This is a genomic window from Pseudoalteromonas sp. OF7H-1, from assembly GCF_022347825.1.
Classification (GTDB): Bacteria; Pseudomonadota; Gammaproteobacteria; order Enterobacterales; family Alteromonadaceae; genus Pseudoalteromonas; species Pseudoalteromonas maricaloris.
The window spans coordinates 1-57,105 of the sequence record NZ_JAKRFX010000026.1 but is presented as its reverse complement, the minus strand read 5'-3'; the positions used below and the strand labels follow the sequence as shown (position 1 = coordinate 57,105).

The 57,105-nt window shown below is 42.8% G+C and carries 59 protein-coding genes; 46 read left to right on the top strand and 13 right to left on the bottom strand.

All coding sequences use genetic code 11. From position 1 onward, the window contains the following. Nucleotides 1–180 precede the first annotated feature (180 nt). From coxB to MHN30_RS22475, 17 genes are all read left to right on the top strand, one after another. Nucleotides 181–1,323: a cytochrome c oxidase subunit II gene (gene coxB, locus MHN30_RS22555; protein WP_130163387.1), complete on the top strand. Its 1,143-nt coding sequence runs from the start codon at nt 181–183 to the stop codon at nt 1,321–1,323. Next, a complete protein-coding gene (ctaD, locus tag MHN30_RS22550; protein WP_130163388.1) occupies nt 1,323–2,897 on the top strand; it encodes a cytochrome c oxidase subunit I in 1,575 nt (524 codons plus the stop codon). The genes coxB and ctaD overlap by 1 nt, the downstream gene beginning before the upstream one ends. Then, nucleotides 2,897–3,475: a cytochrome c oxidase assembly protein gene (locus tag MHN30_RS22545; protein WP_045988253.1), complete on the top strand. Its 579-nt coding sequence runs from the start codon at nt 2,897–2,899 to the stop codon at nt 3,473–3,475. The genes ctaD and MHN30_RS22545 overlap by 1 nt, the downstream gene beginning before the upstream one ends. After that, nucleotides 3,465–4,340 (top strand): cytochrome c oxidase subunit 3, encoded by an 876-nt coding sequence (locus MHN30_RS22540; RefSeq protein ID WP_010378438.1) that lies wholly within the window; start codon nt 3,465–3,467, stop codon nt 4,338–4,340. Before MHN30_RS22545 ends, MHN30_RS22540 begins: the two co-directional genes overlap by 11 nt. Nucleotides 4,341–4,554: 214 nt before the next feature. After that, a complete protein-coding gene (locus MHN30_RS22535; RefSeq protein WP_130163389.1) occupies nt 4,555–5,283 on the top strand; it encodes an SURF1 family protein in 729 nt (242 codons plus the stop codon). Then, nucleotides 5,276–5,767 (top strand): transmembrane cytochrome oxidase associated protein, encoded by a 492-nt coding sequence (locus MHN30_RS22530; protein ID WP_130163390.1) that lies wholly within the window; start codon nt 5,276–5,278, stop codon nt 5,765–5,767. The genes MHN30_RS22535 and MHN30_RS22530 overlap by 8 nt, the downstream gene beginning before the upstream one ends. A gap of 9 nt (nt 5,768–5,776) precedes the next feature. Further along, complete coding sequence (locus MHN30_RS22525; protein ID WP_130163391.1) at nt 5,777–6,790, top strand: COX15/CtaA family protein; 1,014 nt, start codon at nt 5,777–5,779, stop codon at nt 6,788–6,790. After that, nucleotides 6,774–7,673: a heme o synthase gene (gene cyoE / locus MHN30_RS22520; RefSeq protein ID WP_130163392.1), complete on the top strand. Its 900-nt coding sequence runs from the start codon at nt 6,774–6,776 to the stop codon at nt 7,671–7,673. The genes MHN30_RS22525 and cyoE overlap by 17 nt, the downstream gene beginning before the upstream one ends. Beyond that, nucleotides 7,670–8,263 (top strand): SCO family protein, encoded by a 594-nt coding sequence (locus MHN30_RS22515; protein ID WP_130163393.1) that lies wholly within the window; start codon nt 7,670–7,672, stop codon nt 8,261–8,263. The genes cyoE and MHN30_RS22515 overlap by 4 nt, the downstream gene beginning before the upstream one ends. 155 nt (nt 8,264–8,418) lie before the next feature. After that, nucleotides 8,419–8,691, top strand: a complete 273-nt coding sequence (locus MHN30_RS22510; protein WP_010604348.1) for an STAS domain-containing protein — start codon at nt 8,419–8,421, stop codon at nt 8,689–8,691. A gap of 9 nt (nt 8,692–8,700) precedes the next feature. Beyond that, nucleotides 8,701–9,063, top strand: coding sequence for a response regulator (locus tag MHN30_RS22505; RefSeq protein WP_010378447.1), 363 nt, complete (start codon nt 8,701–8,703; stop codon nt 9,061–9,063). 18 nt (nt 9,064–9,081) lie between these two features. Beyond that, nucleotides 9,082–11,172: a chemotaxis protein CheA gene (locus MHN30_RS22500; RefSeq protein WP_039490860.1), complete on the top strand. Its 2,091-nt coding sequence runs from the start codon at nt 9,082–9,084 to the stop codon at nt 11,170–11,172. Beyond that, the gene (locus MHN30_RS22495) at nt 11,169–11,690 is read left to right on the top strand and encodes a chemotaxis protein CheW (RefSeq protein ID WP_039490862.1); all 522 of its coding nucleotides are present in this window, start codon (nt 11,169–11,171) and stop codon (nt 11,688–11,690) included. Before MHN30_RS22500 ends, MHN30_RS22495 begins: the two co-directional genes overlap by 4 nt. A gap of 1 nt (nt 11,691) precedes the next feature. Next, nucleotides 11,692–14,379, top strand: a complete 2,688-nt coding sequence (locus MHN30_RS22490; RefSeq protein WP_039490864.1) for a methyl-accepting chemotaxis protein — start codon at nt 11,692–11,694, stop codon at nt 14,377–14,379. Nucleotides 14,380–14,431: 52 nt separating this feature from the next. Further along, the gene (locus tag MHN30_RS22485) at nt 14,432–15,262 is read left to right on the top strand and encodes a protein-glutamate O-methyltransferase CheR (RefSeq protein ID WP_239361184.1); all 831 of its coding nucleotides are present in this window, start codon (nt 14,432–14,434) and stop codon (nt 15,260–15,262) included. Continuing rightward, nucleotides 15,249–15,863: a chemoreceptor glutamine deamidase CheD gene (gene cheD / locus MHN30_RS22480; protein WP_239361183.1), complete on the top strand. Its 615-nt coding sequence runs from the start codon at nt 15,249–15,251 to the stop codon at nt 15,861–15,863. Before MHN30_RS22485 ends, cheD begins: the two co-directional genes overlap by 14 nt. Before the next feature lie 9 nt (nt 15,864–15,872). Further along, nucleotides 15,873–16,901 (top strand): chemotaxis response regulator protein-glutamate methylesterase, encoded by a 1,029-nt coding sequence (locus tag MHN30_RS22475; protein ID WP_239361182.1) that lies wholly within the window; start codon nt 15,873–15,875, stop codon nt 16,899–16,901. A 33-nt stretch (nt 16,902–16,934) separates the two neighbouring features. Here the strand turns inward: MHN30_RS22475 and MHN30_RS22470 are convergent, their stop codons facing one another. Continuing rightward, nucleotides 16,935–17,978 carry a polysaccharide deacetylase family protein gene (locus MHN30_RS22470; protein ID WP_239361181.1) on the bottom strand — a complete coding sequence of 348 codons (1,044 nt, stop codon included), beginning with the start codon at nt 17,976–17,978 and terminating at the stop codon, nt 16,935–16,937. A gap of 27 nt (nt 17,979–18,005) precedes the next feature. On the opposite strand from MHN30_RS22470, the gene MHN30_RS22465 reads away from it, so the two are divergent. Further along, nucleotides 18,006–19,274 carry an MATE family efflux transporter gene (locus MHN30_RS22465; protein WP_239361180.1) on the top strand — a complete coding sequence of 423 codons (1,269 nt, stop codon included), beginning with the start codon at nt 18,006–18,008 and terminating at the stop codon, nt 19,272–19,274. Nucleotides 19,275–19,284: 10 nt separating this feature from the next. On the opposite strand, the gene MHN30_RS22460 is transcribed toward MHN30_RS22465, so the two are convergent. Both MHN30_RS22460 and nfuA read right to left on the bottom strand, forming a co-directional pair. Beyond that, nucleotides 19,285–19,563 (bottom strand): hypothetical protein, encoded by a 279-nt coding sequence (locus tag MHN30_RS22460; RefSeq protein ID WP_130163396.1) that lies wholly within the window; start codon nt 19,561–19,563, stop codon nt 19,285–19,287. Continuing rightward, nucleotides 19,563–20,138, bottom strand: a complete 576-nt coding sequence (gene nfuA, locus MHN30_RS22455) for a Fe-S biogenesis protein NfuA (RefSeq protein ID WP_010378467.1) — start codon at nt 20,136–20,138, stop codon at nt 19,563–19,565. Before nfuA ends, MHN30_RS22460 begins: the two co-directional genes overlap by 1 nt. Nucleotides 20,139–20,283: 145 nt before the next feature. On the opposite strand from nfuA, the gene MHN30_RS22450 reads away from it, so the two are divergent. Further along, nucleotides 20,284–22,806, top strand: coding sequence for a M14 metallopeptidase family protein (locus MHN30_RS22450; protein WP_239361179.1), 2,523 nt, complete (start codon nt 20,284–20,286; stop codon nt 22,804–22,806). An 85-nt stretch (nt 22,807–22,891) separates the two neighbouring features. Here MHN30_RS22450 and MHN30_RS22445 read toward each other — a convergent pair whose 3' ends face one another. Further along, the gene (locus tag MHN30_RS22445; RefSeq protein ID WP_239361178.1) at nt 22,892–23,563 is read right to left on the bottom strand and encodes a ComF family protein; all 672 of its coding nucleotides are present in this window, start codon (nt 23,561–23,563) and stop codon (nt 22,892–22,894) included. A gap of 57 nt (nt 23,564–23,620) precedes the next feature. On the opposite strand from MHN30_RS22445, the gene bioH reads away from it, so the two are divergent. The 3 genes from bioH to MHN30_RS22430 all read left to right on the top strand — a co-directional run bounded on the left by bioH (nt 23,621) and on the right by MHN30_RS22430 (nt 25,649). After that, entirely contained in the window at nt 23,621–24,352 is a 732-nt protein-coding gene (bioH, locus tag MHN30_RS22440) for a pimeloyl-ACP methyl ester esterase BioH (protein ID WP_239361176.1), read from the top strand. Between the two features lie 104 nt (nt 24,353–24,456). Then, on the top strand, nt 24,457–24,765 hold the full coding sequence (locus MHN30_RS22435; protein ID WP_239361174.1) for a hypothetical protein: 309 nt from the start codon (nt 24,457–24,459) through the stop codon (nt 24,763–24,765). Then, on the top strand, nt 24,765–25,649 hold the full coding sequence (locus tag MHN30_RS22430) for a putative metalloprotease CJM1_0395 family protein (RefSeq protein WP_222241690.1): 885 nt from the start codon (nt 24,765–24,767) through the stop codon (nt 25,647–25,649). The genes MHN30_RS22435 and MHN30_RS22430 overlap by 1 nt, the downstream gene beginning before the upstream one ends. 116 nt (nt 25,650–25,765) lie before the next feature. Here MHN30_RS22430 and MHN30_RS22425 read toward each other — a convergent pair whose 3' ends face one another. Beyond that, nucleotides 25,766–28,078 carry a Tex family protein gene (locus tag MHN30_RS22425; RefSeq protein WP_239361173.1) on the bottom strand — a complete coding sequence of 771 codons (2,313 nt, stop codon included), beginning with the start codon at nt 28,076–28,078 and terminating at the stop codon, nt 25,766–25,768. Nucleotides 28,079–28,161: 83 nt separating this feature from the next. Further along, nucleotides 28,162–28,647: a transcription elongation factor GreB gene (greB, locus tag MHN30_RS22420; RefSeq protein ID WP_010378480.1), complete on the bottom strand. Its 486-nt coding sequence runs from the start codon at nt 28,645–28,647 to the stop codon at nt 28,162–28,164. A 214-nt stretch (nt 28,648–28,861) separates the two neighbouring features. Between greB and ompR the strand changes: the two genes are divergently transcribed. From ompR to MHN30_RS22400, 4 genes are all read left to right on the top strand, one after another. Next, nucleotides 28,862–29,581 (top strand): two-component system response regulator OmpR, encoded by a 720-nt coding sequence (ompR, locus tag MHN30_RS22415; protein ID WP_010378483.1) that lies wholly within the window; start codon nt 28,862–28,864, stop codon nt 29,579–29,581. Nucleotides 29,582–29,586: 5 nt separating this feature from the next. Further along, the gene (gene envZ / locus MHN30_RS22410) at nt 29,587–30,900 is read left to right on the top strand and encodes a two-component system sensor histidine kinase EnvZ (RefSeq protein ID WP_130163402.1); all 1,314 of its coding nucleotides are present in this window, start codon (nt 29,587–29,589) and stop codon (nt 30,898–30,900) included. 24 nt (nt 30,901–30,924) lie between these two features. Beyond that, nucleotides 30,925–31,659 carry a hypothetical protein gene (locus MHN30_RS22405; protein WP_239361172.1) on the top strand — a complete coding sequence of 245 codons (735 nt, stop codon included), beginning with the start codon at nt 30,925–30,927 and terminating at the stop codon, nt 31,657–31,659. Between the two features lie 252 nt (nt 31,660–31,911). Continuing rightward, nucleotides 31,912–32,277 (top strand): hypothetical protein, encoded by a 366-nt coding sequence (locus tag MHN30_RS22400; protein ID WP_130163403.1) that lies wholly within the window; start codon nt 31,912–31,914, stop codon nt 32,275–32,277. Between the two features lie 104 nt (nt 32,278–32,381). On the opposite strand, the gene MHN30_RS22395 is transcribed toward MHN30_RS22400, so the two are convergent. The 3 genes from MHN30_RS22395 to hslR form a co-directional block, all read right to left on the bottom strand. Beyond that, nucleotides 32,382–33,920, bottom strand: coding sequence for a phosphoenolpyruvate carboxykinase (locus tag MHN30_RS22395; protein WP_010378491.1), 1,539 nt, complete (start codon nt 33,918–33,920; stop codon nt 32,382–32,384). Between the two features lie 263 nt (nt 33,921–34,183). Next, nucleotides 34,184–35,029 carry an Hsp33 family molecular chaperone HslO gene (hslO, locus tag MHN30_RS22390; protein ID WP_130163404.1) on the bottom strand — a complete coding sequence of 282 codons (846 nt, stop codon included), beginning with the start codon at nt 35,027–35,029 and terminating at the stop codon, nt 34,184–34,186. 11 nt (nt 35,030–35,040) lie between these two features. Then, a complete protein-coding gene (gene hslR, locus MHN30_RS22385) occupies nt 35,041–35,451 on the bottom strand; it encodes a ribosome-associated heat shock protein Hsp15 (RefSeq protein ID WP_010378496.1) in 411 nt (136 codons plus the stop codon). Between the two features lie 277 nt (nt 35,452–35,728). Between hslR and gspC the strand changes: the two genes are divergently transcribed. The 13 genes from gspC (at nt 35,729) to MHN30_RS22320 (ending at nt 47,935) form a co-directional block, all read left to right on the top strand. Next, a complete protein-coding gene (gene gspC, locus MHN30_RS22380; RefSeq protein WP_130163405.1) occupies nt 35,729–36,619 on the top strand; it encodes a type II secretion system protein GspC in 891 nt (296 codons plus the stop codon). A 27-nt stretch (nt 36,620–36,646) separates the two neighbouring features. Then, the gene (gene gspD, locus MHN30_RS22375) at nt 36,647–38,713 is read left to right on the top strand and encodes a type II secretion system secretin GspD (RefSeq protein WP_039490902.1); all 2,067 of its coding nucleotides are present in this window, start codon (nt 36,647–36,649) and stop codon (nt 38,711–38,713) included. Between the two features lie 40 nt (nt 38,714–38,753). Then, nucleotides 38,754–40,292, top strand: a complete 1,539-nt coding sequence (gene gspE, locus MHN30_RS22370; RefSeq protein WP_275446694.1) for a type II secretion system ATPase GspE — start codon at nt 38,754–38,756, stop codon at nt 40,290–40,292. Continuing rightward, entirely contained in the window at nt 40,292–41,518 is a 1,227-nt protein-coding gene (gspF, locus tag MHN30_RS22365) for a type II secretion system inner membrane protein GspF (protein WP_130125775.1), read from the top strand. The genes gspE and gspF overlap by 1 nt, the downstream gene beginning before the upstream one ends. 64 nt (nt 41,519–41,582) lie before the next feature. Continuing rightward, nucleotides 41,583–42,008, top strand: coding sequence for a type II secretion system major pseudopilin GspG (gene gspG / locus MHN30_RS22360; RefSeq protein WP_026001105.1), 426 nt, complete (start codon nt 41,583–41,585; stop codon nt 42,006–42,008). Between the two features lie 3 nt (nt 42,009–42,011). After that, nucleotides 42,012–42,605 (top strand): prepilin-type N-terminal cleavage/methylation domain-containing protein, encoded by a 594-nt coding sequence (locus MHN30_RS22355; protein ID WP_039490907.1) that lies wholly within the window; start codon nt 42,012–42,014, stop codon nt 42,603–42,605. Next, nucleotides 42,602–42,979, top strand: coding sequence for a type II secretion system minor pseudopilin GspI (gene gspI / locus MHN30_RS22350; RefSeq protein WP_130163408.1), 378 nt, complete (start codon nt 42,602–42,604; stop codon nt 42,977–42,979). Before MHN30_RS22355 ends, gspI begins: the two co-directional genes overlap by 4 nt. After that, a complete protein-coding gene (gene gspJ, locus MHN30_RS22345; protein ID WP_039490911.1) occupies nt 42,979–43,617 on the top strand; it encodes a type II secretion system minor pseudopilin GspJ in 639 nt (212 codons plus the stop codon). Before gspI ends, gspJ begins: the two co-directional genes overlap by 1 nt. Continuing rightward, a complete protein-coding gene (gspK, locus tag MHN30_RS22340; protein WP_130163409.1) occupies nt 43,614–44,615 on the top strand; it encodes a type II secretion system minor pseudopilin GspK in 1,002 nt (333 codons plus the stop codon). The genes gspJ and gspK overlap by 4 nt, the downstream gene beginning before the upstream one ends. Then, nucleotides 44,612–45,817, top strand: a complete 1,206-nt coding sequence (gene gspL, locus MHN30_RS22335; protein WP_130163410.1) for a type II secretion system protein GspL — start codon at nt 44,612–44,614, stop codon at nt 45,815–45,817. The genes gspK and gspL overlap by 4 nt, the downstream gene beginning before the upstream one ends. Continuing rightward, complete coding sequence (locus MHN30_RS22330; protein ID WP_130163411.1) at nt 45,814–46,287, top strand: type II secretion system protein M; 474 nt, start codon at nt 45,814–45,816, stop codon at nt 46,285–46,287. Before gspL ends, MHN30_RS22330 begins: the two co-directional genes overlap by 4 nt. A gap of 2 nt (nt 46,288–46,289) precedes the next feature. Beyond that, nucleotides 46,290–47,048 (top strand): type II secretion system protein N, encoded by a 759-nt coding sequence (locus MHN30_RS22325; RefSeq protein WP_045988281.1) that lies wholly within the window; start codon nt 46,290–46,292, stop codon nt 47,046–47,048. Between the two features lie 317 nt (nt 47,049–47,365). Further along, the gene (locus tag MHN30_RS22320; RefSeq protein ID WP_039490920.1) at nt 47,366–47,935 is read left to right on the top strand and encodes a UPF0149 family protein; all 570 of its coding nucleotides are present in this window, start codon (nt 47,366–47,368) and stop codon (nt 47,933–47,935) included. An 11-nt stretch (nt 47,936–47,946) separates the two neighbouring features. Here MHN30_RS22320 and MHN30_RS22315 read toward each other — a convergent pair whose 3' ends face one another. Both MHN30_RS22315 and MHN30_RS22310 read right to left on the bottom strand, forming a co-directional pair. Beyond that, a complete protein-coding gene (locus MHN30_RS22315; RefSeq protein WP_010604378.1) occupies nt 47,947–48,150 on the bottom strand; it encodes a hypothetical protein in 204 nt (67 codons plus the stop codon). Next, nucleotides 48,150–48,509 carry a hypothetical protein gene (locus MHN30_RS22310; protein ID WP_223193819.1) on the bottom strand — a complete coding sequence of 120 codons (360 nt, stop codon included), beginning with the start codon at nt 48,507–48,509 and terminating at the stop codon, nt 48,150–48,152. Before MHN30_RS22310 ends, MHN30_RS22315 begins: the two co-directional genes overlap by 1 nt. A gap of 249 nt (nt 48,510–48,758) precedes the next feature. On the opposite strand from MHN30_RS22310, the gene ccoG reads away from it, so the two are divergent. From ccoG to MHN30_RS22285, 5 genes are read left to right on the top strand one after another with little or no spacing between them, the layout of a single operon-like run. Beyond that, nucleotides 48,759–50,216 carry a cytochrome c oxidase accessory protein CcoG gene (gene ccoG, locus MHN30_RS22305; RefSeq protein ID WP_130163412.1) on the top strand — a complete coding sequence of 486 codons (1,458 nt, stop codon included), beginning with the start codon at nt 48,759–48,761 and terminating at the stop codon, nt 50,214–50,216. Nucleotides 50,217–50,260: 44 nt separating this feature from the next. Next, nucleotides 50,261–51,235, top strand: a complete 975-nt coding sequence (locus MHN30_RS22300; protein ID WP_069023302.1) for a serine/threonine protein kinase — start codon at nt 50,261–50,263, stop codon at nt 51,233–51,235. Nucleotides 51,236–51,251: 16 nt separating this feature from the next. Next, nucleotides 51,252–51,875, top strand: coding sequence for a thiol:disulfide interchange protein DsbA/DsbL (locus tag MHN30_RS22295; protein WP_045988286.1), 624 nt, complete (start codon nt 51,252–51,254; stop codon nt 51,873–51,875). 18 nt (nt 51,876–51,893) lie between these two features. Then, a complete protein-coding gene (locus MHN30_RS22290) occupies nt 51,894–52,523 on the top strand; it encodes a thiol:disulfide interchange protein DsbA/DsbL (protein ID WP_010604382.1) in 630 nt (209 codons plus the stop codon). 48 nt (nt 52,524–52,571) lie between these two features. Further along, a complete protein-coding gene (locus MHN30_RS22285) occupies nt 52,572–53,030 on the top strand; it encodes a DUF523 domain-containing protein (RefSeq protein ID WP_069023300.1) in 459 nt (152 codons plus the stop codon). 10 nt (nt 53,031–53,040) lie between these two features. Here MHN30_RS22285 and trmA read toward each other — a convergent pair whose 3' ends face one another. Then, nucleotides 53,041–54,135 (bottom strand): tRNA (uridine(54)-C5)-methyltransferase TrmA, encoded by a 1,095-nt coding sequence (trmA, locus tag MHN30_RS22280; protein ID WP_239361171.1) that lies wholly within the window; start codon nt 54,133–54,135, stop codon nt 53,041–53,043. A gap of 164 nt (nt 54,136–54,299) precedes the next feature. Between trmA and MHN30_RS22275 the strand changes: the two genes are divergently transcribed. After that, nucleotides 54,300–55,427 carry a DUF5610 domain-containing protein gene (locus tag MHN30_RS22275; RefSeq protein WP_010378547.1) on the top strand — a complete coding sequence of 376 codons (1,128 nt, stop codon included), beginning with the start codon at nt 54,300–54,302 and terminating at the stop codon, nt 55,425–55,427. A 63-nt stretch (nt 55,428–55,490) separates the two neighbouring features. Continuing rightward, nucleotides 55,491–56,267, top strand: coding sequence for a glutamate racemase (murI, locus tag MHN30_RS22270; protein WP_130163417.1), 777 nt, complete (start codon nt 55,491–55,493; stop codon nt 56,265–56,267). Here murI and MHN30_RS22265 read toward each other — a convergent pair whose 3' ends face one another. Then, complete coding sequence (locus MHN30_RS22265) at nt 56,268–56,735, bottom strand: RNA-binding protein (RefSeq protein ID WP_045988290.1); 468 nt, start codon at nt 56,733–56,735, stop codon at nt 56,268–56,270. Nucleotides 56,736–57,105 lie beyond the last annotated feature (370 nt).

Below are 57,105 nucleotides of genomic sequence, written 5' to 3'. Positions count from 1 at the left end.
TTACCCCCTATAGTCCCCAGTTTTGATTCTAAAGTCGGTCTTCTCAAAAATCTTGCAATTTGTTTGTTTTTTGACTAATTGGTTAATAGTCGTGCAGTAAGTCTATGTACAAATAGACAATATGACAGTCATCCAATAATAACAAAAGACAACCGCGAGTTGTCTTGAAGGAGACGTCAAATGAAAATTTGTCGATTAGTTGTAGCATTCATCGCAGTGCTAATCGCCATGCCCTCACTTGCTAACAGCGCTTACAATATGAGGCAAGGTGTTACAGACATTAGTCATCAAGTGTATGAGCTTCACATGACCATATTTCTAATATGTTGCGTCATTGGGGTTATTGTATTTGGGGTTATGTTTTGGGCGCTTATAAAACACAGAAAGTCAAAAGGCGTTGTTGCAGCGCAATTTCATGAAAGCACCAAAGTGGAAATACTTTGGACAGCAATTCCTTTCCTGATACTCATTGGTATGGCAATACCAGCCACAAAAACGCTTATTGCTATGGAAGACACGAGTAAAGCTGATCTGACCATTAAGGTCACAGGCTCTCAGTGGAAATGGCACTATGAGTATATGGGGCATGATGTTGAGTTCTATTCTTTGCTCTCTACTCCGAAAGATGAAATTAGTGATCTCAAAGAAAAAAATGAAAATTACCTGCTTGAAGTTGATAAGCATTTAGTTATTCCCACCGATAGGAAAGTTCGCTTTTTGATGACCTCAGATGATGTCATCCATTCTTGGTGGGTGCCCGATTTTGCGGTGAAGAAGGATGCCAATCCGGGCTTTATAAATGAGGCATGGACAAAGGTAAACGATGAAGGAATTTACAGAGGCCAATGTGCTGAATTATGTGGCAAAGATCATGGCTTTATGCCTGTCGTTGTCGAGGCCGTAAGTCCCGATAAATTTGATAGTTGGCTCAACGATGCTAAAGCTGAAAAAGCAAAAGCAGAGGCTGAGTCACAAGCAGTTGCCCAACAAACCCTTTCGAAAGAAGAGTTAATGGAGGTTGGTGAACAAACTTACATGGCTTATTGCGCAGCTTGCCATCAACCAACCGGGCTTGGGCTACCAGGTGTCTTCCCTGCAATGAAAGGGAGTAAAGTCGTCACTGGAGATATTAAAGCTCATATAGATATTCTACTTTTAGGTCGCCCAGGAACTGCGATGCAATCTTTCGCAAAGCAATTAACAATCAAGCAGATAGCGGGGGTTATCACCTATAAAAGAAATAGTTGGGGTAATGACACCGGCGATGTTATTCAGCCAAGCGAAATACAGCGTGAGATAGATGCATTAGAGGAGGGTAAGTAATGAGTGCCATCGTAGAAGAACATTCACACCATACAGCTCCAAAAGGCTTAAAGCGCTGGCTGTTTACTACCAATCATAAAGACATTGGAACACTGTATTTATTGTTCTCACTAACCATGTTTTTGATTGGTGGTGCTATGGCGATGGTGATCCGCGCCGAGCTTTTCCAACCCGGGTTACAGCTTGTAGATCCACACTTTTTTAATCAAATGACGACAGTGCATGGACTAATAATGGTATTTGGCGCAGTAATGCCCGCATTTACAGGCCTTGCCAACTGGATGATCCCAATGATGATTGGTGCTCCTGATATGGCGCTACCGAGAATGAATAACTGGAGTTTTTGGATACTCCCTTTTGCGTTTGCAATTTTACTGATGTCGTTATTTTTGGAAGGTGGCGGGCCTGCTTTCGGTTGGACTTTTTATGCGCCACTATCTACAACATATAGCAATGACAATACTGCATTTTTTGTTTTTGCGGTCCATATAATGGGCATTAGCTCTATTATGGGTGCTATCAACGTTATCGTGACCATCGTCAATCTTAGAGCTCCAGGTATGACATGGATGAAGTTGCCTTTATTTGTCTGGACTTGGCTGATAACTGCATTTCTTCTGATTGCTGTTATGCCCGTACTCGCTGGCGCTGTGACTATGGTATTGACTGATAAGTTCTTTGGAACGAGCTTTTTTGATGCAGCAGGTGGTGGTGATCCTGTTATGTTCCAGCATATATTCTGGTTCTTTGGTCACCCTGAAGTGTATATCATGATATTACCTGCCTTCGGCATAATCTCTACGATAGTACCGACATTTTCAAGAAAGAAACTGTTTGGCTATGCATCAATGGTTTATGCAACCGCTTCAATTGCTCTGTTGTCGTTCGTCGTTTGGGCTCATCATATGTTTACTACGGGCATGCCTTTAGCTGGTGAGTTGTTTTTTATGTATGCAACTATGCTCATATCAGTGCCTACTGGCGTTAAGGTTTTTAATTGGGTAGCTACAATGTGGCGAGGTGCTATTAGTTTTGAGGTACCCATGCTTTTTGCCATTGCGTTTATCGTACTTTTCACAATTGGCGGATTTTCCGGTTTGATGTTAGCAATTACGCCTGCAGATTTCCAATATCACGATACCTACTTCGTTGTCGCGCATTTCCATTACGTGTTAGTTACGGGAGCTATATTCTCAATAATGGCCGCCGCATATTATTGGTTACCAAAGTGGACAGGGCACATGTTTGATATCAAATTGGCTAAATTTCACTTTTGGCTCTCCTTGGTTAGTGTGAACGTATTGTTTTTCCCAATGCACTTTGTTGGTCTTGCTGGCATGCCAAGGCGGATCCCTGATTATGCTCTACAGTTCGCTGATTTTAACGCGATCATTAGTATCGGAGGGTTTGCATTCGGTCTTTCTCAACTGTTGTTTGTTGCAGTGGTTTATAAATGTATAAAAGGTGGAGAGCAGGCTTCTGGGAAAGTATGGGATGGGGCTGAGGGATTAGAGTGGCAAGTACCATCTCCGGCTCCTTATCATACCTTTTCAACGCCACCGGAGATTAAGTAATGCAACATGGTCGCCTGCTTAAGAAGCTTATTTTGTTGACGCTAGGTATGTTTGCTTTTGCCTTTGCACTGGTTCCTCTATATGACGTTTTTTGTGATGTCACAGGCCTAAATGGTAAGCCATCCATGGAAATCGCAAAGCAGAGCGAGTCAATTGCACAAAGTCGACAAGTAGATGTGAGCTTCACAACGCATAGTCAAAGCCAGGCGCCATTTAAGGTCGATGCAGTCGAGCATTCGGTTAGAGTTCAACCCGGTAAGCTAACCGATGTCAAATTCATTGCAAAAAACTTGAGTGATAGTGAGCGTGTGTTGCAAGCGATCCCTTCAGTGTCTCCAGGGAAAGCGGCAAAGTATTTACACAAAATGGCCTGCTTTTGTTTTGATCAGCAACCAATGAAAGGCAAAGAAGAAGTTGAGTTTGTCTTGAGGTTTTATGTAGATACGGAGCTCCCAAGTGATGTTGAGGAACTCACACTTTCATATACGTTGTTTGATATTACAGAGCGAGTTAGCAAACAAGACAGTGATGGACTGAGTATGCTAGCTTCTCGAGAGGAGTTCAAATATGAACCATGAACAAGAAAAATATTACGTGCCTGAGCAAAGTCCATGGCCAATCGTCGGGGCTTTTGCACTTTTCTTTATCGCTGTTGGCGCTGGCCTAACGATTATTCAACTTAAATCAACCAGTAATAGTGGAGTAATGCTACTGCTCGTGGGTATTGCTGTGCTGATCTATATGATTTTTGGTTGGTTCAGGAATGTGATCCAAGAATCTCAAACTGGATTATATTCTGCCCAAATGGATCGTTCGTTCAAGCAAGGAATGGGATGGTTTATCTTTTCCGAAGTTATGTTTTTTGCTGCTTTTTTTGGTGCACTTTTTTATGCACGAATGATAGCTGTGCCGTGGTTAGGCGGTGCAAGTAATAACGCCAGCACCAACGAGGTTTTATGGCCTCAATTTGAAGCTGTATGGCCATTGCTCACAACTCCAGATGGAACTGTCACTCAAGCTATGGGTTGGCAGGGACTTCCGCTGATCAATACGATTATTCTATTAGCATCATCAGTAACCCTAAGCTTTGCTCACGTAGCTTTAGAAAAAGAGCAAAGGGCGAAAGTGAAGGCATTCTTAGGATTAACAGTACTACTTGGCGTCGCATTCTTAACCTTGCAAGTGGAAGAGTATATTCACGCTTATCAAGATCTGGGGCTAACTCTCCAGTCGGGGGTTTACGGTAATACATTCTTTTTACTGACAGGATTTCATGGCTTCCATGTCACACTTGGTGCGATTATTCTTTTCGTTATATGGATCAGGGTGTTGAAGGGTCACTTTACCGCTAAGAACCACTTTGCTTTTCAAGCTGGGGCTTGGTATTGGCATTTTGTTGATGTTGTTTGGTTGTGCCTGTTTGTATTTGTTTATGTGTTGTAACAACGGGTGAAGAGTGTAGTTTTATAAAGCCAAATTGAGCAGCAAGACAGATTAGAAGTACGACAGCTATTGATGCATAAACTCTTTGTTGCAATAGCCTCGCCATCGACTCTTGTTGCTCTGACTTGAGCATGACTAGCATAGCTCTAAATAGATTTAGAAAAACGAGTAGTAGCAGTACAACAATAATAATTTTAATCATAAGGGGTGTCCGATGGATTTAGGTGCACTTTTTAAAGGTAGATCAAAACCCCCCATATTGGCAGCATTAATCGTTGTTCTTTTATGTGGCTCGCTCTCTTATTGGCAGTGGCAAAGAGCACAGCAAAAACATGTGTTGCAGCATAAAGTTGAGATTGAAAAATCGCTAGGCGTAGCTAATGAGCAGCAAGTAACATCCCAGCCGCTCACGCAATATGTTAATGCTGAAGTGTCGATTACAGGGAATTTTGTAGGCGATGCGGTTTGGTATTTAGATAATCAAGTCGTGAAAAGTAGAGTCGGTTTTGATGTAATTGGCATTATAAAAATTTCCGAAACTGATGAGTATTTAGCTGTTAATTTAGGTTTTGTGCCACAGCAGGCTAGTCGCGTGCCTACCGTTTTCTCTCTTCCAAGTGGCACCGTTTCTCTACCTGTCTATATCAAATCTAGTGCTAGTAAGCGGTTCACCTTAGCTAAGTCTGCGGCTGAGGAGGCAACAAAACAATCTGTGATTCAGTATATTGATGTTGATTACTTATCTGCGGAGTCAGGTAAACCTCTTTTACCTCTAATTGCCTACATGACTAAAAACAGATTTGCAGGGACTGAGCCCCATTATCAACCGGTCGTAATGTCACCGCAAAAACATGAAGCTTATGCTTTACAGTGGTTGCTTATTGCCTTGGCCGCGGTAGTAATTGGCTGGAAACTTTCAAAAAAGGAGAATAAAGATGTCTAAAAGCGCGGCATGGTTTATAGGGCTGTTTATATTCCCCTTACTATTGGCATTTGTTGCCTTGAAGATCGGCTGGATACCACATAGCACGACTAATCACGGTGAATTTTTAAGTCAGGAGGTTCGCCAATCAGAGCTGGTTTTAGATACTGAGTGGAGTATCGTTTATCAGCGACCAAAGCAGTGTAATAAGCAATGTTCTTTACTACTAGATAGCTTACCTAATTTGTATTTAGCGCTAGGGAAAAACCAGCAGAAAGTATCGCTTGTGGTATTACAAGAGCGAAATGAAAAAGGTATAGAGTACGCTACTTCTTTGCCGATATACCTCAACCAGTTAGATGACAACTATCTCTACCTAGTTGATAAAACAGGGTTATTTGTACTTAAGTATGCACCAGTAGCAAGCTTAGAAGAAATGCGAAGTGTACAAAAAGGGCTACTGAGTGATCTGAAGAAATTATTGAACTACTCTCGTTCAAGTTAGGAGGTAAATATGTCCAAGGTAAGAATAAAAATCGCAATATTTGCCTGTTTCGTCGCAATAACGGTAGTGACACTTGGCGCCTTCACACGTTTAAGTGATGCGGGACTTGGCTGTCCAGACTGGCCTGGGTGTTACGGCTTTTTAACAGTACCAAATGAGACTCATGAACTATCTGCGGCTAAAGACAGTTTTCCACATTTAGAAATAGAAGCAGAAAAAGCATGGATTGAAATGATCCATCGCTATTTTGCCAGTTTCCTCGGGTTACTTATTTTGGCACTTGCATGCATAAGGCTGTTCAAGAAGCAAAAAACAAAAAGCCCTAATCGTCACTACTACTTACTGCTATTGCTTGTGTTATTTCAAGGGGCACTTGGGATGTGGACCGTGACAATGAATTTACAGCCAGTCATTGTGATGGGTCATTTACTAGGTGGGTTTAGTATTCTTGCATTGCTGGTGTTATTGGTTTTAAGGCTGAAATACACCACTATTACTGCTAGTGTAACTAGCCTTACCTGTCGTTTATGTTATGTGGCTCTTGGTGTGTTGATTATACAAATTGCGCTTGGTGGGTGGCTTGCTGCCAATTATGCTGCTCCACATTGTACAGGGTTGCCGCTATGTGACAATCTGCAACTTTTCTCTTGGCAGAGTTTATTTACACTTCCTGAAGCTTCAGCGACTTATGAGTTTGGTGTTTTGCCATTCGAATCTAGAGTATCTATTCACTTTATCCATCGGATATGGGCAGTTATTACCGTTTTAACGCTACTTGCTGCATGTTGGCCACTCCTTAGAGCTGGTCAAAACCGCTTACTCCGACGCTCAGCACTTGTTGTGTTAACTTTGGTTGCGATACAGGTTTTGGTGGGGGGGGCAATCGTACACTTCCAATTTCCTCTGTTGTTAACCTTATTCCATAACTTCATGGCAGCAATGGTGTTATTAGCAATGGTGAAATTGTGTTTATTTATTAGCCTGGCGCAAAAAGTAGGAGTAAAATATGCTTCAATTAACTAGTTTTTCAGAGCTTCAAAAAGCAACTACTTTATTCAAAGCCTACTTTGGCATGTGTAAGTTCAAAGTAGTATGTATGTTGGTTATTACTGCTTGGGTCGGGATGATGTTAGCACCACAAAGTGATAAAACATTATTGGCACAATTAATGAGTTTGTTTGGCATTGGTTTACTTTCAAGTAGTGCAGCAGCTGTAAATCATATCGTGGATAGAGAAATAGATAAAAAGATGGCGCGAACACGAAACCGACCGTTAGCGACAGACTCTGTTTCTGTATCATCAGCTTTAATCTTTGCGACAGGCCTCGCTATTTCTGGGTATGTTCTATTAACTATTTTCGCCAATCAGTTATGTGCGCTACTTACCTTAGCCGCGCTATTCGGTTATGCCGTGGTTTATACGTTATTGTTAAAGCGCGCAACACCTCAAAACATAGTAATTGGGGGGTTAGCAGGAGCGATGCCACCCCTGTTAGGTTGGGTCAGTGAGACTGGTCAGCTTGGTGCAGAACCTTGGTTGTTAGTAATGATCATTTTTGCTTGGACACCTCCCCACTTTTGGGCATTAGCTATTGCTCGTAAACGAGACTACGAAAAAGCCGAAGTCCCCATGTTACCAGTAACGCATGGAAACGAATTTACAAAACTCTGTGTGCTATTTTATACCATCATTTTAACTTTAGTCTGTTTGCTACCTTACCTAGTGGGAATGTCTGGTTGGATCTACTTGTTGGTCTCTGGCATGGCAAATGTCGCTTTTATTTACAAAGCCACAAAGCTTATGAGAACAAATAGTTTAGAGTATGCTATGAGGGTATTTTATTTCTCTATCTGGCATCTTTTGATAGTGTTCATTGCACTCTTTGTGGATAAAGCATTTATATGAAAAAATTTATCTTAACTATCTCTATGTTAATTCTGTTTGGTTGTGGGCCCTCACCAGATGTCTCTGAAAAAGTGGTTTGGTACCCTAAGCCTAAGGACGTGAATGCGTTTGAATTAAGGGATCAATACGGTGAGGTTGTCTCAAACCAAGACTTTACCGGTAAATGGAATTTGCTGTTTTTGGGTTACACCAGCTGTCCCGACGTGTGTCCAATGACGCTGTTGAAATTAACTCATGTATATCAATCCGTAAAAAGCAAAGGTGACTTACAAGTATGGTTTGTATCGGTCGATCCTAACCGAGATACTGAAGAGAAGCGTTTGGCCTACATCAAGCACTTTGATCCTGATTTTAAAGCGGTATCTGCCGAACATTCGGCTTTATTTCCTTTTGTGAGAGATCTCGGTTTAATCTACGCAATAAATCAGGAACAGACAGAAGAGTATTATGTTGATCATAGTGCGTCTGTAGCATTAATTAACCCAAAAGGTCAGCTTGAGGCTATTTTCAAACCTACACATACAGCTGGAGCTGTCCCTACAATCGATGACAAACTACTTCTCGCTGACCTAGAGAAGATCATCAATTAGTCTTATATCGACACTGGTCGACCCCAGTGTCGTTGTACTATCTTACCTCTAACGCTTTAATTATTTGCGGATTTTTAATCAATCTTTGTGGCATTTTTACCATCACGGTCTAAGCTAATTTTATTACTCATTTTTACAAGGATAGTCTTCAGCTCATGTTGAAACTTCCACCTGAAATGGCGATTAACCATGTGGAAAGCCTGTACCATCAGATTTTCCAGGACTCTATGGAAACATCAGACATCACGATTGATATTAGTGAAGTGCAAAGAGCCGACACAGCATCTATACAACTGCTCTGTGCCGTACAGAAACACTTGCTCTCGTTAGAACATAAAATTGTATGGCATGGTGAAAGTGACGCTTTAGCGCAGGCGGTAAATGAGTTGGGATTAACCCATTATTTATTCCATAGTATTGAAAATTAAGAGGTGAATATGAAAAAGATTTTAGCTGTGGATGATTCGGCGTCAATGCGCCAAATGGTTGGCTTTACTTTGAAAAAAGCAGGTTTTGATGTCACGGAAGCCAAAGATGGCAGTGAAGCGTTATCTATTGCCAAGCAACAAGGGTTCGATGCCGTGATCTCTGATGTAAACATGCCTGTAATGGATGGGATCACACTTATTAAAGAGCTGCGTAGCCTACCCAACTATAAGTTCACCCCTTTACTAATGCTGACCACCGAGTCTGGATTGGATAAAAAAACAGAAGGTAAAGCGGCGGGAGCAACAGGTTGGATAGTGAAGCCATTCAACCCTGAACAACTACTAGCGGTATTGAAAAAAGTCATAAGATAGATACAGAGAGGCGTCGATATGAGTATTGATTTAAGCCAATTTTTTGATGTCTTTTTTGAAGAGAGCTTTGAAGGTCTAGACATAATGGAAGCTGAGCTGCTGAATTTACAGCCAGGCCATGAAGACTCAGAAACGATCAATACTATATTTCGCGCAGCACACAGCATCAAAGGTGGCAGTGGAACATTTGGTTTTACTTCTGTCGCTAACTTCACACATGTGTTGGAAACCTTACTCGATCAGATCAGGGATGGGCGTCGACAGTTGACCGCTGAACATGTCAATTTGCTGCTCCAATCTGTTGATTGTTTAAGGGCCTTACTAACCGCATTACAAGCCGAAGAAGAGCCAGATCTTTCCAATGCGAATGAGTTGAAAGTTAAATTTGAAGAGATTTTAGGTGGTAAAGAGAGTGTTAGCTCAGATACTGCCGATAGCATACCTCAAGGGCAAGAATCTCAAACCTATCAAATAGACTTTAAACCGCTCCCCCACTTGTTTAAAACCGGTAACGAACCGCTCTATATGTTAAGTGAGCTATCGGAATTGGGGGATTTAGAAACTCATGCGTTTTGTGATGCAATACCTGAAATTGATGACTTTAATCCAGAGGATTGCTACCTCAGTTGGCGGTTATACTTAACAACCAGTCATCCAGAGTCGGCGATTAAAGAAGTATTTGAGTGGGTTGAGGATGATGCTGAAATTTCTATTACCTTATGTGGTGGTTTATTTGAAGATGATGTGAGTGTCTCCACAACGCCAGAACCAGAGAGTGAGAAGAAAGAAACGTCGAGCAACGACACTCAAAATATTGATGTACCAAAAACACCCTCAGCGACAGCGACAAAGGCTAAGCCTGAGGCTAGCAAGAAATCAGCAGAGTCGACTTCGATCCGTGTTGGGATTGATAAAGTAGATTCGCTTATCAATATGGTAGGGGAGTTGGTTATTACCCAAGCTATGTTGACTCAATTAGGCGAGCAAGAACCGACCGAAAACACGCTTGCTGCGATGCAAGAAGGCCTTGCTCAATTAGCCCATAATACGCGAGATTTGCAAGAAAATGTAATGCGAATCAGGATGTTACCTATTAGTTTTGTCTTCAGCCGATTTCCTCGCTTAGTAAGAGATACGTCACAGAAGTTGAATAAACAGGTTGAACTAAAGCTGCTAGGAGAGCAAACAGAATTAGATAAAACCGTGATGGAAAAGATTTCCGATCCTATGGTTCATTTAGTAAGAAACTCTTTGGATCACGGCTTAGAAACACCGGAAGACAGAATTAAAGCCGGAAAAGATCCCGTGGGTACGGTGACACTGAATGCTTTCCACCAAGGTGGAAATATTGTGATTGAAATCATGGATGATGGCAGAGGCTTGAATACCGAAAAAATAAAAAGTAAAGCGATTGCCAATGGCCTTATTCAAGCAACTGATGAGCTGACTATTGAAGAGGTTAATGAACTTATTTTTAGGCCTGGGTTTTCAACAGCCGATGAAGTGAGTGATATCTCTGGTCGCGGCGTGGGTATGGATGTTGTTCGACGAAATATTCAAGCATTAAACGGCAGCGTTGAAGTGACTTCTGCAAAAGGGGTTGGCTCAACGTTTACAATTAGGTTGCCATTAACGCTGGCCATTCTTGATGGTCAACTGGTTAAAGTTGCAAAGCATACCTACATCATTCCACTTATTTCTATTGTTGAGTCTTTACAAATAGATATTAAAAAAGTGAGCAAAGTAGGTAATGGCTTAGAGGTGCTTCGGTTACGAGATGAATACATACCAATACTAAGGCTATATCAACTATTTAACCATGGTGGTGCAATAGAAGAGTTGGATAAAACACTGTTAGTAGTTGTAGAGAGTGATAATCACAAAGTGGGATTGTTGGTGGATGATTTACTGGCGCAACAACAGGTCGTTATTAAAAGTCTCGAAGCGAATTATCAGAAAGTAAATGGGATCTCAGGGGCGACAATTTTAGGTGATGGCAGAGTCTCTTTAATTGTCGATATTAGTGGTCTTATCAAACTGAGTGGCTTAAAGCGTCCAGGAACTCAAGAGTTATTAGTAGAACAAGAGTTAGATGAGGTGGTGTCATGATCACTGAAAAAGCCTCGATTAATGAACAAGTCATGCTTGCAGACAGAGATGACGATACACAATTTCTCACCTTTATGATGGCGGGCGAAGAGTATGGCATGGATATTCTGGCCGTACAGGAAATAAGAGGGTGGGAAGAAGTCACTGCAATTCCAAATGCTCCTATGTATGTAAACGGTGCGATTAATTTACGTGGCACGATAGTGCCAATCATAGATTTAAGGGTTCGATTCGGCTTACCACAAATCGAATATGGAGCGCTAACCGTGGTTATCGTTGTCTCCGTTGTAATAAAAGAGGCAACAAAAATTATGGGGTTAGTTGTTGATGCGGTGTCTGACGTATACAGCATCAACGAAGAAACAGCGAAGGATGTTCCAGATTTTCAAGACTCGGAAAATAGTCAATTTGTACAAGGACTTGTAAATGTTGGTGAAAAAATGGTCGTACTTTTAAATTTGAAGAAGATATTAGATCTTGAAGTAAAGCAGAATGAGCAATTGGTTGTCGGGGGATAACATGAGCGATCAAGCATTAGCAAGTCAACTCAACAATAGAGTTCTGATTGCGGGTGCCATAATATTTGTGGGCTTGGCAATTAGTGTTCAAATGTTGAATATTAATATGTCTACACAAGCCTATGTGGCGATGGTTATAGCAGCTGTCAGTGTGGTGCTGGCAATTTTACTACTTAAGCAAAGCGCAAACATTCTGCTTTCTAAGTTACAGGATGTTGAGGAAATTGTTCCCGCGATAGAGAGTAAAGATGTTAGCTTACTCAATGCGAGTAATGCATCACGCCAATCATCTTTATACAAAGCGGTTGCTAATTTATTAAATGGTGACGCAGTAGATGGTCAAGACCATAGCCATAGTTTGTTGCTAGCTTTAAAGGTCTGTCAGGCCAATGTTATGCTTGCAGATGCCTCTCTCAACATTGTGTATTTGAACGATTCAGTAACCAGTATGCTGCGTAAAAATCAGGCTAAGTTACAGCAAGAGTTACCTGGTTTTAATGTTGATAGCTTGATTGGTGCCAACATTGATACGTTCCATAAAAACCCTAGCCATCAGAGAGGCATACTCGCTAATTTGACCCGTCCATATGTCACACAAATCAAAGTGGCAGGTTTGACCTTTGATCTTATTGCCACGCCTGTTTTCGATGATGAAGGACAAAGGATCGCGACTTTAGTTGAGTGGAAAGACCTTACAAGAGAATTAGCGTTAGAGAAAAAGCAGGCGGATTTGGCGAGCCACAATGCTCGTATATCGAGCGCGCTGGACGTTTGTCAGGCAAACGTAATGCTAGCGGACGAAGGGTTGAATATTATTTATGTTAATGATTCGGTTGTGCGAATGCTGAGAGACAATCAAACGCAGCTTAGAAAATCATTACCGAACTTTGATGTGGATACACTTGTAGGGCAATGTATTGATGTATTTCATGCAAACCCCAGCCATCAAAGAAACCTGCTTGAGAAACTGAGCGATGTATACAGCACAGATATCAAAGTCGCTGGCTTCACCTTTGGTTTAATTGCGACCCCTGTGTTTGATGATGAGAAAAAGCGGATTGGTACTGTCGTTGAGTGGGACGACAAAACAGAGCGTTTAGTTCGTGAAGAGGAAGAAAAAACTGCCGCAGCTGAAAACTTGCGCGTCCGAAGAGCATTAGACAACGTTTCAACGAATACGATGATAGCAAATGAGCAGTTTGAGATCGTTTACTTGAATCGTGCAGTGAAAGATATGATGAGAAATGCTGAGAGTGATTTAAGGCGTGACCTGCCTAATTTTGATAGTAACCATCTTTTGGGGGCGAATATTGATGTATTCCACCGTAACCCAAGTCACCAACGCAGTATGCTCTCTCGGCTTGAAACCGAGTATAAAACGGAAATTGTTGTCGGCGGAAGAACCTTTGGCCTAGTCGCGAATCCGATATTTGATGGTAATAACGAACGCGTGGGCACCGTTGTCGAATGGGAAGATAGAACCAAAGAAGTCACGATCGAGAAAGAGGTGAATGGCCTAGTTCAGTCGGCTAATGCCGGTAATCTTAGTGTTCGTTTATCAGAAGATGGGAAAGATGGCTTCTACTTACGACTAACCAAAGGGTTAAATAGTTTAGTGTCTACAGTTGATGAAACGGTTACAGATATGGGGGACATGTTAGACGCCTTAGCAACTGGTAATTTAACCAGACGTATTGAAGGCGATTATCGTGGGGCTTATGAAAAGCTGAAAAAAGACGCAAATACTACAGCTGAGAAGTTAACTGAGGTGTTAGGTCGGATCCGTACTTCTGCAAATTTAGTTGCCAGTGGTGCTGATGAAATTTCCCAGGGTAACGCGGATTTGAGTCAGCGAACCGAAGAGCAAGCCTCCTCACTAGAAGAAACTGCTTCTAGCATGGAAGAAATGACGAGCACAGTTAGACAAAATGCAGATAACGCGAAAGTAGCTAATGAGTTGGCCGAAGATACTTGTGACAAGGCGACCAAAGGCGGCGAAGTAGTCACACGCGCAGTTGAAAGCATGTCTGAAATTAATGATTCAAGTAAGAAAATTGCTGACATTATAGGTGTTATTGATGAAATCGCTTTCCAGACAAACCTTTTGGCATTAAACGCAGCCGTTGAAGCTGCTCGGGCCGGAGAGCAAGGTCGAGGCTTTGCTGTGGTTGCTGGTGAAGTGCGCAATCTCGCTCAGCGTTCTGCAGCAGCAGCGAAAGAGATTAAAGATCTAATCAGAGATAGTGTAAGTAAAGTCGAAGATGGCACGTTACTGGTTAATGAATCTGGTGAAACACTAAAAGAAATAGTTGAGTCAGTTAAGCGAGTAACGAACATGATTTCCGACATTGCCGAAGCTTCTATTGAGCAGAGTTCAGGTATTGAGCAGGTTAATAAAGCAGTGTCACAAATGGATGAAATGACGCAGCAAAATGCTGCCTTAGTTGAAGAAGCATCGGCCGCTGGGGAGTCGATGGCTGAGCAAGCAAATGATATGAGAAGATTATTAAACTTCTTCACACTTGATGAATCTTCACATCGTAGTTTAGAAATATCTGAGTCACCGAAGAACTATAAGGCGCCAGAAAAACAATTACCAAAACGGACAATGAACTCCAATAAGCCTCCCCAGCAAAACACGAGAAGTAATCAGTTTGCAGATGACTCGGAAGAGTGGGAAGAGTTTTAGGGTTAGGTAATAGATCAATTCCTTAGTGGGGGTTGGCTGAAGGAATACGACGATGCGAGAGTTTCTGTTGACCGATAAGGATTTTTCCGAAATTTCGGCTCGGGTCTATGACACATGCGGCATAGTACTCGGGCCGCATAAAAGGGAAATGGTTTATTCCAGGTTGGCAAGACGCATAAGAGCCAACGGGCTAAATTCATTTGAGGCGTATTTATCTTTTTTGGAAGAAAATCAAGATGTTGAGTTTAGTCATTTTATTAATGCAATAACAACTAACTTAACTTCTTTCTTTCGAGAAAATCATCACTTCGAGTTCTTAACGAAAAGAATAGTTCCTGAAATTATTGCCCGACATAAACACGACAGAAGAGTTCGGATCTGGTCTGCTGGATGCTCTACAGGTGAAGAGCCTTATAGCATCGCGATGACCATTGCGAATGCTTTTCCAAGTGGTTGGGACGTCAAAGTGCTAGCAACAGATCTAGATTCCAACGTCTTGGGCAAAGCGAGGCTCGGAGAATATACGGCAAATAACGTCACGGGTTTAGATGAAGATAAGCTCAAAAAATGGTTTCTTAGAAGTGCTGATGGAGCAATGTATAAAGTGAAGCCTAAATTGCAATCCTTCATCCATTTTAAACGACTTAATCTTCTAGAACCATGGCCAATGAAAGGGCCCTTTGACGTTATTTTCTGTCGTAATGTCTTAATTTATTTTGATAAAGAAACCAAAGACAAACTCTTTGAGCAATATCATGACATGTTAGTTCCCAATGGTTACTTACTTATCGGGCATTCCGAAACGATGGGGAAAGAGCACCTAGAATTTAAAAATCTAGGTAAAACCATTTATCAAAAAGGCCAGTTGAATGAGAGAGTTTAGACCTGTTCTCAGAGGCTTCGAGCATGTAAAACGCTTTTGGGATTCAGGGCGTGCCAAAGTCGTCGCAAAAGTACTTCCGGGGGAGTTTTATGTATCCAAGCAGGACGAACTGATTTCGACTGTATTAGGTTCCTGTATTGCCGCCTGCGTATATGACGATAAGTTGGGGATTGGTGGCATGAATCACTTTATGTTACCCGGAGCAAAGGCACTAAGAGAAGTACATGCGGATGACCTAAATTGTCGCTACGGCAACTGGGCGATGGAGTATCTGATAAATGAAGTACTCAAAAATGGGGCGTCTAGAAGCAATTTAAAAATCAAACTTTTTGGCGGTGGAAAAATTATTAGCGCAATGACTGATATTGGAGAAGGGAATATCAGATTTGCTCAAGCCTATGTGGAAGAGGAAAGTTTGAATTTAATTTCACAGGATGTAGGTGGCCCTTGGCCAAGAAAAGTTATCTTTCATCCTCAAAGTGGCAAAGCACAAGTGAAAAAGTTACGAACCATGCACAATAACACAATTGAACAACGTGAAGTGCGTTACTTACATGACATTGAGGCTCAAGACAATAAAACGGATATTGAGCTATTTTAGGTGTGAAATATGATCAAAGTTCTGATTGTTGACGACTCGCCGTTAATTCGTGGGTTGTTAAAAGAAATTTTAGGTCAGGCGGATGGTATTAAAGTTGTTGGCACCGCGGAAGACCCTTATGAAGCTAGAGAGCTCATTAAGTCTACTTCACCTGACGTATTAACTTTGGATATAGAAATGCCAAAAATGAATGGCATTAATTTTCTTAAAAACTTAATGCGTTTAAGGCCTATGCCTGTTGTGATGATCTCTACGTTGACCCAAGAGGGATCACCCGCCACGATAGAAGCACTAGAGTTAGGTGCAGTTGATTTTATTTCTAAGCCCACCAGCAATGTTGCTGATACCTTAATGTTCTATTCTGATTTACTGGTTAAGAAGATTAGAGTAGCGGCAGGTGCACGAGTGAGGGCTTTTAAAGCACCAAAACAGGAAAGCGAATTAGAAATTGGCCGTAATTATACATTTTCGCGTAATACTATTTTAGCCATAGGCGCCTCAACTGGAGGAACTGAAGCTATCAGAGAGGTGCTTATGCGATTACCAACACACGCGCCTCCTGTTGTTATCACCCAACACATCCCACCAGTTTTCAGTACCTCATTCGCACAAAGAATGGATCGCACCTGTGCGGTATCAGTCAAAGAAGCGGAAGAGGGAGATGTTTTATTACCAGGTCATGTATTCATAGCACCGGGAGACAAACATCTTAAGGTGGCACACACCGCAACTGGATATGTTTGCCGATTAGATGATACTGAGCCTGTTAATCGTCATAAACCTTCCGTTGAAGTGTTATTTAACTCCCTGGTGCCAATGGGTAAGCATGTTTGTGCTGCTATGCTCACGGGAATGGGCAGTGATGGAGCAAAAGCAATGCTAGCTTTGAAAGCCGCAGGTGCTAAAACATTTGCACAAGATGAACTTAGCTGTGTGGTATGGGGAATGCCTAGAGCTGCGTACGAGCTTGGTGCAGTGCAAAGCCTAGTACCTTTGAGTAAAGTGACTGAAACCATGCTGAGCGCGGTTAAAAAGTAAGGGTAAGAGCTAATTTGCTCCTACCCAAAGCTGTTATTTTTCAATAACCCAAGGTTGTGAAAACCAATAATATCGTCCTGTGTCTTTGATTGAAGGTGCAGTACAGTTATATCGTGACCGTCCTATGGATAGTGCTTTCGGGGTTTGGATACGTACGCTGGTTTCTGATAGCCACGTTAGCTCAGCTTGCCCAACACCTGAAACGTAGCATGCAAATTGACTCTGATGAAAATCCTTATTGTTAAAATGCAACGTGATTGCTGGGGTTTTATTGTTCGTGACGCTGTCAAGGTACTCTAATTTTTGTAGAGAGAAGGCTTTGGTCTCGAGCTTAGTTTTTAATGTTTCTAAGTTGCTGTAATTTCCCGATGCGGGAAAGCGAGCGATACGTGTAAAATCTGAAGAAACACCAACTGCACCAGAGTGTTGGCCAATACCAATAAGCCCAAGCTCTGCTACTAGCTTTTGTAATTCATGGTTAAACTCGCCGTAAGGGTATGCGAGGTAGGGGTAATCGTGGCCAACCTCTTCTTTAATTCGCTGTTGTGACCATGTGATATCGTGCTCAACACGCGCACGCCATTGTGCCACTGTTTCATTTTTTAGTTTGAGATGGAGGTAATCGTGCTTAGCACTATGATTTGCGATAATAGCCCCGCGTTTTGCTAATGCTCTCAGTTCATCCCACGTCATGACATAGCTTTTCTTTTCGTCAATAAGTTGAGGGTTGACGAAAATCGTATAGGGAAAGCCAAAAGATTCCAGGATTGGGGCCGCCGCAGTGATATTGTTTTCATAGCCATCATCAAAGGTGATAGCTAACGTCTTTTCTGCTAGAGACTTACCCGACTTCAGGCTATCTAACAACTGTGGTAAAGGTATCACCGAAAAACCATGTTCTTTAATGTGGTTAAGATGAGATTTAAAGGTTTCTTCACTCACGCTGGTGACCGCTGGGAGTTTCTCACTCACGTGATGATACTGTAAGATAACCGCACTCCAACTATTTGCTGAGAATAGGGCCAAACCAAAAATAATATGTTGTATCAATTTTTTAAATGCCATAAAGCGCAACATCTGAGCCTCTTACTACTTGCAGGTCCGATGATACTATCAAATATTACGGTGCCACTGTTAGGATTAGTCGATACGGCAGTAATTGGTCATATGGGGGATGCGCATTTTTTGGCTGGGATTGCGCTTGGCTCTAGCGCTATCTCGGTACTATTTTGGCTTGCAAGTTTTCTGCGAATGAGTACAACAGGAGTGATAGCTCAATCAAGTGGCCAGCAAGACCATGACAAGCTAACACGTTCACTATATACCAGTATGCTCATTGCGCTGCTCTTCGCCATGAGTTTGATTGTGTTATCTCCTATGCTGATCCAAGTTATTGCTCAGCTTTCAAATGCTTCTAGTGAAGTATTTGAGCAAGCAAAATTATATTTTCAGATCCGTGTATTTAGTGCGCCTGCAGCAATGTTAAATCTTGTGTTGCTGGGCTTTATGCTTGGGATGCATTACGGACGAGGGCCATTCTATCTGGTGTTGTTCACAAACATAGTGAATATAGCTTTGGACATTTTATTTGTTGTCGGATTTGAGTGGGGAGTCGCAGGCGCAGCTTGGGCTTCACTGATTGCAGACTATTCGGCATTAGGCTTATCCTTGTTTTTGAGCGCATTGGTCGCAAGGCGTCACGGTATTGCATTGAAGTTCACTCTACCAAAGCGCGCCGAGTGGCTCAGTTTACTCACCTTGAATCGTGATATTTTTATTCGTTCCTTGATTTTACAACTCTGCTTTAGTTTCATGACTTTCTATGGCGCAAGGCTTGGTGAAATCACGCTAGCGGCTAACGCCGTATTGCTGAATTTTTTGATGTTAGTCAGCTTTGCGATGGACGGTATTGCTTATGCTGCGGAGGCAAAAGTCGGCAGAGCAAAAGGACAAGGCTCGTTGGGGCAATTGCAATTATGGGTAAAAGTAAGCCTGTTTTGGGGGGCTGCATTTGCGCTTTTATACAGCGCTATTTTTTATCTAGCTGGTGGCTGGATCATTAGCTTATTAACCAATATCCCCGAAGTGATAACATTGGCAGGTACTTACTTACCTTGGTTGGTGCTATTACCTTTGATTGCCATGAGTTGCTTTTTGTTTGACGGTATCTTTGTTGGGCTTACTCGTGCTAAAGAAATGCGAAACAGCATGTTAGTTTCTGCGGTATTCGGTTTCTTCTTGCCGTTTTTGATTGCTTTGCCACTCGGTAACCATGCACTCTGGCTTGCGATGAGTTGTTTTATGGGGTTGCGTGGATTGACCTTGGCATATAAATATCACCAGCTCACTCGAGAGGTCGCTTTACTCGAATAATGGGGCTGCGTTAAGCAAATGGGTCGTTATCTTTTAGAGTTTGGCGGCGTTTTTCTCTAGCTTCGATAACTTGAGAAAAGCGATTAGCAAAAATACCAATATAACCGTAAAAGGCACAGCATAAACCAGGAAGCAAAAGCACTAAACCTGCGATTTGAAAGCGATGATCTTGATAGTAACCCAGTGCGATAAAAGCGCCCGCTAGTAACACAATAACAAGGCCAGAAAGGAAAAATTTGAGGCTTCGCTTAGGGTGAGACCCTAAGCGATAAATGAGGGTTTTGCTCATTAATAGTAAGAATGTTCGCCACGCGCGTGTTCCGTGATGTCACGTACGCCGTTGATTTCTTCAAACTTAGCGATCATCTCTTTTTCGATGCCTTCTTTTAATGTGACATCAATCATTGAGCAGCCGTTACAACCACCGCCGAATTGAAGTACAGCAATACCATCTGCGGTAATTTCTACTAGGCTAACTTGACCACCGTGATTGGCCAGTTGTGGATTTACTTCTGTCACAAGCATGTGCTCTACGCGCTCAGCAAGGCTCGCATCATCACGTAATCGTTTAGCTTTGGCATTTGGTGCCTTAAGCGTCAACTGACTCCCCATTTTATCGGTAACGAAGTCGATATCGGCTTCTTCTAAAAATGGTGCGCTTTCTTCATCAACGATGGCTTCAAAACCATTAAACGGTAAGCGGATATCGCTTTGTTCAACGGCATCTGCTGGGCAATATGACACGCCACACTCAGCTTGAGAGGTGCCTGGATTAACCACGAAAACTCTAATATTAGTGCCTTCAGCCTGATCGGCTAATAGTTTCGCGAAATGGCTTTGGGCAGAATCTGAAATATGGATCATAATTCGCTCTATACTTGACTAAATTACTCGGTTAATACGTATCATACTCTCCTCGTCGTGTTGTCGCTAGTGTTCGGCGTAAAAATTTGGCAATCGACGGTGCGCTTGTTAGCTTGAAAAGTAATCGGAATTAAAGGACATTATCATGCGGTTAATAAGCTGTATTATCGTGCTGTTGAGCTTTAGCTTGCAGGCCAAGCCCATTGCCTATTATTTTGGCGATGAAGTAAAATTTGATCCTACAATAACTACGCCAAAACAAGCATTTGGATATGAAGTTGGGCAGTGGCATTTGCGCCACGATCAAATCGTTAATTATCTACATACCCTTGCAAGTGAAAGCCCAAGGTTGAGTGTCGAAACAATCGGGTTTAGCCATGAGCGACGTCCTTTGTTACTCCTAAAAGCGAGCTCGCCACAAAACCAACAAAACTTGGCACGTATTCAGCAAGATCATATTGCTTCATTGAGCAGTAGCCAAAACCGTTCAGACCAGCCTGTTGTGATGTGGATGGGCTATAGCGTGCACGGTAATGAGTCTTCAGGAAGCAATGCCGCGGTACTCATGGCATATTATTTAGCTGCGGCGCAGGGCGAGTCAGTTACGCAGCTCCTTGATAATGCGGTGATATTGTTAGATCCAGCTTTGAACCCTGATGGCTTATCACGTTTTGCTACATGGGCAAACGCCAATAAGAGCATGTCTCTATCAACCGATCCTGCACATCGTGAGCATAATGAGTCTTGGCCTTCTAGTCGCACTAACCATTATTGGTTTGACCTCAATCGTGATTGGTTACTACTACAGCATCCTGAATCAAAAGCACGGATCAAAGCGTTCCATCGTTGGAAACCTAACGTACTGACCGATTTTCATGAAATGGGACCAAATAGTACGTATTTTTTCCAACCAGGGATCCCATCAAGGACTCACCCAATTACCCCATTACAAAACGTAGTGCTAACCAACGAGATTGGTAAGTTTCATGCCAAAGCTCTTGATGCGCAAGGGGAGTTATATTTTACTCAAGAGAGTTTTGATGACTTTTATTATGGCAAAGGTTCTACGTACCCCGACGTAAATGGTGCGGTTGGCATTTTATTCGAACAAGCGAGTAGTAGAGGGCATGCACAAGAAACTCAGTATGGCGTGTTGAGTTTTCCTGAAACGATTAAAAATCAGGTCACGACGAGTCTCTCGACATTTCAAGCCAGCACGACGCATCGACGCGCTTTACTTGATTATCAGCAGCAGTTTTATCAACAAGTGAACGAGCTTGCGAGTAAAGATGAAATCAACGGTTACGTTGTTGCTCGTGGCAAAGATAACTACCGTTTTCAAGCGTTTGTGGATTTATTGAAGCAGCATCAGATTGAGGTGAAATACCTCTCAAAAGCCAAAGAGGTTGATAACACCGAATATCAGCAAGGGGATTTATACATTCCACTAGCCCAGCCGCAATATCGCTTGATAAAAGCACTATTTAGCACACAGACACATTTTAAGGACAACACGTTCTATGATGTTTCAGGTTGGACGATGCCGTATGCTTATGATTTAGATTTTGCCGCAGTAAAAAGTGGCTGGGGTTTAAAGCTTCAAGGTGAATCGAGCACTGACTCAAATCTATTGGCTCCCGTTACAGGAAGTTATGCCTACACCATAGAGTGGCATCATTACCTGGCGCCACAATTAGCAAATCGCCTCTTACAGGCTGGAGTGAAAGTAGCAGCTGCAATGTCACCATTTTCAGCATCAACCACCTCAGGCTCTCATGACTTTCAGGCCGGGACACTGGTGATAGCAAGTGGTATTCAGCAGCAAGCGGACTGGTTTACTCAGCTTGAAACAATCGCCAGAGAGCTTTCACTTCCAGTATATAGTGTGACTACAGGCATGACCCAAAGTGGCGTCGATTTTGGGTCAAGACAAATGCTGCAGCTGCAAAAGCCAGAAGTCCTCATCATAGGTGGTGCGGGTGTAAGTCAATATGAAGCGGGTGAGCTTTGGTATCATTTGGATAGGCATTTAAAACTAGCCCCGTCGATTGTGGAAAAGCAGCATATCGAGAAACTCGATCTTACACGCTATACCCACATTTTATTGGCTGATGGTAAATATGGAGATTTAAGTGACAAGAGCAAAGCCAAGCTCTTGAGTTGGGTTGCTAAAGGCGGTGTGATTTGGGGGCAAAAGCGTGGTGCGCAGTGGCTAATCGAACAGCAGCTACTAGACGCTGAAATGGTTTCAAGCAAAGAAATGCGAGCTCAGTTTGACAGCAAAAATCTTACCTTTGCAGATCGAGATAGCCTTTCGGCAAAACAGCGGATTGCCGGCGCAATTTTTGATGCGCGTTTGGATTTAAGCCATCCTTTGTCTTTTGGCTTTGAGAACCGGGAATTGCCCGTCTTTAAAAATAGCACTTGGGTGATGCATCGTAATAACAAGCCATTTATCGAGTCGTTGACGTATACTAAAAAGCCTTTATTGGCAGGGTATGCTGATAATATTAACGTTGAACAGATCGCAGGTTCTTCTGTCTTGATTGCGTCAAAGTCTGGACGTGGAGTGGCTGTAGGAATGACTGACAATCCGGTATTTCGTGGCTTTTGGTTCGGTTCTAGCCGACTGCTAAATAACGCGTTGTTCTTTGCACACGGCATATAAGGTCCAGAACAGCTTATCTGTGCTGTAAGATTTTTAGCGATTTGATTGATATCTATTGTCGTAATATCAAGCAAATAATACGCTTTTAAGCGTCGAATGGTGTGAGGCTGATAGCCATCGCCCACACCATTTTCGCCCCATTTTGTTTACACACTTTTGCCGCTGCATTCATGGTCGCGCCCGTTGTGATCACATCCTCAAGTAATACGATATTTTTTCCTTCAACAGGTTGGCAGAGCACAAAGGCATTGTTTAAGTTACGCTTTCGTTTAGCCTTGGTCAGCTCAGATTGCGGCTTGGTGTGCTTTGTTCTTTTGAGTACTGTCTGGGTGAGTGGTAGCCCTTGCCAAATTTGCTCAACTTGATTGTAACCTCGTCGGATTAACCGTCTTCGGTGTAGTGGCATACAACAAACAAGGTCTACGGGGAAAGTATCCTCTTCACTGAAGCGCTGCCATAGTGTTTGAGCCAGCAGGTTCAAGGCACATTGATAGGCTTTGCTGTGGTTAAACTTTACTCCTTGCAACCATGTGTTTATAGGCGTGCGGTACCAACTCGCTACGGTTAACCCATCGCAGTCTTCAAGGCTAACCATGCGTTGAATATTGGGGTAATTAAGTAGATTAATCTCTTGATCCATAAAGTCTAAGCAGGCGTGTAAGCAGTGTGGACAAAGCAAGGCTTCTGTTGTGCGTTGTTCACAACATACACAAGGCTGACACCACTTTTTAGGTAATAACCGATTAAGTTGGATCATTGCTTTCCATCCCGGGTTAGCTATCATGGCGTCAAGTTTGGTATAGAGAACAGATAAATGCAAAATGAAGTTGTGCTGCTCCATGGTTGGGGGATGAACAAAGCGGTGTGGCAGTTATGCGAGGAAGCTTTAGCACCTACAACAGTAATTAAAGCGGTCAATCTTCCTGGATTTGGTGGCACACCAAGCGCCGAGGGCGATTATTCTCTTGAGCGTAACGCTTTACTTATTGCTGAGCAGCTGATGCCACAAAGCGTGCTGATAGGCTGGTCTTTGGGGGGGTTATTTGCATTGTATTTAGCTGCTCATTTTCCAGACAAAGTTAGCAAGGTTATTTTGGTCGCTTCAACGCCATTTTTTTGTGAGCAAGCTGATTGGCCCGGAATAGCCCCTAAGGTGCTAAACAACTTTGAGACTCAACTGCAAACCAATAGCGCAAAAACGATAGAAAGGTTTTTAGCTATTCAAGCGATGGGCAGTGAACATGCCAGAGAAGACATCAAACAACTCAAAGCGCTACTAGGCACACTGCCGGAAGCGGAGGCGAAAGCACTAGCTGGTGGACTGGAGATATTGAAATCGCAGGACTTACGTGATGAATTTTCACGGCTGCAACTCCCCACAATAGGCATATTCGGCCGTTTAGACTCTCTTGTGCCACAAGCGGCTGTAGAGAAAATGCAGGTACTCAATCCAAATTTTAAGGCTCATACGCTTGCAAAGGCCTCTCATGCGCCTTTTATCTCTCATAAAGAAGCCTTTTTATCACTCCTTAAATCAATTATTTAGATATTTGGAACAATAAAGCGGCAAAAAATTGCCGCTTTTACTTTTCTTTGTTGATATTTTGCGCAATAATTAGTCAGTGAGAAAAGGTTTATCTAGGTGCGAATATGCCAATAGGTGATGTGTTAAATAATGGAATCGACGGTTATAACCGCGCTGCTCAGGGGATTGCCCAAGCAAGTGCTGATATTAACCGCGCTGCCATCGATCAACAAAGCGATTCTGAACGTGCAGTTGGGCGGCAGTTGCAGGGTGCCAGTGCCGGTGAAGCTGTGACAGCTCCTGTGAGCGAAACCCCAAGCTTGACCGAATCCGTGGTAGCCTTAAAAGTTGAAGAGTTTAACGCGAAAGCCAATGTGCAAACTATTCGCACTGCAGATGAAGTGCTAGGTACGTTGATTGATATTAAAGTGTAATGAACATAGTAACGCCACCACCGGCGATGAATTTAAACACTGCCAACGTGTACACCGAAACGGTTGTACGCGATAATCAGCTGCGTGAAGCGATCCCAAAGCCTGCACCAACTAATCCCTCATTCACTGAAAACCGCAACCTTTCCGATTCTGAAAAAGGCCGCTCTTCTAACGTAGACGAGGCAAAAGTTTACGGTTCTGATGGTAAAACAGAGCAAAGCAAAGCCATTCAAGGCAAAGAGCAAGGTGAAAAAGGCGAAGGCCAAGAAAAAGAAAAGAATGAACAAGAGCAGCAACAAACAGAGCAAGATGAGCAGGTCGTTCAAGAATTAAAATCTCGAGATAGAGAAGTAAGATTACATGAGCAGGCTCATGCCAGAGTAGGCGGGCAATATGCCGGATCACCGAGTTATGAATATCAGCGCGGTCCTGATGGTAATAACTACGCTATTGGCGGTGAGGTGATGATCGACGTTGCGCCGCTTGAAGGTGATCCGCAGGGCACGATTGAAAAAATGCAAACGGTGAGAGCGGCAGCGTTAGCTCCAGCAGAACCATCTGGCGCTGACAGAGCCATCGCAGCAGATGCGACTCAAAAACTCTCGGCGGCGCAGGCTGAGTTGGCAAAAGCTTCTATCAGTGGTGAAGAGCAAAGTGATAGCAAGCGGGTGCAAAACATTCAAACTCGCCGCTTGAGTGGTGAGCAGGCAAAAGCAGAGAGTGAAGAAGAGCAAGCCAAGCTTAAGCAGGATGCAGATCCTTACGCTGTTGCGATGCCAATTGAAGCTGACCCTGAAATCCAAGCAAGATCGCTCAGGATCTCAAACTTTTATCAACATGTAGCGATGCCTAATCAACCCGCATCGCTATCAGTGCAAATTTAACCGTAGGTATTGGCCTTCTCCTCCGCGGGTCATTGCAGTGAAAACGAGTTAAAACCCCCGACAAACGAAAAGCGCGACCAAGGCCGCGCTTTTCTTTGTTAGTTGCACTGTTGAAGTTACTTCTTCAGCTTTGCGAAGGCTTCAGCAAACGCATTACCCATCGCGGCGTTACCTGCATCTCGTGATTTTGGCTTAGAAGACTTAGGCGCCGGTTTCCCTTTGTGCGGCTTAGCGTTTTGTTTTTGCGCTGGAGCTTGAGATATTTCATCGTTTAGGCGCATGGTAAAGCTAATGCGTTTACGAGGCACATCAACCTCAATCACTTTGACCTTAACGATATCTCCCGCTTTAACGACTTCACGCGGATCGGAAATAAACTTATCCGTGAGTGCTGAAATGTGAACAAGTCCATCTTGATGCACTCCTACATCCACAAAAGCCCCAAAATTGGCAACATTAGAGACCACACCTTCTAAAATCATACCGACTTTAAGATCTGTGATTGTTTCAACACCAGCTTTAAACTGCGCCGTTTTAAATTCTGGGCGAGGATCTCGGCCTGGCTTATCTAACTCTTTGATAATATCAGTGACCGTTGGTACCCCAAACTTATCATCTACATAGTCGTTTGCCACAAGGCCATTCAAGACTTCGCGATTACCGATAAGGGTATTCACTTCTAGATTTTGCTTTTTACAAATCGCTTTGACAACAGGGTAAGCTTCAGGGTGCACTGCTGATGCATCCAGTGGATCGTCGCCATTGGCGATACGTAAGAAACCAGCTGCTTGTTCAAATGCTTTAGGTCCTAATCGCTCAACTTTTTTAAGCGCCTTGCGATCCGTAAAAGAGCCATTTTCGTCGCGGTATTTTACGATATTGCTGGCTAATGTTTTATTCAAACCCGAGACGCGCGTTAATAATGGTATCGATGCCGTGTTCACATCGACACCTACTGAGTTTACGCAGTCTTCGACCACAGCAGTTAGCGTTTGCCCTAGCTGGCTTTGAGAAACATCGTGCTGATATTGGCCAACACCGATTGATTTTGGTTCGATTTTCACAAGCTCTGCTAGCGGATCTTGTAATCTTCTTGCGATAGAAACTGCACCACGTAGAGATACATCAAGATCTGGAAATTCGTTTGCGGCAAATTCAGAGGCTGAGTACACCGATGCGCCAGCTTCACTTACCATGATTTTGTTGAGCTTTAATTCGGTAGCGCCTTTTAGCAGTTCTGCGGCCAGTTTGTCGGTTTCGCGAGACGCGGTTCCGTTACCGATAGCAATAAGCTCAACTTTGTATTGGCGGCACATTTGCTCTAGTGTCTTCAGCGACTTATCCCACTGGTTTTGAGGGGCATGAGGGTGGATAGTACTGGTTGCAATCAGTTTGCCTGTGGCATCGACAATGGCGACTTTACACCCGGTACGTAATCCCGGATCGATACCCATTGTCACTTTAGCACCAGCAGGCGCAGCCATCAGTAGATCTTTTAGGTTTTTCGCGAAAACTTCGATAGCGTCTAGCTCTGACTTTTCACGCATTGACCCTAAGAATTCGTTTTCCAAGTGCAGGGCGATTTTAATCTTCCATGCCCACTGGACCACACCCATTAACCAATCACTGGCAGCTTTACCAGAGACGGCTAGGCGGTAATGATCAGCAATAATCTGTGCACAAAATTGAGCGGCGTCTTCTGCGCTTGGTTCCGAGTTGATAGATAGTTGCAAAAAGCCTTCGTTACGTGCTCTTAGCATCGCCAGCGCGCGGTGTGATGGAATTTTATTTAGCAGCTCATTATGTTCAAAGTAGTCACGGTATTTACTTCCGGCCTCTTCTTTACCTGCAATGACTCTTGCTTCGATTTGCGCGTTGTCTTTAAGGTGTGCACGGAGTTTAGCAAGTAGCTTTGCGTCTTCTGCAAAACGCTCCATGAGAATGAACTTAGCGCCATCTAAAGCCGCTTTGCTGTCTGCAACGCCTTTGCTCTCATCAATGAAAGGAGTCGCTTGTTGTTCTGGGTCTAACGTTGGATCTGCAAATAAAGCGTCCGCTAGGGGTTCCAAACCTGCTTCTATTGCGATTTGGCCTTTTGTTCTGCGCTTTGGTTTGTATGGGAGATATAAATCTTCGAGTACGGTTTTGCTGTCAGCGGCTTGTATTTCTGCATTTAACTCGGCAGTGAGTTTACCCTGTTCATCGATGGTTTTTAAAATAAACTCGCGACGTTCATCAAGCTCTCGTAAGTAACCTAACCTTTGCTCAAGCAAACGCAGTTGAGTGTCATCTAAGCCACCCGTTACCTCTTTACGGTAACGTGCAATAAATGGAACGGTTGCCCCTTCGTCTAGCAAACTAATAGCAGCATTAACTTGCTGTTCTCTGGCGTTAAGCTCCGTTGCTAAACGTTGTGTGATATTGCTCATGCAAAATCCTTATACTCTTCTTAATCGGTCTGTGTTGCCTAGATAATACTCATCTTTGGCAAACAAAATTTAGCTCAATGTTATCATTGTTCGGTGTTTCTGCGATATTCGATTTGGTTGATATACCAAAGTCTTCGGCCGTGCGGTGTGGTGACCGTAATTTCATCATCGACTTGTTTGCTTAGTAAGGCCCTAGCCATTGGCGCATCGATGGAGATGTAGTCATTGCGTTCGTATATTTCATCAGGTCCAACAATCCGAAATGCACGAACCTCGCCTTCTTCGCTTTCCACTTCTACCCAAGCGCCAAAAAATACTTTACCTTCTTGTTCGGGACTATATTCCACGACTTTTAGTTCGGGCATACGCTTTCGTAAAAAGCGTACCCGTCTATCTATTTGCCTTAATAAACGTTTATTGAAGGTGTAGTCGGCATTTTCGGAGCGATCGCCTAAACTCGCTGCCCAATTCACAATTTTGGTGATCTCTGGGCGCTTTTCAAACCACAGGTGGTCATGTTCTTGCTGCAGTTGGCGGTATCCTTCGGGCGTGATCAAATTCGTTTTCATGTTTCTCAGGTATTTTGGGTTAAACCCTTGTAATGTTCGGTAACAATCTAGTATCAATGTATGGTGTCGAAAAGCACCAAATTCAATTATATTTAAGCATAATAATATCATGGTCCATTATCGCCATGAGCGTTAAATGAACAGGATGATGATTTGTGCACGAAATGTCGCAGATCAGCAAGCTTTAGTAAATTAATAAATAGAAGAAATATAAATGGGAAATGAAACCACCAAAGTGCTCGTAGTTGACGACGATATGCGTTTGCGCAGTCTTTTAGAGCGTTATCTCGTAGAGCAGGGATTTATCGTCCGCAGCGCAGCCAATTCTGAACAAATGGATAGACTACTTGAACGCGAAAACTTTCACTTGATGGTGTTAGACTTGATGCTTCCTGGAGAAGATGGCCTTTCCATCTGTCGTCGTTTAAGACAAAAAGAGAATGAGATCCCAATTGTCATGTTGACGGCGAAAGGTGACGAAGTTGACCGTATTATTGGTCTTGAGCTTGGCGCGGATGATTACATTCCAAAACCTTTCAATCCAAGAGAACTGTTGGCGCGAATAAAAGCCATTCTTCGTCGTCGTGCCAAAGAAGTACCAGGTGCGCCTGCGGCAGAAGAAAATGAAGTGAGCTTTGGTAACTTTACCCTTAATTTAGCGACGCGAGAGATGCAACATGGGGAAGCGACAATTTCACTTACCTCAGGTGAGTTTGCGGTACTTAAAGCACTGGTGAGTCACCCTCGAGAGCCGCTTAGTCGAGATAAGTTAATGAACCTTGCTAGAGGGCGTGATTATAGCGCACTTGAGCGTAGCATTGACGTTCAGGTTTCGCGCTTGCGTCGTATGATAGAAGATGACGCCTCTAATCCTCGCTATATACAAACGGTGTGGGGTCTTGGGTACGTATTTGTGCCTGACGGCGTGAAGTAGCCAGCATGTTACCTCGTAGTGCATTCGGGCAAACCGTCTTCTTTGTCGGCGCGTTACTATTGATAAATCAAGTCGTGTCTTACATTACCGTTACCTTATACGTCTTCAAACCAACTTTTGAACAAGTGAACCTGATGCTTGCCAAGCAGGTTAAAACGGTTTTCATTGATTGGGAGAATGGTGTTGAAGTTGATAACAGTGTATCTCGCAAATTCTTCGAGATAACGGGTATTGAGGTGATGACACAAAGAGAGGCCTATGTAAATGGGCTGGGGCAGGCCAAAGAATATACATTGCTGTCTCGTAGTATGTCGGATCAACTTAATGGTTCCGCGCGAGTCAGGATAAGCCAAGGAGATCCGGTTGTTTATTGGGTCGAAGCACCGCAAGCGCCAGGGTATTGGGTAAGAGTACCGCTTAGCGGACTCAGTGAAACAAAAATGGAGTTTTTAGTTTTTTACCTCTCCAGTATTGGTTTTTTAAGTGTGTTAGGGGGGTGGCTTTTTGCTAGGCATCTCAACAAACCGCTAAAATCGCTACAAATTGCAGCTAGTCGAGTAGGCGTCGGAGATTTTTCAACACGTCTTGTCGAAGAAGGGTCCACGGAAGTCATAGAGGTGACTCGGGCGTTTAACAAAATGTCTAAGGGGATCGCAGACCTAGAAAGTGATAGGCGACTGTTAATGGCTGGTGTGTCGCACGATTTACGTACACCCTTAACCCGAATTCGTCTAGCAACTGAAATGATGTCGGATGAAGAAGACTACCTGCGCGAGGGAATAATCGACGATATTGAAGACATGAATGCGATTATCGACCAATTCATTGAATATCTCCGTCATCACAACGGTGCGGAAATGTCGGCAGATGACGTTAACACGGTTATTGAAGAAGTCGTTCATGCAGAGCAGCAGCATCAGCGACCAATTCACTTGCAAGCAGAGGAATACTTACCTGCGGTGATGATGAATGCTGTTGCGTTAAAGCGGGTGTTCACTAACATGATTGAAAATGCGATCCGTTACTCTGAACAAGATATTGAGGTGACGACAGAGTACAGCCCCAAGCACCGTGCTGTTATCGTAAAAGTAATGGACAGAGGGCCCGGTATCCCTGAGTCAGAGTTAGAGTCTGTATTTGAACCATTTAAACAGGGAGATCAGGCTAGAGGGAGTGAGGGAAGTGGCTTAGGGCTTGCCATTATCAAACGTATCGTGACCACACACGGCGGTAAAGTAAGACTACGAAATCGAGATGGTGGTGGTCTGATCGCGGAGGTTTCTTTGCCTGCTTATCGGGGAAAGCTTGAGGAAGCATGATTTTCAAAAGAGTAGGCGAGCAAGTTGAGCACAATAAAGCATAGGGATTTAAGCTATCAAAAGGGAATATTAGATACACCGTATTTAAACCAATTGAAGCGAGTGATAGCGACAAGCTTTTCCAATGTAGAGGTAGAGCATTACTTTGCACTGTACTTTGAAAAAGGTGAAAGTACAAAGCGCAGACTTCGGTTGTTTTTATCAGGCGGTGACATTGTCGGCTATTGCTTATTGACCTTTGATGATAGCAACAAGGATGTTTGCATTGTTGGCGCTTCAGCTGCTTTTTTACCTGACTTTAGAGGGAAAAACAGTACCTTTAGGTTTTCTCTTATAGAAGTATTAAAACGTTATATACGTAACCCACGTAGAAAACTGTTATATGCAGATACTATGCTCAGCCCCGCAATGTTCAGGGCCATGGCAAAAAATATCGCCGAAGTTTATCCGAATAGCTTGTCTCCAAATAGCGCGATAGCAACGCTCTATAACACCATCAATTCGAGCGGTTTGGTCAGTTCTTATAATGGTCTAAGATGTTTGAAGGTTGTTGGGCGCAAAACCAATTACAGCGAGGCTGAAATTAAGCGCTTTAGAGAAAGCAGCAAAACTGAGATTGCACTTTACTGCAGTGTTAATCCTGACTTTGATAAAGGGACTGCGCTCGTTGTTATCATTCCTATTTCGCTTACACAATTTATATTAACACTAAAGAAAATATTATTGAGTAGAGTACCTAGTGTGTTAGGACAAGGATAAGTTCCGTCACTAGATATTTGTTATTGCTTCTAAGTCTGTCAAAAGGTTTTAGCCGATTGATCTGGTTTAACTTTGTGATATATATCCTTTTTTCTTGATGTTTACTAAGCTGAATTCAGTTCCTATTGTGCACTGCTGAAGAGTAAGTTCGATTTCCCAAGCAAAGTTTTATTGTTTTCAATGTGTTGATTTAATGTTTTATTTGTGTAAGTCTTTTGGGTGATAGTTAACTTAATATAAAAGGAAAATTGTATGAATAAGCTATTACCCGCAGTTGCTTTACTTGTGACAACTTTAACTATGAGCAATCAAGCTCATGCCAATGAAAAAAATGTGACAGTTGGTGAGTTTGGCGAAATTAGTGCTAATGGAGATATTGGCACTGCATCTATGTCTATTCCAGAGTTTAAGCAGTACTTTCGATATATTATGGACACAGACGAAGTCGCTAATATCACTTCACAATGCCGTATCTTGACTTACGTATACCATGATATTGATTTTAATTATATATACCCTGTCGAGTTTCGAATTGAGGCATACTCAAAGACTAAGCTTTATAAAACCTATAAAGGCCAAAGAGGACGCTTTCCTTCTGAGCAAAGGCTATGTAATTGATTAAAAAGCTTTAGCATAAAACAATAAACCCACTTGAAGTGGGTTTTTGGATCAAAAAAACGCCCAAACAAGGGGCGCTTTTGATAAAGGAATCTTTCTTAAGTTTAGCCGCGAGGACCTGCTGCTTTGATCGCTTCAGAAACATCGTATTTAGCGAAGTTTTCTTTGAAATCAGCCGCAAGCTTAGCTGCATATTCAGCATACTTAGCTTGATCTTGCCATGTATTTACCGGATTAAGTAGCTTGCTATCAACACCTTCCACTGCCACTGGTACATCTAAATTTAGTGCCTCAATGTGCTGTGTCTCAACGCCCTCTAATGTATCGTTTACGATTGCATCAATCACGGCGCGAGTTGTTGGAATGTCAAAACGCTTACCAATGCCATAAGGGCCACCAGTCCAACCTGTGTTTACTAGGTAAACTTTAGCGCCAAACTCACGCACGCGTTTCATTAGTAGCTCAGCGTACACGCCTGCTGGACGCGGGAAGAAAGGAGCACCAAAACAAGTTGAGAAAGTTGATTCGATATCAGAGGTTGAACCAATCTCAGTTGAGCCTACTTTCGCTGTGTAGCCACTAAGGAAGTGATAAGCCGCAGCTTCTTCGCTTAGGATTGAAACTGGAGGTAATACGCCACTTACGTCACAAGTTAAGAATACAACTGCTCGAGGCTCGCCCGCGCGGTTTTCAACTTTACGCTTTTCAACATGCTCAAGAGGGTAAGCTGCACGCGTATTTTGCGTTAAGCTTGAATCAGTATAATCAGGAGTACGCGTTTCATCTAGCACGACGTTTTCTAAAATAGTACCGAAACGGATTGCATCCCAAATAACTGGCTCGTTCTTTTGTGATAGGTCGATACATTTCGCATAACAACCGCCTTCAATGTTGAATACGCTACCAGGTGCCCAACCGTGCTCATCATCACCGATAAGAAAACGCTTAGGATCCGCAGAAAGCGTAGTTTTACCTGTTCCTGATAGACCAAAGAATAATGTTGTGTCACCAGCTTCGCCAACGTTTGCACTACAGTGCATAGGTAACACACCTTTTGCTGGTAGTAAGAAGTTCTGTACAGAGAACATCGACTTCTTCATTTCACCGGCGTAATGCATACCTGCGATAAGCACTTTGCGCTGTGCAAAGTTGATGATAACGGTACCATCGCTGTTTGTGCCATCACGCTCAGGATCACAAACAAAAGAAGGAACGTTCATCACCTGCCATTCAGGTAAATCAGTTTTGTTATAAGAGTTAGGTTCGATAAACATGTTTTTAGCGAAAATGTGGTGCCAAGCAGTTTCAGTCGTTACAACGACTGGTAAATAGTGCTCTGGATCCGCACCGACTTCTAAGTGAGAGACGAAGTGGTCATTTTCAAGAACGTGCGCTTCTACGCGAGCCCATAAAGCATCAAACTTAGCACCTTCGAATGGGCGGTTTACGTTACCCCATTGGATGTCATTTTCTGTGCTTGATTCTTTTACGATGAAACGGTCGTTTGGTGAACGTCCAGTACGACGACCAGTTTTTGCAACAAAAGCTCCATTTGCGGCTAAAGTGCCCTCGCCACGACGGATAGCGTGTTCGACAAGTTCAGCTGCGGTTAAATCGACAAAACGAGTAGCGCTTGAAGTCATGTTTATACCTAAAAAGTGAGAGTTGAACGGGATAGCTCTGGGGTACTCTTGCCCTTAGCTAAATTTATAGTAACAGATGAAATTGAGATATTCGAGCCTTTAGAGTGCTTAAAATTACATAAAAACGTCAAAAAACTTGAATAATTTCAATGATACCGGTGTCATAACTTTTGTATGTTTTATGACACCGGTATCACCCAATAGCCATAAAAAAACCGCCAAAAATGGCGGTTTCATTTTGTAATTAAGGGCTAAAGCGCAACTTAATTAAATAACGATTTAATATCTTGCTCGTTAAAAACGTAGTTTTTCAAGCAGTAATGACAGCTAATATTGACTTCGCCGTGTTTTTGCAAGTCTTCCATCAAGGCTTCTAGTCCGACATTGGCCAGCGCATTCTCGGTTTTTTCACGGCTACATCCACATACAAACGAGATAGCTTGTGGTTCAAAAAGTTGAGGATTGTCTTCGTGATACAGTCTTGTTAGTACGGTATTGGCGTCTAAATCTAGTAGCTCTTCATCTTTAATCGTGTCGCTTAGTGCTTCAAGATGTTGGAAATCGGCAACAGACTTTTCTTTATTGACGGGCAGTACTTGTAAAAACAGACCTGCCGCTTTCACTTTATCGCCAACTAGGCTTGTTGCGAACCATAAACGGGTTTTCAATTGCTCAGATTGTTCGAAGTATTCTTCTAAACATTCGGCAAGTGATGCTTTAGAAAGTGGAACTATGCCTTGATAGCGTTCGCCTTTTGTCGGTGTAATGGTGATAACCATATACCCTTTGCCCATTAGCTCAGGTATAGATGATCCCAAAACCTCAGATTGCAGCCTTGCCACTCCGCGCATCTGTTGTTTGTGATTACCATTGATCACCGCATATTTTACTGGACCATCACCTTGAAGCTGAACCGCAATGTCACCTTCAAATTTTAACGTAGCGGTCAGCAAACTCGTTGCAACCAATAACTCGCCTAATAGCTGTTGCACAGGCTCTGGGTAGTTGTGACCGCTAATGATGTCAGTAAAAGTCTGTTCTATTTGTACAAGCTCACCACGTACGTCTAGCTTGTCGAAAATATAACGATGAAGTAAATCAGTCTGCATCAATGAAAATCCTAGTTTGATTTCAATTTAAGTAATTCACGGCGTTGTTTCTTGTCCGGCTTAGTGGCAGGACGAGGCGCAAACAAGCTATTGTTTTGGCGCGCCAACGCGTTTTGAGTTCGTTTTTCAATACTCGCTTCAGACTCTTCATAAAGAGTTTGAGCGATAGGAGCCGCTTGTCGCTTCTCCATGATTTTGAGTATGGTTACTTCTTTCTCTTCATATCCTTGGGCCAATTTCACTACCGCGCCGACTTCAACCGTTTTACTTGGTTTGCAGCGTTGACCGTTGTAATGTACTTTGCCACCTTGGACCATGTCGCGAGCAAGCGCTCGTGTTTTGTAGAAGCGAGCAGCCCATAACCACTTATCAATACGAACTTTCTGTTCAGATTGGTTGTTTTCCTGTTGGAGTTTTGTCACAATTCGTTAACTATTTGCTAGTGTGAAATTTAACCTAACAAATTTAGCATATTTCGTTATGCAAACAAAGTAGATGACAGGCACTAAACTTGTGAGTTAATCGCACTTTACCTAAAAAATGAACTAATATGTGTGTCTATGTTCCAAAGGTTAAGTTTAGATTCAGTTAATTGGCCTACGGTGTACCTATTTAATTAAAAGTTTAACAAATGCACGCTTGTTGAAAAAATTTCGAGGCGGTACACTGGGGCGTTCAAGAGAATAAGAAAAGTATTATATGGAATTACAGTTACAACAGCTTCAGAAGTTTTGGCTTGGTTTGCCTCATGCAAAATTGAGTCGTATCATTGTTGTCCTGTCGGTTGTTTACGTTGCGTTTCTCTTTTCGCAATTATTTTGGTTGTTATGGCCTGTGCCACAAACACAACCTTTGCTCCCAGCATCACAACTGTATAGTCAATCAAGTAGCGGTATCACAAGCCGAGGAATTGTCGCTCAAAATTTGTTTGGTGAGGCAAATGCTAAGCCTGATACCAAACCACAGCCAGTGGTTTCTGATGCACCAGAAACAACGCTTAACGTTAGGCTAACTGGTATCGTGGCGGTAAGCCAAGATGATGGTGCAGGCCTTGCTATTATTGAATCTCAGGGGCGTCAAGAAACCTATTCAGTTGACGCGCCAATTTCAGGTACTCGCGCAAAGCTTGCTCGGGTATTACCTGATCGTGTGATTTTAGATGTTAGTGGGCGTTTTGAAACGCTTATGTTAGATGGCATAGAGTTTAGCCGCACTGTAGCGATGCCAACACAGTCCAAACAAATCGTAAAAGACAGTACTTCACCTTCTTTAAACGCAAATCACTCTGAGTTGGCGAATCGTCGCAAAGAGCTGATTAATGAGCCAGGTAAGTTATTTGATTATATTAAAATTTCACCAGAGCGCCGCAATGGAGAGCTAATTGGTTATCGCCTCACACCTGGTAAAGATCCTGAGCTATTTAATCAAGTCGGTTTACAAGCAAATGATCTAGCAATTGCGATTAATGGGTTTCAACTCACGGATATGAAACAGGCTATGTCAGCAATGAATGAACTAAGAAACAGCACAGACGCAAACATCACCATCGAACGAGACGGTCAGGTGATAGATGTGCAGTTTAGCCTGTAAAGTTACTAATTTTGGAGTTTTAGAAAAATGGGTAAAAAGCTACACCTCACAAAAACCAAAAAAGGGTTAGCTAAGTATGCAACGCTCTTGATTGCTGCTGGTATTTCACTTTCTGTTTCTGCGGTTGAATATGCCGCGAACTTCAAAGGTACTGATATTAATGAATTCATTAATATCGTTAGTGATAAGCTGAATAAGACTATCATCATAGACCCTAACGTGCGCGGTAATATCAATGTTCGCAGTTATGAGCTGATGGATGAAAAACTTTATTATCAGTTCTTTTTAAACGTGCTTGAAGTATATGGTTATTCAGTTATTGAAATGGATAGCGGTGTGCTTAAGGTAGTTCGTAGTTCTGATGGTAAAAAGTCGAACGTGCCTTTGGTATCTGGTGAAGAGCTAGGTAACGGTGACGTAATGGTAACACGCGTTGTTCGCGTGAAGAATGTCAGCGTGCAAGAGCTTGGTCCACTTATTCGTCAATTCAGTGACCAAAAAGATGGTGGTCACGTAACCAATCTAAATTCGGCAAACGTGATGATGTTAACCGGTCATGCGTCCTCAGTGAATCGCCTTGTTGATATTATCAAAACGGTTGACCAAGCGGGCGATAAGCGTGTTGATATCGTTAAGCTAAAGCATGCCACTGCTGAAGACGTTGTTAAAGTCGTTGAAAAGATTTTCCAAGACTCAGGGAAAGGCGGTGTGCCAGACTTCCTTATCCCGAAAATTGTATCAGATACCCGTACCAACAGCGTCATTGTTAGTGGCGAATCACAGGCACGTAGCCGCGCGGCCGAACTCATCAAGCGTTTAGATGATGAATTACAATCTCAAGGCAATACTCAGGTTTTCTACCTGAATTACGCAAAAGCGGAAGATCTGGTTAAGGTTCTTCAAGGCGTGAGTAAATCGATTGAAGAAGAACAAGCTGCAGGTCAGCAAGCAAGAACTCGCAGTAGTAGCAAAAATGAAACCAGTATTGAGGCGCACGAAGACTCAAACTCGCTGGTGATTACCGCACAGCCAGATACAATGCGCTCATTAACTCAGGTGATTAAAAAGTTAGATATTCGTCGAGCTCAAGTACTGGTTGAAGCGATCGTTGTTGAGGTTTCTGAAGCCGATGGTATTAACCTTGGCTTACAATGGATCTCTGAAAAAGGCGGGATGCTGCAGTTTAATGATGGCAACACTGTTCCGATCGGTTCACTAGCTGTTGCTGCTGAACAAGCACGTGATAGAGAGATTAAAGGAACTATCGTTGGAACAGACGATAATGATGTATCTAATACCACCACTACCGAGCGCGGAGATTATAGCGGTTTGGCAGGCTTACTGAAAAATATCAATGGTCTGGCGGCTGGTATTGTGAAGAATGATTGGGGTGCAATCATTCAAGCGGTAACCACGGATACCAACTCAAATATTCTAGCTACACCGTCTGTTACCACTATGGATAACGAAGAAGCGTCCATGATCGTCGGTGAAGAAGTTCCGATCGTGACTGGTTCTACTGCAAACGACAATAACTCAAACCCATTCCAAACGGTAGACCGCCAAGAAGTAGGTATTAAATTAAAAGTAACCCCTCAGATTAACGATGGTACAGCAGTTCAACTGACGATAGAACAAGAAGTATCAAGCGTGAAAGGTGCGACGTCGGTGGATATTCGAGTGGCTAAACGTGCTATCAATACCACGGTTATCGCTGATGATGGCGGCATGGTTATCTTAGGTGGTCTGATTGACGAAACCGTTCAAGAAAGTGTTTCTAAAGTACCACTATTAGGTGATATTCCAGTGTTAGGTCACCTATTTAGATCAACAGGAACTAAGAAGGAAAAGCGTAACTTACTCGTCTTTATCCGTCCGACTATTGTACGTGATAGCCGCAGTATGAACGAGATTAGCCATTCAAAATATAACTTTATCCGTGGTGAGCAGCATAAACAAAGAGAAGACGGTATCGAGTTGATGCCATTTGAAGATACGCCAATCCTACCTAAGTGGGATGACAAACTGACTCTACCTCCGACGTATGAAGAGTTCTTGAAAGAGCAAAATAGAAAAGAGCGTGAAAATGATTGATGAGAAAGTCACGCCAGATCTAGGAGCTGAGGCTGAAGAGATGGCTGCGCAGCTGCAAAGCGCTGAGCCAATAGTAGGTGAAGTGGCTGACATGCCTGTCGTACCAACGATTTCATTGCGTTTACCGTTTTCGTTTGCACGTCGAAAGGGGGTGTTACTCAGCCCAGATGGCGATCAGGCTAAGCTTTTTCACAAAGGCACGCTTGATCTTGAAACGCTGATGGAAGTACGCCGCGTTGCAGGTAAAACATTACATCTTGAAGCATTAGATGAAGACCGCTTTGAGCATATGCTTGAAGCGTCTTATCAAAGAGACAGCTCTGAAACACAACAGATGATGGAAGACATCGGCAATGAGATGGATTTGTTCTCGCTTGCTGAAGAATTGCCACAAACAGAAGATCTGCTTGCTGCGGATGATGATGCGCCTATCATCAAGCTCATTAACGCCATGTTGAGTGAAGCGATAAAAGAAGGCGCATCAGATATCCATATCGAAACCTTCGAGCAAGAACTGGTTATTCGCTTTAGGGTTGATGGTGTACTGAAAGAAGTATTGAAACCAAACCGGAAACTGTCTTCATTGTTAGTGTCTCGTATCAAAGTAATGGCTAAGCTCGACATCGCAGAAAAACGTGTACCGCAAGATGGCCGTATCAGTTTGCGGATCGCGGGACGTGCTGTAGATGTACGTGTATCAACGATGCCATCAAGCTTTGGTGAGCGCGTGGTACTGCGTCTACTAGACAAAAATAATGCGCGATTAGATCTTGAAGATTTGGGCATGACCCAAGCAAACCGCGATGCGTTTGCAGAGATCATTGCCAAGCCTCACGGCATCATACTGGTTACCGGTCCAACGGGCTCAGGTAAGAGTACGACCTTGTACGCCGGCATGACACAAATCAATTCTAGGGATCGTAATATTTTAACGGTTGAAGATCCGATTGAATATGAGATCCCAGGCATTGGCCAAACACAAGTAAATCCAAAAGTGGATATGACATTCGCTCGAGGTTTACGTGCGATCCTACGTCAAGATCCCGATGTAGTGATGGTTGGTGAGATCCGAGATTTAGAAACCGCGCAAATTGGTGTTCAAGCATCTTTGACCGGCCACTTGGTATTATCCACACTACACACGAATACGGCCGCCGGTGCTATCACGCGTATGGAAGACATGGGGGTTGAGCCGTTTCTTTTGAGTTCATCACTGCTAGGCGTGTTGTCACAGCGATTGGTAAGAACGCTTTGCCCTAACTGTAAAGAAGCGCATTTGGCGGATGAACGAGAATGTGAACTATTGGGTGTGGCTAAAGACAGTGGCACGCAAATATTCCGTGCAGTCGGCTGTGAAGAGTGTAACTTCAATGGTTACAAAGGCCGTACAGGTATTCATGAGCTTCTCATCGTTGATGAGCCTATCCGTGAACTTATTCATAACGGTAAAGGTGAGCAAGCGGTAGAAAAGTATATTCGTAAGCGTACGCCAAGCATCCGACAAGATGGCTGTTCGCGAGTACTTGCTGGCCAAACAACCTTAGAAGAAGTAATGCGTGTAACGCGTGAGGAAGGCTAATGGCAGCGTTTGAATACCGCGCCTTAGATGGTAAAGGCAAAGAGAAGAAAGGAATTTTAGAGGCGGATACGGCGAAGCAAGTTAGGCAAATGCTGAGAGAAAAAGCCATGATGCCACTTGAAGTTTTGCCTGCTGCTGAGAAAGATAAAAACCAAAGTAGTGGTGGTTTTACGCTTTTTAAAGGCTACCGTCCCTCGGTATCAGACCTTGCCTTGATCACGCGCCAGTTGGCGACCTTGATCCAATCTTCTTTACCTGTTGAGGCTGCGGTGATGGCTGTGGCTGAGCAATGTGAAAAGCCAAGATTAAAGCGTATGCTGATGGCGGTAAGATCAAAAGTCGTTGAAGGTTATACACTTGCAGATGGTATGTCGGAGTTTCCTCATGTATTTGATCACTTGTACCGCTCAATGGTTGCCGCTGGAGAAAAGTCAGGGCACTTAGATGAAGTACTAAATCGCTTGGCCGATTACACTGAGCAGCGCCAACATATGCGTAGCCAAATTACGCAAGCGATGGTGTATCCCATTATTTTGGTTATCTTTGCTATCGCGATTGTTTCCATTCTATTGGGAACGGTAGTACCAAAGATCTTGAAGACCTTTGAGAAGTCTAAGCAAGCACTGCCTTGGACAACAGAGTGGGTTATGGCTGCCAGTAATTTTGTACAAAACTACTGGATGATCACGTTGGCAGTGGTTGTCATTGGCACCTACGCGATTAAAAAAGCATTACAAAATCCTAAGATCCGCTTTTGGTATGATAGCAAGCTGCTGAGTTTACCGGGGCTTGGTAAGGTAACTCGCAGCGTCAATACTGCACGATTTGCGCGTACCTTAAGTATTCTCTCATCGAGTTCGGTTCCGCTACTTGAGGGCATGAAAATCTCAGGTCAAGTACTTGAGAACGAAAAAATCAAAGCCTCCGTTGCAGAAGCCGCGACTCGGGTGAGTGAAGGTGCAAGCCTTAGAGCGTCGTTGCAGCAGACTAAAATGTTCCCACCTATGATGCTGCACATGATTGCCAGCGGTGAAAAGTCGGGTGAATTAGAACAGATGCTTGAACGTGCAGCGAATAACCAAGAAAGAGAATTTGAAAGTATGGTAAATGTCTCGCTGAAGTTGCTAGAACCTGCGATGATAGCGACGATGGCAATTATTGTACTGTTTATAGTTATGGCGATTCTTCAGCCGATTATGGCGATGAACAAAGCCGTAGGATTGTAGTCAAAAAGGAAAGGCCATCGCATGTTTTTGCATGGTCATCAATAACAGCATTGAGGTAAACATTGTGAAAAAACAATCAGGTTTCTCACTACTAGAAGTGATGGTGGTACTTGTTATCATCGGTATGATCTTATCTATCGTTGCGCCTAACGTGATGGGTCAACAAGAAGAAGCAGCAAAAGAAAAGGCACGTCTAGATATTCGTCAGATTGAAGACGCAATGAAGATGTACAAACTAAAAAACAAACGCTATCCAACCACAGAGCAAGGTTTGGAAGCTTTGGTGACGCAAACCAATATTGACCCGGTACCAAAACGTTTCCCTGAAGGTGGCTTTATTTCTAAGCTTCCAGAAGATCCATGGGGTAATCCTTACCAATTAGTAAGTCCTGGCGAAATGAGCCAAATCGATATCTTTTCAATGGGTCCGGATGGCGAAGTTGGCACTGATGATGATATCGGTAACTGGGATACGGAAGACGAACGTTAATCTATGTTAGCACCTCTGCACAAACCGGCATTAGCTAAGGTAAAGGGCTTCAGTTTACTTGAAGTCCTTATTGTCTTGGTGATCATTGCTTTTTCAGTAAACCTCATTACTTATACCGTCAGTGATAGTGATGAGGAAGAGCTCGAAACCATGGCTATGCGTGTGCAGGGGACGATTAATCTTGCGTCAGAATTTGCAGTACTAAATCAGGTTGAACTTGGTTTTCACTTAGATAAAGGTGTGATTGAGTTTTTGGTTTTTGACGGTGAGAAGTGGCGAACTTTCGAAGCCGACGATATCTACAAACCTATTGAGCTGCCTGAGCAGTACAAAGTGGAATTGATCTTAGAAGATCTGCCGTGGTCTCAAGATAACTTACTTGAGCAAGCAAATTGGCGAGAGTTGATGAGTGGCGGCGACGACGACAATTTACTTGAACTTAAAAAGCTCAAGATCCCGCAAGTACTTATTTTATCTTCCGGTGAAGTCAGCGCATTTAGATTAAGTGTGGAAAATAAAGAACTGCAAGAGCCAATATATTTTGTCGAAGGCGAATTTATGGCGCCGGTAGGGCTGAAGCGGGAACCTGAAGAATGAACGCTAGAAAAGGCTTAGGCTTTACCTTACTTGAAGTCATGGTTGCGCTAAGTATTTGTGCTGTCGCTGGTATTGCTGCAATGCAAGCGACAAGCGAACATATAAATCATATCAGCTCGCTTGAAGAGCAGACCTATGCGTCGTGGGTGGCAGAAAATCGTTTGGTATTTTTGCGTGCGCAAGGCGATGACTGGCATGGGAAGAATGGTAACAAAGGCGAAGAGGAAATGGCTGGGGTCACTTGGTATTGGCAACAGCATATCCAACAAACCGCAGATCCTAGCTTTGTAAAGCTCACCGTGCACGTTTTCCGCGAACCTGAACTCAAAAACTCAGTGTATGACATCACCACTTTTATGTACCGGAGTAAGTAGTGACAGTGCATACACCTCAGCGTGGTTTCACGCTAATAGAAGTATTGTTGGCACTGGCTATTTTAGCGGTGGTGGTGACGGCGACTCATCAAATTTTAGATTCAACGTTGAAGGCCCAAGCGGCTTCAGCGGAAAAAATTGCCGAAATTGAAGGTCTACAAACGACTTTCCGCTTGATGGATCAGGATTTTAATCAGATCACTAAGCGAGAAGTCAGAAATGAAGCAGGGGATTTTAGCCCAACTTATATCATCCATGGCCGTTATGAACTCGAGAGCCAATATGATGGTATCGCTTTTGTTCGTGATGGTTGGACTAACCCTATTAGTTTATTGCCACGTTCTGAACTGCAGGCTGTCGGTTATCGTGTTATCGATGACAAACTGGAGCGTATTTATCGAGTATATGTTGACCAGCTTGATGGAACAGAACCCCGCGCGCAGGTCATCTTGGAAGATGTCGAAGAATTAAAGTTTGAGTTTTTGGACGACAAACTAAAATGGCAAGCTGATTGGAAGTCGAAATCGTTACCTAAAGCGATTAAAGTGACGTTGCAAAGAAAAGACTCGGATCCAATAAGCCGTTTATTTTTGACGCCAGGCAGTGGTGTCGCAGATGATAAGGGGCAACAGCCATGAAGCAGCAAGGTGCGGCGCTTGTTATCGTACTTTTCATCGTTGCATTGGCAGCGACAATTGCCGCTGAAATGGCGAGTAGTTTAATGGTGCAGGTACAAAAGGCTTCGAATATTCAAACTCAGCAACAAGCCAAGTGGTATAGCTATGGTGCTGAGGAATTAGTCAAAAGAGCGTTGATACAAGCGAAAAAAGATGATCCTGATACCGTTAATCTAGACCAGCCTTGGGCTCGTGAAGAAGTGCCTTACCCCGTTGACCATGGTACGTTGAGTGGTAAAGTTACAGACTTACAGGCATGCCTAAACCTGAATGCCTTGAGAGCAAAGTCACAAACAAATGGAAATGACCAAGGTGGTCAGCAGATTGGTGGAAAGAATACAAACCTAGCCCATGCTGCGCTATTGGAACTTTTGAAGAATATTGAGGATTTGCCGAGTAACGAAAGCGAGGAAGCCCTTGCTGATAGTGTCTACGATTGGCTTGATGAAGATAGCATTACTTACCGCTCAGGGGCAGAAGAAGACGAGTATATGTCTAATCAGACGCCTTATTTAACGGCTAATAATTTGATGGCGTCTGTCAGTGAGCTACGCGTGATTAAGGGCTTTAATCCGCTGGTGATGGAAAAGATTAAGCCTTATGTTTGCGTGATCCCCGGAAGTGAGGAGCTTGCGGTAAACGTCAATACGATATTGCCAGAACAAGCGCTTCTACTCAGTGCGCTTATACCTGGTTTATCGAAGTCAGGTGCTGAAGCTATTATTTCTGCAAGACCAAAAAAAGGTTTTACCGATATTAATGAATTTTACACGGAAGTCGCGAATCAAGGGGTCAAAGACCCTAACAAGACTTCCAAAACTTTTACGATTAACAGCAATTATTTTCAGTTGCGAGCAACAGCTGTGTTTGATGAGCGACGCTTTTCTCTCACATCAATTATAGAAACAAAAGATGGTAAAGCGTACGTGCTTGCTCGTAAATTTGGAGGCGTAGAGTGACAGAACAATTATTGATCCGTGTGGATCAGTCACACCAGGCGACAATACACTGGTTAGTGTGGTCAACAGAACAACAACAAATTATTGCCAGTGGTGAACTAGAAGGGAGTGAACAGCTTGGTAGCCTTGCCGAAAAAGCGCAAACGAGACCGGTTGTTTTGTTACTACCAGCGACTGCGGTGCAGTTACGCACGCTAGAATTACCAGCAAAATGGAATAGGAAACTAGAGCAAGCCTTACCGTTTATGCTTGAGGAACATGTTGCAACCGACATCGATGCGCTATTTATCGCAATTGGTAAACCGGGCATGAAAGCCGACACACATACTATCGATGTTGCGATTTGTGATAGCAGTTGGCTACAAAGCTGGTTTAGTGCCTTCGATGATGCTGGGATCAGTGTAAGTAAAGCGCTACCGGACGCCTTATGTTTGCCGCTTCATGAAGAGATGACTAGTGCCGTGCAGTTAGGTCAGCAATGGCTATTCAAACACAATGCTTGGCAAGTTGGCACTGCTGAACTTAGCTGGGTTAACGAGTACCTCACCATTGCGGGTGTTAAGCAGCTGGCGCATTTTAGCCCGGCAAGCGATTTCTCAGAAACGATAACGCTTACTGCGCAACAACAAGATTACGATTTACCTTTAGCCATCTTCGCGAAATCACTATCAAATATTGATTTTAATTTGCGTCAAGGTCGATTTGCTGCGAAGAAAAAGCAGCCGCAATGGTGGCGTGACTGGCGCAGTGGCCTAATAGCGGCGAGCGTGGCAGTAGTGAGCTTTATCGCAATTAAAGGCACTCAACTGTATGTGATAAGTCATCAAGCTAATCAGCTAGAAACCCAAGCGGTCGCTATGTATCAACAGGCATTTCCAAATAAAGTAGTGCGTCCGCACTTATTGAAAAAACAGATCCAAAATGAGCTTGATGCGTTATCTGGCACGGAACAAGGTGGTTTGCTCGAATTAACTAATCACTTTGTGGCCATTTATGAAGAGATCGATGCTTTCGCTCCTGAAACGCTGCGTTATGATAAACGTAGGAATGAGCTTAGAATTCGAGCACGCGCAAAAGAGTTTCAGGTATTTGGTCAGGTCAAAGCAATTTTAGAGCAACGCGGTGTAAGTGTTGAACAGGGCGCCCTGAACAATGATGGTGACTTTGTGGTGGGTGAAATTCGCATTCGAGGTGCAGCATGAAGCAGCAAGTAGTGAACTATTGGCGTGGTTTAAAAGAGCAAGAACAAAAACTGTTGATTGTTGCTAGCGTTATTTTTATCGTTTTTGTTCTAATAATGGGTATATTCAAACCTTTGAATCAGGCTGTCAGCGATGCCGAAGCTAAGCTAAAACGTAATCACGAACTCGTAAATTGGGTTGGTCAAAGCGTGAGTAAGCTGAAATCTAGCAGTCCCGCACAGGTGATCAGCGGCGGTAATATCAGCCAGATAGTCAATAACACCCGTGGCCGTTTTCAAATTGATATCAGCAAAATGCAACCTAGTGGCGAAAGCTTGCGTTTAACCATCGATGATGTGGAATTTAATAAACTTGTTGCTTGGATAGATGAACTGACAAATAAGCATGGAGTAAAAGTAGAAAACCTAGACCTTACACAAGGGAATTTACCTGGCTTTGTGCGTGTTAGTCGCTTGGTTTTAGAGAAATAATTATGAAAAAAACACTATCTCTACTCATTATATTTTTACTCGCATTTATTATTTTTAGTGCTTTTACTATGCCAGCTGCGGTGTTGCTGCAAGTTTTTAAAGGCCAATTGCCAGCTAATTTGCAGCTAGGCGCAGTAAATGGTTCTGTTTGGCATGGTCAAGTGAGCGGTGTGAGATTCAATAACATTCAATTGAATCAGGTTAAGTGGGAGCTTGAACCGTCGTCATTACTACTCGGTGAGTTGGCAGGCAATGTACAGTTTGGTAATGCGAGAGATAAAAATGAGATCTCAGGAAAAGCTAATTTCTCATCGAATTTAGTAAGTAAATCCGTGATGGTAAATAATGCCTCACTTCGTTTCAGTGTTGAGCAGGCTATGGATCAAGTAACTCTGCCATTGCCGGTTGATGCCAAAGGGCGCGTTATCGTCAATGTGAAGGAGTATCAAAGTGGTGCACCGTATTGCGAAGGACTAAATGGTGAGATAAGTAGTCCAAATATTGATGTTAAAGGCATGAATGGCTGGTTTAGTATCGGAGACCTTAGTGGTCAGCTCGATTGTAAATCAGGAGATATTGCCGTGGTTGTAGACCCTGAAAATCGTCTGGGCTTACAGGCTGATGCGACACTAGCTGCCAATTTCCAGTTTCGCGTGTCTGGTAATATCAAGCCAGATGCAAGTCTACCAAAAGAAGTACACGATGCGGTTAAGTTTTTGGGGAGACCGGATGGCGAAGGTCGCTACCCAGTAAATTTATAATATACTTCTGTCATATCAGACTTTAGTTATACCAATTTGCTTAATTAAGTGACCTATTTTGAGGCGAGAAAATCTTGTCGATAACACCGCTTACGCGTCCTGCTATCGCCAAGGTACCTACATCCATGTAGGCAAGGCGAAAATTTTGCTATTTAGTTGTTCTAAATGAGAAATTTTTAACGCAGTTAGCGTCAGATTTGCTCCTTCAAATTGAGCAAGTATTAAGACTAATTGGTATTAATCTAATCTCAGGTTAGTTATTAATATAAAAGCATTTTTGTAGGCGCTGATACGGCGCCTAAGTTCAAGGCAACACTATGCACGACTTCTCTTTTACTGCAGCTGATCAGCTGAATTTAGAAAACTACTTTTCTGCGCGCAAACTTTCTATTGATATTGCTTTTTTACAAGGATATTTATTTGCTACCTGTATAGACCCAAACGGTATCGAGGTAGATAAGTGGCTTAAGACTTTAACCAACGCAGATCCCGAACTAGATGAGAGTATTGCATTTGCATTGATGGCTTTACATCATGAAATTTCTGAGCAGGTATACGAAACTGAATTTCAATTGCCTTGGAGTGGTGAAACACCACTTGAGCAAAAAATTAATTGGGCCGAAGGGTTTTTAATGGCGGCGACGCCCTTTTATGAGCAATTGATGTCCAGTCCGCTCGCCGACGATATTAAACAAGCTTTGCAAGTGAGCACAGAACAACTGGGGCTTTTTGCACTTGGTGAGCAACAGTTAACGATTTACTGTGACAAAGTAGGACAGTCACTGACCGAGTTTCAACTAACTCAAGCGCAATTGGCTGACGAGTTTGCCGCTTCTTATGCTGAGTTAGTCGAAGTTGCCGCAGTGAATAGCGGACTATTTGATTAATCAAAAATGCTTTACGCGAGATCTAACTCGATAAATGTGCAACCCTGTTGGCATTGTGCCACAGCTCGATTTGATGTCGATTGGCTTAAACTGAGTGCAATGGGTTGCTGACAGCTGGGGCAATTGACAACACGTCCCTGACTAAGCTTTTTGATGAGTGCTTTTTGATCATTAAAGGATTTTGCCGACTTTTTATTTAATTGACTAAAGTCCATTATAATCCCTTCGCTTCATGAATGGCTTGCTCTGCAATTTCACAGATTTTGACGAGATCGGGGCCGTAAAAATACAAGTTATAGTCGTTTTCTTTACAATACTTGAGGTGGAAAAGCCTTACTTTTTCATCTGTTGCAAGGGCTTCGTCAATATAGCGCTTTTCGTCATCTGTCATGGTAATTGTTTTTACGACATTGGCTCTGGCGATCCTTGCAGCCGTACTGCGTTGTACTTTGCTGGACTCGCTGAGTACTTCAACGCCTTGACCGAGTAATCTATCTCTTGGCTCTTTAATCAATGGATGATCCACAGTAAACAGAGCAACGACTATAATGGCTAATACTAAGAATTTTTTCATAATCTGACGCTGATTTGATCTAGCTAACAAAAATCTTGTTCCTAGTGTAATAAACTTGTCTGTCAGGTCGCAACAAGTCTCTCATCATTTATGGTGGGTTTTAGCTCAACTTACTATTAATCATAGAGTTTCAAAGCGTATAATAGTAAGCGCTAAACTATGTCATGGGGCACATTGCAATAGTTTAGCCTGTATTTTTTAAGGTCACTGTAGCAAGTGCATCTCGTTCCAAAGCACTAAGGAGCTTCCATGGAGAACGAAAGAATCAAGGTTAAAAACATACCGTCTGAAGTAAAAATTCAAAAGCCAATAGGTGGCACTGAAGGGAAATCGCTCAATAGCTCTACGCCCGATCGTTTTAATCCTCGCAATCGCATATATGTCCGGGCGGTGTCAGGCCTACATCAACTGCTAAGAAGGCGTATCGGCTTTATTGGTATGTTGGCATTTATGGCTTTACCTTGGTTAAACTTTCACGGTCATCAAGCGGTGTTGTTCGATATTTTTGAGCAGAAGTTTAATATTTTTGGCATGACATTATGGCCACAAGATCTGACTATCTTTGCTTTTATTCTGATGATAGCGGCATTTGCTCTGTTCTTGGTGACCACCTTCTATGGCCGGGTATGGTGCGGCTACACCTGCCCGCAAACCGTTTGGACGTTTATCTTTATTTGGTTTGAAGAAAAGTTTGAAGGAACGGCAAACCAACGGAAAAAACTAGATCAGAGAGCGATGGATTTTGACAAGTTTTGGCGAAAAACGGCAAAACATGGTAGCTGGATACTCTTTTCACTGTATACCGCAATCACTTTTGTTGGTTACTTTACCCCAATCCGCTCGTTGATCCCTGATTTACTTACTTTCTCTGCAGGCTTTTATTCCGTCATTAGCATTATCGTGTTTACCATTTGTACTTATGGTAATGCCGGCTGGATGAGGGAAATCATGTGTTTACACATCTGTCCTTACTCTCGTTTCCAATCAGCCATGTTTGATAAAGATACATTTACCGTCGCCTATGATAGCGAACGAGGTGAAAGTCGAGGTCCTCGAGGACGCAAACAAGATCCAAAAGAGCTTGGGCTTGGAGATTGTATCGATTGCAACCTGTGCGTTCAGGTGTGTCCTACCGGTATCGATATTCGTAATGGCTTGCAATATGAATGCATCAACTGTGGTGCGTGTATTGATGCCTGCGATGGTGTTATGGATAAGATGAACTACCCGCGTGGATTGATTGCTTACACTACAGAGCGCAATTTAGAATCATCTAGCGAAAAGACCAAACCAGTACGTGGTAAATTAATCGGTTATTTATTGATTCTGGTTGTTATCACTGGTGCATTAGTTGCGAACATTGCGATGCGTAAGCCGATGGATCTTGATATCATTCGGGATAGAAATCAGCTTTATCGTGTCAATATTGAGGGATTGGTAGAAAATACCTATACCTTGAAAGTGATAAACAAAGCGCAAGTTGAGCAGAAATTTTCTATTGCAATAACAGGTCTAAGTAATTATCAGGTGATCGGTAAGCAAGAGGTGCACTTAGCAGCAGGCACGACATTAGATGTGCCACTCTCTGTTGTGATTGATCCATATGATTTGAAAAAGCCAGTCACTGAATTTGAGTTTGTGCTTATTAACCAAGACGATCCTGAAGAACGGCTGGCGCAGCCGACCAATTTCTTCAAAGGAAGATAACAAGGTAAAAGCGAGGTATAAAACCTCGCTTTTTTATAAACATTATGAACGATTTTAGTTTTAACGCGTTGACACCGGATCTTATTTTAGATGCGATTGAGGCACTTGAGATATATCCGACAACGGGATTATTGGCCTTAAACAGCTATGAAAACCGTGTTTATCAATTTGGTGCTGAGGACGGCAAACGTTATGTGGTGAAGTTTTACCGCCCAGCGCGTTGGACGGATGAACAAATTCTAGAAGAGCATGAATTCGCACTGGCAGCGAAAGAAGCTGAAGTGCCTGTTGTAGCGCCTTTACTTATTACTGGGCGTAGTCTGCATTTTTATGAAGGTTATCGCTATACGTTGTTTCCAAGCGTTGGTGGACGTCAGTTTGAGCTCGATAATCTAGATCACTTAGAAATTTTAGGTCGCTACCTAGGGCGCTTGCATTGTCTGTCGGCTGAGCGAGCATTCGAGCATAGACCACAGCTCAATACCCAGCGTTTTTTAATTGATGCGCAACAAACACTGCTAAAAAGCCAGTTAGTGCCTAGTCATCTACATACTCCATTTGTTACTATTCTTGAGCAAGTTATTAACAAAGCAACCTCAAAGTATCAAGTTGCCAAAACACTTCGGCTTCATGGGGATTGCCATGCTGGAAATTTATTGTGGTCTAGAGATCAATTGATGTTGGTGGATCTTGACGATTGTCAGCAAGGCCCTGCAATACAAGACTTGTGGATGATGTTAAATGGCGACCGCAACGAGCAATTGGTACAGTTAGACACCCTGCTTATGGGTTACGAAGAATTTATGCCGTTTGATTCAAAAGAGCTTGGGTTAATTGAGCCGCTACGTGCCATGAGAATGGTGAATTATATGGCTTGGTTGGCACAGCGCTGGCAGGATCCTGCATTCGAACGGAACTTTTCTTGGTTTGCGACAGACAAATACTGGGAACAACAGATCCTAGCGTTAAAAGAGCAATTTGCTGCATTAGATGAACCAAGTTTGAGCCTATTTCCTTAAAATTAGAGAGAGTAACATGCTAAAAAAATTAAAAATCGCACTTATTGCATTACTTTTGCCCATTGCTGCGATGGCTTCAGACTTTACCGAAGGTGAACACTACACAACCTTAACAACCGAACAGAGTAACTCAGAGAAAGTTACTGAGTTTTTCTCTTTTTACTGTCCTCACTGTTTCCGCTTTGAGCCAATTGCAAAAGCGATTGAAAAGAACTTACCTGAGGGGGCGTACTTTGAAAAAAGCCATGTGAACTTCCTGCGAGGCGTTCCTACAGAAACGCAGAGCAACCTAAGCTATGCCTATATTATTGCTGATCAAGCAGGCAAAGCGGATGTGATTGCCGAGAAGATTTTTAATGCTATTCATGTTGAAAGAAACAAACTGTTAGACATTAAAGATTTGAAAACGCTAATGGAGTTAAATGGGATTTCTGCTGAAAAGTTTGATCAGGCTGTAACGAGCATGCCAGTAGTGAGTGCGGAAAATAACATGCTTAAAGCACAAGAAAAGTTTTCTGAAGCGGGTGCGCTTACAGGCGTTCCAACTTTTATCGTAAACGACAAATACAGAATCGAAATGAAAGGTATCAAGAGTCAAGAGCAGCTTGATGAATTGATCGCATATCTATTAAAAAAATAAGGACTGGAGAAAGTTAGTATGTTGAAAGTATTAAAAGGCTTAGCGGTTGCACTAATGCTTCCTCTTCTTGCTCAGGCTGCGCCATTTGAAGAAGGTGTACATTATGAAGTTATTGCTGAGCGTGGCACGAAAAAGCCTGAGGTAATGGAGTATTTTTCTTTTTATTGTCCAGCCTGTAACGCAATGGAAAATTTAATCGTTGACGTTAAACCAAAGCTGGACGAGGGCGTTAAGTTTAAAAAGAGCCATATAGATTTTGTCGGTCCAAGAGAGCCTGAGATCCAACAGGTGTTGGCACAAGCTCTTGCAACTGCTGAAGTGCTGCCACAAAAAGACAAGATAGTTGCAGCCATGTTTAATCATATCCATGGCAAGCGTGCAAAAATCAATGAACTTGCTGATGTAAAAGATATCTTTATTGCACAAGGTGTTGAAGAAGAGAAGTTTGATAAACTTTATGCCAGTTTCTCTGTTCGTACTAAAGCTTCAAAAATGCAACGAATGCAGAAGACTCTTTCTGATAAAGGCGCGCTAACAGGAGTACCAATGTTCGTGGTAAACGGTAAATACAAGCTATTACTTCGTGAGTCTGGTACGACTAAGCCTGAGCAAATTGCTGCTTTGGTGAATTATTTAGCAAAGAAATAAAATCTAATTTGTATTAGACTAGCCCTGCAATTATTGCGGGGCTTTTTTATGTTTAAAATTTTAGTTTCTAGCTGTTTATTAGGTTATCCGGTGAGGTATGACGCCTCTTCACAAAGCCTTCAAGACAATACATTACAGTATTGGCGGCAAAAAAATTGGGTCTTACCGCTATGCCCCGAAGTATCTGGTGGTTTACCAACACCTCGCCCATCGGCTGAAATAGCAGATGGTAAAGTTTTGAGTAAACAAGGGGATGATTTTACCACCGCGTTTGAACTCGGTGCTAAAAAAGCGCTAGCGGCTTGCCTTCAGCACGATATAAAGTTTGCGTTGTTAAAAGAGTCCAGTCCGTCTTGCGGCAGCAATCTGATTTACGATGGTAGTCATACCGGTAAAAAAATAGTAGGGCAGGGGCTGACGGCGTCTTTATTACAGCAATCCGGTATTCAGGTTTTTAGCGAAACTCAGCTGCCAGCACTTATCACAGCGATGGCAGCCAGTCGTTAATCGTTAGAGATCACTTTCTCACTAAGTAAACGCCAGATTCAATATGATGGGTATAAGGGAACTGATCGAAAATCGCCATACGTGCGATTTTATGCGTTTCACATAACAAGGCTAAGTCACGCTCTAACGTGTCTGGATTACATGAGATATAAATAATGTTGTCGTAGTTGCTGACTAAGCGACAAGTCAATTCATCCATGCCAGCACGAGGCGGGTCGACAAGGATCGTTTGGCAATCATAGGACTGTAAATCAATACCATCTAATCGAGAAAACTTCTGCCCTTTCATGGCTTGTGTAAACTCTTCACTCGACATGCGAATAATATCTAAGTTATCGACTTTATTTGCTGCAATATTAAATTGTGCAGACTTTACTGATGATTTAGAGATCTCAGTAGCCAGCACTTTATTGAATGAGCCTGCCAATGCGATTGAAAAGTTACCGTTACCACAATAAAGCTCTAATAGGTCGTTGCTTAGCGGTTCACTAATGGACTGCGCCCAAGCTAGCATTTTCTGATTCACTTCCGCATTCGGTTGCGTAAAGCTGTTCTCAACCTGCTGATAAATATATTCTTTACCGTTAACGCTTAGTTTTTCAGTTACATAGTCGTTGCTAAACACAACCTTTTGTTTTCTAGCACGACCGATAAAATCAACTTTATAGGTTTGTTTCAATTCGGCTCTTAATGTCTGCATGGCAGTTTGCCACGCTTCATCTAACTGCTTGTGATAAAGTAAGCTGATCAGTACTTCACCGCTCAGCGTCGTGAGATAGTCGATCTGAAACAGTTTACGACGCAATATTTCGTTGCCTTTCAGCTGATGTATCATCACCTGCATCATTTCATTGACAAGTGGTGCACCAGGATCAAAGCTATCAACACGGATCTTTTCTTTTGTTTGCTGGTCAAACATGATGTGAAACAGATCTTCACCCTCATGCCATACTCTAAATTCACAGCGCTGGCGGTAATGGCGAGTTGCAGATTCATACACTTCAAGTGCAGGTGCATCAAACTGTGCAAATTGTGTTGTGATACGCTCAGCTTTATCTGCTAACTGTTGCTCGTATGCTGAATCATCAATTTTTATTACTGCCATGCTAAAACCATCTATGTTGAATTAAGAGGCGCTATTTTAGGGAGCGTTGCTAATTTGTCCAGTCTAGCATCACTGATGCGTCTGGTTTGCTGTTTTTTTAATCATTATACTTTAGCTTTGCGCAAATATGCCGATAATCTAACTAATATATTGGAGGGCATACCATGAAAATCGGGCAATTAAATCAGTTGCTCAATCCAGCGATGCAGCATAAGCCTGGAAAGAGCAAAGGGATAGGACCAAATATCCAAATTAATTCAGACAGCTATGCGGGGAATAAATCTAAGCTAGCAGCTAAAATTCTTGATGATAAGCTTGCAGAAGCGTTGGGGATTGAGAAGCCGACACAAGATAAAAAAGACAAGCCACTATTTGATTTTGAATCTATTGTCAAAAATGTACTCGATTTTGTTCAGGGTGCAGTGAAGAAAGCCAAAGTCGACGGCAAAAATGATGACGAATTGAAATCTATGCTAGATGGGGCACGTAAGGGCGTGCTACAGGGTATTGATGAAGCCAGCGAAGAGTTAAAAGGCATGGGCGCTTTCAATTCCGACATCGAAGATGGTATTGAAAAATCACGAGAAGGGATTTTTAAAGGTTTAGATGATTTTGAAAAAGAATTGTTTGAAGAAAAGTCACCAAAGGCATTAGCGATCAGTGCCGCACAGTTTGCGAGCCTTTCTAATCAGGCTGAATATGCATTTACTACAGCTGAAGGGGATGAAGTCGTTATTTCATTCTCCGATGCGTATGCTCAGGGGGCCGCTGCGAGTGTCGCGCAAAAAGGTAATGATTATGGCATGGCATATGGCACTAAGTCCTCTCACGAAGTCAGTTTCTCAATTAAGGTTAATGGTGAGTTGAACGAAGAGGAGCAGCAAGCAATTAACGATATGATGGAAGATATCCGTAATGTCAGTGACTCGTTTTTCGGTGGTGAATACGATGAAGCTTTCGATTTGGCAAAGTCGCTTAGTTTAAATTCCGATCAGATCACTAACTTCACGATGGATCTAAGACAAAGTAAAACGTCAGCTGCGATTGCTCAATATCAGCAAGGCAATCCAATGAAAGAGTTAGAGAAGGCATTTATGCCACTCAATAAGCAGTTAGCAGATATGCAAGAGCAGGCTAAGGGACTCAATGCCGATAAGGAGTTGCCAAACCTGCTTGCTTGGATGAATGAAGGTCAGTCGAGACTAAATGAGTTTTTGGATTATGCTAGTAGCTTTTTTAGTAAACTGAATGAACTAAATAAAGAGCAAGTAGAGCAAAAACAAACAAGCTAAGCCAGTTTATTTTCGCGAGGACTCATGGCAAACTTCATACTTCATTGATTTGAGGTATGAAGTTTGTCGCATATTTTGGTTTTCGATTCGGGGATCGGTGGCACCAGTGTGCTGTCGCACTTAAAGGCATGTTTGCAGGGGGTTTCATTTAGTTATGTTATGGACAATGCTTTTCTCCCATATGGCCTTCAGCCTCAAGAGCTAATCAAATCACGTATCAAGGGACTTATTCGTTGGCAACAGCAATACTTGGACAATGTTGATCTTATCGTTATTGCATGTAATACCGCTTCAACATACGCATTAGAAGAAGCCAGAAAACATACCCAGATACCAATTATAGGTGTGGTTCCTGCTGTTAAGCCTGCTGCATCTAGTTCAAAGACCAAGCACATCGCACTATTAGCAACACCGGCAACGTCAAATAATGCATATACGCATAAGCTCATCATGGATTTTACCTCAGGTTGTAAAGTTGAAACTTTGCATTCAACGGAGCTTGTAAGGATCGCTGAGCACTTTTATTGGCATAATGAGTTGGATAAAGAGGCACTGTGCGTGGAAATAGCTCGGCTTAACATTCCAGCCACTGTTGATAGGCTAGTGTTGGGGTGTACACATTTTCCTTTGATAGCTCACGATATCAAGAATTGCTTACAGAAGCATGTTGAGCTGGTTGATTCAGGCAAAGCAATAGCCAACCGTGCAGTGTCATTGTTGGGAAGTCAAATAGTAGTAGGAGAAAAGGTGCCGAGTGCATCGGAAGTGTGTTTCTATGCAACGGCACCAGTAATGGATAGTAAAGAAGTAATCTCTATAATTAATTTAAATAAAGATTAATTAAGCGGGTGAGTGATCCATCTCACCTTCAGGCTTTTGCTTTGCTTCTCTTACTTTTAATGTACGCTGTTGAAATTCACGCTCATTGAGTTGAGTAATCGCCTTTTCTGCATCTTGCTTAGACATCTCAACAAAACCAAAACCACGTCGTTTGCCTGTGTTTTTATCCTTAAGTAGACGAACTGAAAATACTTGCCCTTGCTCTTCGAAAAGTTCGCGGACAACATGTTCGTTGGCTCGATATGGTAGATTGCCTACATATAATGTAGTAGTTGATAAGTTTGATTGTTTTTCTTGTTGTGTATCACTTTTTAAAAACTGGCTTACTACACTACCGATGATAATACCTACGGCAAGCATAAGAGCAGCGTCGAGCTGTGTAGAGCTTAATGCAAGATCAACAATGAAAAAGCTCGCTACTGCAATAACCAAAGTGATCAAAATTACTTTATGATCAAAAGACTTCATATAAATATACCAATTAAAAGAAGGTTAAACATTAATTTAACAAATGAGTTAGCTATCTTAACGAGTTAATTAAACTTCGCAATAATTAATATAGTTCTGATAGTAAGATTTGTCCTTTTTTGCATGGTTTTTATACTAAAAAGTGGGTTTTGGTTAATGTTTGTTCGAACGATCGAAAAGATCGAAAAAAAGGGTTGCACTAAAATCGGATCGCCCTATAATGCGACCCCACTGACACGGGGAGCTACGCTGAAAAGCAAAGCAGCAACGAGTTAGCGTCAAGTAAAACTTAAGTTCGAAACTTCTTCTCAAGAAATTCAAAATTAAGTGTTGACAAAAAATCGGGAATGCTTAGAATGCACATCCCTCG

Excerpts from the sequence above, each read along its gene's own strand:
- coxB (WP_130163387.1), top strand. The coding sequence starts at position 181 with ATGAAAATTTGTCGATTAGTTGTAGCATTCATCGCAGTGCTAATCGCC.
- ctaD (WP_130163388.1), top strand. The coding sequence starts at position 1,323 with ATGAGTGCCATCGTAGAAGAACATTCACACCATACAGCTCCAAAAGGC.
- MHN30_RS22545 (WP_045988253.1), top strand. The coding sequence starts at position 2,897 with ATGCAACATGGTCGCCTGCTTAAGAAGCTTATTTTGTTGACGCTAGGT.
- MHN30_RS22540 (WP_010378438.1), top strand. The coding sequence starts at position 3,465 with ATGAACCATGAACAAGAAAAATATTACGTGCCTGAGCAAAGTCCATGG.
- MHN30_RS22535 (WP_130163389.1), top strand. The coding sequence starts at position 4,555 with ATGGATTTAGGTGCACTTTTTAAAGGTAGATCAAAACCCCCCATATTG.
- MHN30_RS22530 (WP_130163390.1), top strand. The coding sequence starts at position 5,276 with ATGTCTAAAAGCGCGGCATGGTTTATAGGGCTGTTTATATTCCCCTTA.
- MHN30_RS22525 (WP_130163391.1), top strand. The coding sequence starts at position 5,777 with ATGTCCAAGGTAAGAATAAAAATCGCAATATTTGCCTGTTTCGTCGCA.
- cyoE (WP_130163392.1), top strand. The coding sequence starts at position 6,774 with ATGCTTCAATTAACTAGTTTTTCAGAGCTTCAAAAAGCAACTACTTTA.
- MHN30_RS22515 (WP_130163393.1), top strand. The coding sequence starts at position 7,670 with ATGAAAAAATTTATCTTAACTATCTCTATGTTAATTCTGTTTGGTTGT.
- MHN30_RS22510 (WP_010604348.1), top strand. The coding sequence starts at position 8,419 with ATGTTGAAACTTCCACCTGAAATGGCGATTAACCATGTGGAAAGCCTG.
- MHN30_RS22505 (WP_010378447.1), top strand. The coding sequence starts at position 8,701 with ATGAAAAAGATTTTAGCTGTGGATGATTCGGCGTCAATGCGCCAAATG.
- MHN30_RS22500 (WP_039490860.1), top strand. The coding sequence starts at position 9,082 with ATGAGTATTGATTTAAGCCAATTTTTTGATGTCTTTTTTGAAGAGAGC.
- MHN30_RS22495 (WP_039490862.1), top strand. The coding sequence starts at position 11,169 with ATGATCACTGAAAAAGCCTCGATTAATGAACAAGTCATGCTTGCAGAC.
- MHN30_RS22490 (WP_039490864.1), top strand. The coding sequence starts at position 11,692 with ATGAGCGATCAAGCATTAGCAAGTCAACTCAACAATAGAGTTCTGATT.
- MHN30_RS22485 (WP_239361184.1), top strand. The coding sequence starts at position 14,432 with ATGCGAGAGTTTCTGTTGACCGATAAGGATTTTTCCGAAATTTCGGCT.
- cheD (WP_239361183.1), top strand. The coding sequence starts at position 15,249 with ATGAGAGAGTTTAGACCTGTTCTCAGAGGCTTCGAGCATGTAAAACGC.
- MHN30_RS22475 (WP_239361182.1), top strand. The coding sequence starts at position 15,873 with ATGATCAAAGTTCTGATTGTTGACGACTCGCCGTTAATTCGTGGGTTG.
- MHN30_RS22470 (WP_239361181.1), bottom strand. The coding sequence starts at position 17,978 with ATGTTGCGCTTTATGGCATTTAAAAAATTGATACAACATATTATTTTT.
- MHN30_RS22465 (WP_239361180.1), top strand. The coding sequence starts at position 18,006 with ATGATACTATCAAATATTACGGTGCCACTGTTAGGATTAGTCGATACG.
- MHN30_RS22460 (WP_130163396.1), bottom strand. The coding sequence starts at position 19,563 with ATGAGCAAAACCCTCATTTATCGCTTAGGGTCTCACCCTAAGCGAAGC.
- nfuA (WP_010378467.1), bottom strand. The coding sequence starts at position 20,138 with ATGATCCATATTTCAGATTCTGCCCAAAGCCATTTCGCGAAACTATTA.
- MHN30_RS22450 (WP_239361179.1), top strand. The coding sequence starts at position 20,284 with ATGCGGTTAATAAGCTGTATTATCGTGCTGTTGAGCTTTAGCTTGCAG.
- MHN30_RS22445 (WP_239361178.1), bottom strand. The coding sequence starts at position 23,563 with ATGATCCAACTTAATCGGTTATTACCTAAAAAGTGGTGTCAGCCTTGT.
- bioH (WP_239361176.1), top strand. The coding sequence starts at position 23,621 with ATGCAAAATGAAGTTGTGCTGCTCCATGGTTGGGGGATGAACAAAGCG.
- MHN30_RS22435 (WP_239361174.1), top strand. The coding sequence starts at position 24,457 with ATGCCAATAGGTGATGTGTTAAATAATGGAATCGACGGTTATAACCGC.
- MHN30_RS22430 (WP_222241690.1), top strand. The coding sequence starts at position 24,765 with ATGAACATAGTAACGCCACCACCGGCGATGAATTTAAACACTGCCAAC.
- MHN30_RS22425 (WP_239361173.1), bottom strand. The coding sequence starts at position 28,078 with ATGAGCAATATCACACAACGTTTAGCAACGGAGCTTAACGCCAGAGAA.
- greB (WP_010378480.1), bottom strand. The coding sequence starts at position 28,647 with ATGAAAACGAATTTGATCACGCCCGAAGGATACCGCCAACTGCAGCAA.
- ompR (WP_010378483.1), top strand. The coding sequence starts at position 28,862 with ATGGGAAATGAAACCACCAAAGTGCTCGTAGTTGACGACGATATGCGT.
- envZ (WP_130163402.1), top strand. The coding sequence starts at position 29,587 with ATGTTACCTCGTAGTGCATTCGGGCAAACCGTCTTCTTTGTCGGCGCG.
- MHN30_RS22400 (WP_130163403.1), top strand. The coding sequence starts at position 31,912 with ATGAATAAGCTATTACCCGCAGTTGCTTTACTTGTGACAACTTTAACT.
- MHN30_RS22395 (WP_010378491.1), bottom strand. The coding sequence starts at position 33,920 with ATGACTTCAAGCGCTACTCGTTTTGTCGATTTAACCGCAGCTGAACTT.
- hslO (WP_130163404.1), bottom strand. The coding sequence starts at position 35,029 with ATGCAGACTGATTTACTTCATCGTTATATTTTCGACAAGCTAGACGTA.
- gspC (WP_130163405.1), top strand. The coding sequence starts at position 35,729 with ATGGAATTACAGTTACAACAGCTTCAGAAGTTTTGGCTTGGTTTGCCT.
- gspD (WP_039490902.1), top strand. The coding sequence starts at position 36,647 with ATGGGTAAAAAGCTACACCTCACAAAAACCAAAAAAGGGTTAGCTAAG.
- gspE (WP_275446694.1), top strand. The coding sequence starts at position 38,754 with ATGGCTGCGCAGCTGCAAAGCGCTGAGCCAATAGTAGGTGAAGTGGCT.
- gspF (WP_130125775.1), top strand. The coding sequence starts at position 40,292 with ATGGCAGCGTTTGAATACCGCGCCTTAGATGGTAAAGGCAAAGAGAAG.
- MHN30_RS22355 (WP_039490907.1), top strand. The coding sequence starts at position 42,012 with ATGTTAGCACCTCTGCACAAACCGGCATTAGCTAAGGTAAAGGGCTTC.
- gspI (WP_130163408.1), top strand. The coding sequence starts at position 42,602 with ATGAACGCTAGAAAAGGCTTAGGCTTTACCTTACTTGAAGTCATGGTT.
- gspK (WP_130163409.1), top strand. The coding sequence starts at position 43,614 with ATGAAGCAGCAAGGTGCGGCGCTTGTTATCGTACTTTTCATCGTTGCA.
- MHN30_RS22330 (WP_130163411.1), top strand. The coding sequence starts at position 45,814 with ATGAAGCAGCAAGTAGTGAACTATTGGCGTGGTTTAAAAGAGCAAGAA.
- MHN30_RS22325 (WP_045988281.1), top strand. The coding sequence starts at position 46,290 with ATGAAAAAAACACTATCTCTACTCATTATATTTTTACTCGCATTTATT.
- MHN30_RS22320 (WP_039490920.1), top strand. The coding sequence starts at position 47,366 with ATGCACGACTTCTCTTTTACTGCAGCTGATCAGCTGAATTTAGAAAAC.
- MHN30_RS22315 (WP_010604378.1), bottom strand. The coding sequence starts at position 48,150 with ATGGACTTTAGTCAATTAAATAAAAAGTCGGCAAAATCCTTTAATGAT.
- MHN30_RS22310 (WP_223193819.1), bottom strand. The coding sequence starts at position 48,509 with ATGAAAAAATTCTTAGTATTAGCCATTATAGTCGTTGCTCTGTTTACT.
- ccoG (WP_130163412.1), top strand. The coding sequence starts at position 48,759 with ATGGAGAACGAAAGAATCAAGGTTAAAAACATACCGTCTGAAGTAAAA.
- MHN30_RS22300 (WP_069023302.1), top strand. The coding sequence starts at position 50,261 with ATGAACGATTTTAGTTTTAACGCGTTGACACCGGATCTTATTTTAGAT.
- MHN30_RS22295 (WP_045988286.1), top strand. The coding sequence starts at position 51,252 with ATGCTAAAAAAATTAAAAATCGCACTTATTGCATTACTTTTGCCCATT.
- MHN30_RS22290 (WP_010604382.1), top strand. The coding sequence starts at position 51,894 with ATGTTGAAAGTATTAAAAGGCTTAGCGGTTGCACTAATGCTTCCTCTT.
- MHN30_RS22285 (WP_069023300.1), top strand. The coding sequence starts at position 52,572 with ATGTTTAAAATTTTAGTTTCTAGCTGTTTATTAGGTTATCCGGTGAGG.
- trmA (WP_239361171.1), bottom strand. The coding sequence starts at position 54,135 with ATGGCAGTAATAAAAATTGATGATTCAGCATACGAGCAACAGTTAGCA.
- MHN30_RS22275 (WP_010378547.1), top strand. The coding sequence starts at position 54,300 with ATGAAAATCGGGCAATTAAATCAGTTGCTCAATCCAGCGATGCAGCAT.
- MHN30_RS22265 (WP_045988290.1), bottom strand. The coding sequence starts at position 56,735 with ATGAAGTCTTTTGATCATAAAGTAATTTTGATCACTTTGGTTATTGCA.